This window comes from Streptomyces sp. NPDC001407, from assembly GCF_042895325.1.
GTDB lineage: Bacteria > Actinomycetota > Actinomycetes > Streptomycetales > Streptomycetaceae > Streptomyces.
The window spans coordinates 171678-229348 of the sequence record NZ_JBIAWF010000009.1; the positions used below are offsets into that span (position 1 = coordinate 171678).

Here is a 57671-nt window from a genome sequence, read left to right on the forward strand (position 1 = left end):
CGACTCGTACTCGAACTGGCCTGGGAGGCCCTGGAGGACGCGGGCATCGTCCCCGACCGCCTCCGCGACAGCTCCACCGGTGTGTACATCGGCGTCATCGCGGACGACTACGCCACCCTCCAGAGGCGACGCGGCATCGACGCCATCGACCGGCACAGCTTCACCGGACTGCACCGCAGCATCATCGCCAACCGCGTCTCCTACCACCTCGGCCTGCGCGGCCCCAGCCTGACCCTCGACGCGGGCCAGGCGTCCTCCCTCGTCGCCGTCCACCTGGCCTGCGAGAGCCTGCGCCGCGGCGAGAGCACGGTCGCCGTCGCCGGGGGAGTCAACCTCATCCTCGCTCCCGAGAGCAGCGTCGGCGTCGCCAGGTTCGGCGGCCTGTCACCCGACGGCGTCAGCTACACCTTCGACGCCCGCGCCAACGGATACGTACGCGGCGAGGGCGGCGGCGCCGTCGTCCTCAAACCCCTCGCGGACGCCCTCGCCGACGGCGACACCGTCCACTGCGTCATCCGCGGCAGCGCCGTCAACAACGACGGCGGCGGCACCCACCTCACCACTCCCCGGCAGGCCGCCCAGGAGGACGTGCTCCGGCGCGCCTACGAGCAGGCCGGGGTGGATCCCTCCCGGGTCCAGTACGTCGAACTCCACGGCACCGGCACGAAGGTCGGCGACCCGATCGAGGCCGCGGCCCTCGGCGCCGTCCTGGGCACGGCCCGCCGGGACAGCGGCACACCGCTCCTGGTCGGCTCCGCCAAGACCAACGTCGGCCACCTGGAAGGCGCCGCGGGCATCGTGGGCCTCATCAAGGCGGCCCTCGGCCTCAGGCACGGCGAACTCTTCCCCAGCCTCAACTTCCGCACGCCGAACCCGGACATCCCCCTGGACGAACTGAACCTGCGCGTCCAGACCGACATCAGCCCCTGGACCCCCGACCCGGACACCGACGCACCACGCACCGCCGGCGTCAGCTCCTTCGGAGTGGGCGGTACGAACTGTCACGTCGTCCTCACCGAGGCGCCTGTGGCGATTGCGGAGGAGGAGTCGGCGTCGGTCGAGCCGCCGGTGGTGGTGCCGTGGGTGGTGTCGGGTAAGTCCGAGGCCGCGTTGCGGGGGCAGGCGGAGCGGTTGCTTGCGCATGTGGGTGAGCTGTCGCCTGTGGATGTGGGTTTCTCGTTGGCGGCCGGGCGGGGTGTGTTCGAGCACCGGGCTGTGGTGCTGGGAGATCACCGGGATGGTTTGAGCGCTCTGGTCGATGGGCGCGAGGTCCCGGGCGTGGTGCGGGGGCGTGCTGCCGGTGGGGATGACCGTGTGGCGTTCGTGTTCCCGGGGCAGGGTTCGCAGTGGGTCGGTATGGCTGCCGGTCTGCTGGAGTCTTCGCCGGTGTTCGCGGAGCGGATCGCGGAGTGCGGGGCGGCGTTGGCGCCGTATGTGGACTGGTCGTTGACCGATCTGCTGCGTGATTCCCAGAACGCCGCCTGGCTTGAGCAGGTGGACGTCGTTCAGCCGGTGCTGTGGGCCGTGATGGTTTCCCTGGCCGAGGTGTGGCGTTCGACGGGTGTGGAGCCGGCCGCTGTCATCGGGCATTCGCAGGGTGAGATCGCGGCCGCGTGCGTTGCGGGTGCGCTCTCTCTGGAGGACGCCGCGAAGGTGGTAGCGCTGCGGAGTAAGGCTCTTCGGGTCCTTTCGGGCCGTGGCGGGATGGTCTCGGTCTCGCTGGATGTGAAGGCCGTTGAGGAGCGGCTGGACGGGCGTCTGGCGGTTGCAGCCGTCAATGGCCCCGCCACGGTGGTCGTTTCCGGTGACAACGACGCCCTCGACGAACTCCTCGCCAACTGCGAGGCCGATGGCATTCGCGCGCGTCGGATCGCGGTGGACTACGCCTCGCACTGCGCGCACGTGGAGGAGATCGAGAGCGCGCTCCTGCGGGACCTCGCCGGTATTTCCCCGCGTCCGGCGTCCGTGCCGTTCTATTCGACGGTGACGGGGTCGGTGCTGGACACGAGCGGCCTGGACGCCGGGTATTGGTATCGCAACCTGCGCCAGACCGTCCGCTTCCAGGAAGCCGTCCAGGCCCTCCTGGACGACGGCTTCCGCCTGTTCGTGGAGTCGAGCGCTCACCCGGTCCTGACCGTGGGCATCGAGCAGACCGCCGAGAACCACAGCATCACCGCCGTCGGCTCCCTGCGCCGCGACGAGGGCGGTCTCGACCGCTTCCTGACCTCCGTCGCCGAGGCCTTCGTAGGCGGGGCTTCCGTCGGCTGGGCCAAGTTCTTCGACGGCACGGGTGCGCGTCGCGTGGACCTCCCCACGTACGCCTTCCAGCGCAGCCGTCACTGGCTGGACACCTCGGCCGAGGCGCAGGCCAGTGCACCGGCTACGGACGCCGCTTCCGAGCTCCGCGCGCGTCTGGGGGAGCTGGGCGAGAGCGAGCAGGAAGAAACGCTCCTGGACCTGGTGCGTAACCAGGTGGCCACGACGCTGGGTTACGACGCGCCGGAGGCCGTCGACGCCGGGCAGACGTTCAAGGAGCTCGGCTTCGATTCGCTGGGCGCCGTCGAGTTCCGCAATCGCCTGAACACCATCACGGGATTGCGGCTGCCGACGACCCTGCTGTTCGACTACCCCACCCCTGCTGTCCTCGCACGCCACCTGAGTGCCTCCCTCCTCGGCGTCGAGCAGGTGGCGGCCACCCCCGTGCCGACCGCGGCGGCCGATGACGACCCGATCGCGATCGTGGGCATGAGCTGCCGGTTCCCGGGCGGGATCGGGTCGCCCGAGGAACTCTGGGACCTGGTCGCTTCCGGTGGGGACGCGATCGGTGGATTCCCGGCGGACCGTGGCTGGGACCTGGCCGGCGTCTACTCGCCGGAGCGCGGAAAGCCGGGGACGACGTACACCCGTGAGGGCGGATTCCTCTACGACGCCGGTGACTTCGACGCGGAGTTCTTCGGGATCTCGCCGCGTGAGGCGCTGGCGATGGACCCGCAGCAGCGGCTGCTGCTGGAGACCGCGTGGGAGGCGTTCGAGCGGGCCGGCATCGCCCCGGACGGCCGGTCGAAGAGCGAGACGGGTGTCTTCGTCGGCGCGATGTCCCAGGACTACGGGCCCCGGATGCACGACGCCTCGGACGGGCTTCAGGGCTACCTCCTCACCGGCAACAGCGTCAGCGCCGCCTCGGGCCGCATCTCGTACGCCTTTGGGTTCGAGGGTCCCGCGGTGACCGTGGACACGGCGTGCTCGTCGTCCTTGGTGGCCTTGCACCTGGCGGCGCAGTCGCTGCGGCAGGGGGAGTGCTCGCTGGCTCTCGCGGCCGGTGTGACCGTGATGGCGACCCCGGGGCTGTTCGTGGAGTTCAGCCGCCAGCAGGGCGTCGCACCGGACGGCCGCTGCAAGCCGTTCTCCGCGGACGCCGACGGGACGGGCTGGTCCGAGGGCGCCGGCGTGCTGCTGCTGGAGCGGCTGTCGGACGCGCGGCGCAACGGTCATCGCGTGCTGGCCGTGGTGCGTGGCTCGGCGGTCAATCAGGACGGTGCGAGCAACGGTCTGACGGCGCCGAACGGTCCGTCGCAGCAGCGGGTCATCCGTGCGGCGCTGGCGAGCGCCGGGCTGTCGGCTGCCGAGGTGGACGCGGTCGAGGCACACGGTACGGGCACGACCTTGGGTGACCCGATCGAGGCGCAGGCTCTGTTGGAGACCTACGGCCAGGGTCGGGCGGCGGACGAGCCGTTGTGGCTGGGGTCGGTGAAGTCCAACATCGGTCACACGCAGGCGGCTGCCGGTGTTGCCGGGATCATGAAGATGGTGCTGGCGATGCGGCACGGAGTGCTGCCGCAGTCGCTGCATGCCGACGAGCCGTCCTCGCATGTCGACTGGTCGGCGGGCGCGGTGGAGCTGCTGGCCGAAGCCATGCCGTGGCCGGAGAGCGGTCGGGTGCGGCGGGCGGGTGTGTCGTCGTTCGGCATCAGTGGCACGAACGCGCATGTGATCGTGGAGCAGGCGCCGGAGGCGCCGGAGGTTCCGGCTGCTGCGGGTGAGTCGTTGCCTGTGCTGCCGTGGGTGGTGTCGGCGAAGTCCGAGGCGGCGCTGCGGGGGCAGGCGGAGCGTCTGCTGCCGGTGGCGCGGGACGAGGACGTTGCGGCTGCCGATGTGGCGTACTCGTTGGTGGCGGCGCGGTCGGTGTTCGAGCACCGTGCGGTGGTGGTTGCTGCGGACCGGGCGGGCTTCGAGGCCGGGCTGGGCGCGGTGGTGTCGGGTGAGCCTGGTGCTGGTGTGGTCCGGGGGGTTTCGGGCCCGGGGAAGCTGGCGGTGATCTTCTCGGGTCAGGGCAGTCAGCGGCTGGGTATGGGCCGGGAGCTCTATGGCGCTTTCCCGGTGTTTGCCGAGGCCTTCGACGAGATCTGCGGGCACTTTGACGGTCTGCTGGAATGGCCGTTGCGTGACGTCGTGTTCGGGGATGACTCAGCCCGTCTGGATGCGACGGTGTTCACGCAGTGCGCGCTGTTCGCTGTGGAGGTTGCTCTTTACCGGTTGGCTGCTTCGTGGGGTGTGAAGCCGGATTACGTTGCCGGGCATTCGATTGGTGAGATCGCGGCCGCGTATGTGGCCGGGGTGTGGTCGCTTGCGGATGCGTGTGCGTTGGTGGCGGCGCGTGGCCGGCTGATGCAGGCGCTGCCGTCGGGTGGTGCGATGCTGGCGGTGGAGGCGGACGAAGCATCCGTCCGTACGGCTCTCGCGGGCTACGCGGATGTGGACATCGCTGCCATCAACGGCCCGTCCTCGGTGGTGGTCTCCGGTGCCGAGGTGTCGGTGGCGGGGCTGGAAGCGGCGTGGCGCGGTGAAGACCGCCGGGTGCGGCGGCTGCGTGTCTCGCACGCGTTCCACTCGCCGCTGATGGAGCCGATGCTGGCCGACTTCCGCAAGACGGCCGAGCAACTGTCGTACGAGGCTCCGCGCATCCCGTTCGTCTCCAACCTGACCGGTGCGCTCGCCACGGCTGAGGAAGTGTGCGACCCGGACTACTGGGTGCGCCATGTCCGCGCGACCGTCCGTTTCGCCGATGGCGTGGAGTGCCTGGCGGACCAGGGGGCAACAACCTTCCTGGAGCTGGGCCCGGACAGTGTGCTGTCCGGCATGGGTCAGGACTCCGCCCCGCACCTGCTCTTCGCCCCGGCCCTGCGCAAGGGTCGCGACGAAGCGCCGTCGTTGTTGGAGGCTCTGGCTCAGGTCTATGTCCAGGGCCACTCCGTGGACTGGGCTGCGATGCTCGCCCCGGCCCGCCCCCGGCAGATCGAGCTGCCGACCTACGCCTTCCAGCGCGAGCGCTACTGGGTGCAGCCTGTCCAGCACGAGCCGCGTGTTTCCGATGGCGGTTGGCGATATCACGCGGTGTGGTCGCCGTTCGCGGAGCCGGCCGGGTTGTTGTCGGGTGACTGGCTGGTGGTTGTTCCGGCCGGTCTGGCTGGTGATGCGTGGGTCGATCAGTGTGTTGCTGGTCTGGCTGGTCGTGGTGCGCGGCCGGTGGTGCTGGAGGTTTCCGGTACTGACCGTGAGGTGATGGCTGAGCAGTTGCGGGCGCATGCTGGTTCCGATGGTGTGGTGTCGTTGCTGGCGCTGGCCGACGGCCGTGTTGCGGAGTTCGGTTCGGTGCCGACTGGCGTTGCGTTGACGCTGACCCTGGTCCAGGCTCTTGGCGATGCCGGTGTGACGGCTCCGTTGTGGTGTGTGACGCGTGGCGCGGTTGCTGTCACTTCCAGCGAGCGTGTGGCGGATCTGGATCAGGCGCAGTTGTGGGGTCTGGGTCGTGTGGCGGCGTTGGAGCTTGCTGGTCGTTGGGGTGGTCTGGTCGATCTTCCCGAGGTCCTCGATGAGCGTTCGGCGGGGCGTCTGGCGGCTGTTTTCCGGTCCGGTGAGGGCGAGGTCGCGGTCCGGTCTGCCGGGATCTTCGGTCGCCGGGTCGTGCGTGCTTCGGTGAGTGCCGGTGTCGATGCGTGGCGTGCGTCGGGGACGGTGCTGGTCACGGGTGGTACGGGTGGTCTGGGCCGGCATGTGGCGCGTTGGCTGGCGGGTGCGGGTGCTGAGCATCTGATGTTGGTGTCGCGTCGTGGTCCGGCTGCTGAGGGTGTGGAGGAGCTGCGGGCGGAGCTCGCGGATCTCGGTGCGCGGGTGTCGGTTGTGGCGTGTGATGTGGGTGACCGTGCGGCCGTGGCCGGCCTGTTGGAGCAGGTGCCGGCTGACGCCCCGCTGACTGCGGTGGTGCACACGGCCGGTGTGCTGGACGACGGTGTTCTCGACGGGCAGTCCGTTGCCCGGTTCGAGGATGTGCTGCGGTCGAAGGCCGAGGCTGCGCGTCATCTGCATGAGCTGACCCAGGACATGGATCTGTCGGCGTTCGTGTTGTTCTCGTCGTTCTCCGCGACGGTCGGTGGTGCCGGTCAGGCCAACTACGCGGCGGCGAATGCGTATCTGGATGCGCTGGCGGAGCTGCGGCGCAGTGAGGGTCTCCCGGCGACCTCGATCGCGTGGGGTCCCTGGGCCAACGACGGCATGGCCCGTTCTGTTGCCGATCGCTGGGCACGGCACGGACTGCCCGCGATGGCTCCCGAGGCGGCGATCGCCGAGTTGGCGAACGCGGTCAACGACCCGGCGGCAGCCTCGCTGCTCGTAGCCGAAGTCGACTGGGACACCCTCGCGCAGGCCAGGGCAGGCGCGCGATCGTCCTCCCTGCTGAAGGGGCTGACCGAGCAGGCTGCGCGCGAGGCCGCCGACAGCGGTACCACCTCGGCCGATGCCACCCTCCGTCACCGGATCAGCGGTCTGGCGCCCGCCGAACAGGAGCGGGCCGTCCTGGAATTCGTGCGGTCCCACGTGGCCGCCGTGCTCGGGTACAGCCGACCGGACGCCGTCGATGTCGACCGGGCCTTCAAGGAGCTCGGCTTCGACTCGCTGGCGGCCGTCACCCTGCGCAACCGCATCAACGCCGCCGCAGGACTGACCCTTTCGAGCACGCTGCTCTTCGACCACCCCACGGCGAGGGAGCTGGCACGCTTCCTGCGCGACGAGGCGCTGGGGCTGCGGTCCGACGCGGGATCGGCCCTGCCCGCAGTGGCGGCGACGGACGACGAGCCGATCGCCATCGTGGCCATGAGCTGCCGCTTCCCCAGCGACATCCGGACTCCGGAAGAGCTGTGGGATCTGCTGGCCGACGGGCGGGAGGTGCTGACCGACTTCCCCGCGGACCGTGGCTGGGCTCTCGACACGCTCTTCGCCCCGGACCCGGACGAGCACGGCAAGAGCTACGTCCGGGAGGGCGGCTTCCTCGCGAAGGCCGGTGACTTCGACCCGAAGTTCTTCGGGATCTCGCCGCGTGAGGCGCTGGCGATGGATCCGCAGCAGCGGCTGCTGCTGGAGACGTCGTGGGAGGCGTTCGAGCGGGCCGGGATCGACCCTGCCGCGCTGCACGGCAGCCCCACCGGTGTGTTCATCGGCAGCAACGGGCAGGACTACGCGACGAGTCTGCGCGAGGCGTCCCCCGAGAACGTCGAGGGCCACCTGGTGACCAGCAGCGCCGCCAGCGTCGTCTCCGGCCGCATCTCGTACACCTTCGGGCTGGAGGGCCCGGCGGTGACCGTCGACACCGCGTGCTCCTCTTCGCTGGTGGCCCTGCACCTGGCGGCGCAGGCCCTGCGGCAGGGCGAGTGCACGCTCGCGCTGGCCGGCGGCGTCACCGTGATGTCCACCCCTGAACTCTTCGTGGAGTTCAGCCGCCAGCGCGGCCTGGCCTCCGACGGTCGCTGCAAGGCATTCGCGGCGGCGGCGGACGGCACGGGCTGGGGCGAGGGCGTCGGTCTGCTGCTGCTGGAGCGGCTGTCCGACGCGCAGCGCAATGGGCACCAGGTGCTGGCGGTCGTGCGTGGCTCGGCGGTCAATCAGGACGGTGCGAGCAACGGTCTGACGGCGCCGAACGGTCCGTCGCAGCAGCGCGTCATCCGTGCCGCGCTGGCGAACGCCCGGCTTTCCGCTGCCGAGGTGGATGTTGTGGAGGCGCACGGTACGGGCACGAAGCTGGGTGACCCGATCGAGGCGCAGGCGCTGCTTGCCACGTACGGCCAGGAGCGCTCTGAGGACCAGCCGCTGTGGCTGGGCTCGATCAAGTCGAACATCGGGCACACCCAGGCCGCCGCCGGCGTCGCGGGCATCATGAAGATGGTCCTGGCGATGCGCCAGGGCACCCTCCCGCGCACGCTGCATGTCGACGAGCCGTCGCCGCACGTCGACTGGACAGTCGGCGCCGTCGAGCTGCTGACGGACGCGATCGCATGGCCGGAAACCGGTCGGCCTCGCCGGGCGGGCGTGTCGTCCTTCGGTGTCAGCGGTACGAACGCGCACGTGATCCTTGAGCAGGCGCCTGTGGCGGTTGCGGAGGAGGAGTCGGCGTCGGTCGAGCCGCCGGTGGTGGTGCCGTGGGTGGTCTCGGGCAAGTCCGAGGCTGCGTTGCGGGCGCAGGCGGAGCGGCTGTTGGCGCATGCGGGTGAGCTGTCGTCGCTGGATGTGGGTTTCTCGCTGGCAGCTGGCCGGGGTGTGTTCGAGCACCGGGCTGTGGTGCTGGGAGATCACCGCGATGGTTTGAGCGCTCTGGCGGAGGGGCGTGAGGTTCCGGGTGTGGTGCGGGGTCGTGCTGCCGGTGGGGATGACCGTGTGGCGTTCGTGTTCCCGGGGCAGGGTTCGCAGTGGGTCGGTATGGCTGCCGGTCTGCTGGGGTCCTCGCCGGTGTTCGCGGAGCGGATCGCGGAGTGCGGAGCTGCGCTGGCGCCTTACGTGGACTGGTCGTTGACCGGGATCCTGCGCGACGCGGAGAACGATGCCTGGCTGGAGCAGGTGGACGTCGTGCAGCCGGTGCTGTGGGCGGTGATGGTCTCCCTGGCGGAGATGTGGCGTTCGACGGGTGTGGAGCCGGCCGCTGTCATTGGTCACTCGCAGGGTGAGATCGCGGCCGCGTGCGTTGCGGGTGCGCTCTCTCTGGAGGACGCCGCGAAGGTGGTGGCACTCCGCAGCAAGGCTCTGCGTGCTCTGTCCGGTCGTGGCGGGATGGTCTCGGTCTCCCTGAACGAGGAGGCAGTTGAGGAGCGGCTGAACAGCCGACTTGCCGTCGCAGCGGTCAATGGCCCGGCCACGGTGGTGGTTTCCGGTGACAACGACGCCCTCGATGAGCTCCTCGCCGGCTGTGAGTCGGACGGCATTCGCGCGCGTCGGATCGCGGTGGATTACGCCTCGCACTGCGCACACGTGGAGGAAATAGAGAGCGCGCTGCTGCGTGACCTCGCGGGTATATCCCCGCGTCCGGCGTCGGTGCCGTTCTATTCGACGGTGACCGGTGGCGTGCTGGATACGGGCACGCTCGACGCTGCCTACTGGTATCGCAATCTGCGTCAGACCGTCCGCTTCCAGGAAGCCGTCCAGGCACTCCTGGACGACGGATTCCGTCTCTTCGTGGAGTCCAGTGCCCACCCGGTCCTGACCATGGGCGTCGAGCAGACCGCCGAGAACCACGACGTCACCACGGTGGGTTCCCTCCGCCGCGACGAGGGCGGCCTCGACCGCTTCCTGACCTCCGTCGCCGAGGCCTTCGTAGGCGGGGCTTCCGTCGATTGGGCCATGCTCTTCGACGGCACGGGTGCGCGGCGCGTGGACCTCCCCACGTACGCCTTCCAGCACCAGCGCTACTGGATCGAGCCGTCCGCAGCCCGCCAGGGCGATGTCACGTCGGCCGGTCTGTCCGCCGCCGACCACCCGCTCCTGGGCGCCGCGGTCACTCTGCCCGCCTCGGGCGGGGCGCTGCTCACAGGGCGGCTGTCGCTGCGTGCGCACGCGTGGCTGGGTGAGCACGCGGTGCTGGACCAGGCGATGCTTCCTGCCTCCGCCTTCGTGGAGTTGGCGCTGCGAGCGGGGGACGTGGTCGGCTGCGACCGTGTCGAGGAGCTCACGCTGGAAGCGCCGTTGCTGCTGCCGGAACAGAGCTCGGTCCAGGTGCAGTTGACGGTGAGCGGCCCTGACGGAAGCGGCGCGCGTTCGCTCGACGTGCACGCCCGCCTTGAGGACAGCGCGGACCGGCCCTGGATCCGGCATGCCTCCGGTGTGCTGGTCTCCGCGGCCGACGGGAGCGCGGCGGCCGGTGCGGCGGAGCTGAGCGCGTGGCCGCCTGCGGGTGCGCGGGCCGTCGACCTGGCGGGGTTCTACGAGCGTCTGGCGGACTCCGGTGTCACGTACGGCCCGGTCTTCCGCGGGCTGCGCGCCGCCTGGCGGCGCGGCGACGAGGTCTTCGCCGAGGTCGCGCTGCCCGAGGAGGCGCGCGCGGAGGTGGGCCGGTACGGGATCCACCCCGCCCTGCTCGACACCGCGGCGCAGGCGGGGCTGGGCCCCCTCGGCGGTGGTCTCGCCGACGGCATACGGCTGCCGTTCGTGTGGCGCGGTGTGTCCCTGTACGCGACGGGTGCCTCGACAGTGCGCGTGCGGCTCGCGCCGACGGGGGCCGACGGTCTGTCCGTACTGATCGCCGATGCGGCGGGTGCGCTGGTCGCACGGGCGGACGCGCTGGTGGCCCGCCCGGTGTCGCCGGAGCAGTTGGCGGCAGCGGCCGACTCCGCCACCGGGGCCCGTACGGCCGACGGACCGGGGCGTACGACCGTGGCGCGGCGTGCGCTGGCCCAGGCCGCACCGGACGCGGAAGAGAACTCCCTGCGGCGGAGCCTGCTGAAGGCGAGCGAGGCGGAGCGGCAGCGCACGCTGCTGCGGCTGGTCCAGGAGCAGGCGGCCGCCGTGCTCGGCGAGGCCACACCGGACGCGGTCGCGCCCGAACTCCCCTTCAAGGAGCTCGGCTTCGACTCGCTCACCGCCGTGGAGCTGCGCAACCGGCTCAACACCGCGACCGGTCACCGGCTGTCGGCCACCTTGGTCTTCGACCACCCGACCCCGGTCGCCCTCGCGGATCACCTGCACGCCGAGCTGCTCGGCCTCCAGGACGACACCACCGAGGCGGCCCCGCCCGCGGTCCGGGCGGCGACGGACCAGGAGCCCATCGCCATCGTGGCGATGAGCTGCCGCCTGCCCGGCGGCGTGCGGTCGCCCGAGGACCTGTGGGAGCTGCTGACCGAGGGCCGTGACGCGATCTCCGGGCTGCCCCGGGACCGTGGTTGGGACCTCGACCGGCTTTACGACGCGGACCCCGACAACCCGGGCACGACGTACACCCGTCACGGCGGCTTCGTCGACGACGTGAGCGGTTTCGATCCGGCGTTCTTCGGGATCTCGCCGCGCGAGGCGACGGCGATGGACCCGCAGCAGCGGCTGCTCCTGGAGACCGGCTGGGAGGCGTTCGAGCGCGCGGGCATCGATCCGGCGTCCCTGCGGGGGAGCGAGACCGGCGTCTTCATGGGCGCGGGCTCCCACGGATACGGCACCGGCCCGCACGACCCGTCGAGCGGTGTCGAGGGCTATCTGGTGACGGGGAACGCCCTCAGCGTCACTTCCGGGCGCCTCGCGTACGTCTTCGGCTTCGAGGGTCCGGCCGTGGCCGTGGACACGGCCTGCTCGTCCTCGCTGGTGGCCCTGCACCTGGCCGTGCAGTCGCTGCGGCAGGGCGAGTGCTCGCTGGCCCTCGCCGGCGGCTCCGCGATCATGTCCACGCCGTGGACCTTCGTCGGCTTCAGCCGTCAGCGCGGCCTGGCCCCCGACGGCCGCTGCAAGCCGTTCGCCGCGTCCGCCGACGGCTTCGGCCCGGCGGAGGGCGTCGGCGTCCTGCTGCTGGAGCGCCTCTCGGACGCCCGCCGCAACGGCCACCAGGTGCTGGCCGTCGTCCGTGGCACCGCGATCAACCAGGACGGTGCGAGCAACGGTCTGACGGCGCCGAACGGTCCCTCGCAGCAGCGCGTCATCCGTGCCGCGCTGGCGAATGCCCGGCTGTCGGCCGCCGAGGTCGACGCGGTCGAGGCGCACGGCACGGGCACCAAGCTCGGTGACCCGATCGAGGCACAGGCGCTGTTCGCGACGTACGGCCAGGACCGGCCGGAGGGCCAGCCGCTGCTGCTGGGCTCGATCAAGTCGAACATCGGTCACACGCAGGCGGCCGCCGGTGTGGCCGGTGTGATCAAGATGGTGCTCGGCATGCAGCACGGAGTGCTGCCTCGGACGCTGCACCTGGACGAGCCCTCTCCCCACGTCGACTGGTCCGAGGGCACGGTGCGGCTCCTGGCCGACGACGCGCCCTGGCCGGAGACGGGCCGGCCGCGACGCGCGGGCGTCTCCTCGTTCGGCATGAGTGGCACGAACGCCCACGCCGTGCTGGAACAGGCACCGCAGGACGCCACGGCCGACGGCGACGACCGGAACGCGAAGTCGCCGGCGGTGGTGCCGTGGGTGGTCTCGGCCCGTTCGGAGAGCGCGCTGGCCGCGCAGGCGGAGCGGCTGCTTGCGCATGTGGGTGAGCTGTCGCCTGTGGACGTGGGGTTCTCGCTGGCGGCCGGCCGGGGTGTGTTCGAGCACCGGGCCGTGGTGCTGGCGGGGCATCGGGACGGTCTGAGCGCTCTGGCGGAGGGTCGCGAGGTGCCCGGCGTGGTGCGAGGCGTCGCGGGCTCGCGCGGGCAGGCGGTGTTCGTGTTCCCGGGGCAGGGTTCGCAGTGGGTCGGTATGGCTGCCGGTCTGCTGGAGTCCTCGCCGGTGTTCGCGGAGCGGATCGCGGAGTGTGGCGCTGCGTTGGCGCCGTATGTGGATTGGTCGTTGACCGATCTGCTGCGGAGTGACGACGCTGGCTGGCTTGAGCAGGTGGACGTTGTTCAGCCGGTGCTGTGGGCCGTGATGGTTTCCCTGGCAGAGGTGTGGCGTTGGGCCGGTGTGGAGCCTGCCGCTGTGATCGGTCACTCGCAGGGTGAGATCGCGGCCGCGTGCGTGGCCGGTGCGCTGTCTTTGGAGGACGCGGCGAAGGTGGTGGCGCTGCGGAGCAAGGCTCTTCGGGTCCTGTCCGGCCGTGGCGGGATGGTCTCGGTCTCGCTGGATGTGAAGGCCGTTGAGGCGCGGCTGGACGGCCGACTCGCGGTGGCGGCGGTCAATGGCCCGGCCACGGTCGTGGTTTCCGGTGACAACGACGCCCTCGATGAGCTCCTCGCCGGTTGTGAGGCGGACGGCATTCGTGCTCGTCGGATCGCGGTGGATTACGCCTCGCACTGCGCGCATGTGGAGGAGATCGAGGACGCGCTCCTGCGGGACCTCGCCGGAATCACTCCCCGCCCGGCGTCCGTGCCGTTCTACTCGACGGTGACCGGTGGCGTGCTGGAGACGAGCGGTTTCGACGCTGCTTATTGGTATCGCAACCTGCGTCAGACCGTCCGCTTCCAGGAAGCCGTCCAGGCGCTCCTGGACGACGGATTCCGTCTCTTCGTGGAGTCCAGTGCCCACCCGGTCCTGACCATGGGTATCGAGCAGACCGCCGAGAACCACGACGTCACCACGGTGGGTTCCCTCCGCCGCGACGAGGGCGGTCTCGACCGCTTCCTGACCTCCGTCGCCGAGGCCTTCGTCGGCGGGGCGTCCGTCGATTGGGCCAAGCTCTTCGACGGCACGGGTGCGCGTCGCGTGGACCTCCCCACGTACGCCTTCCAACACCAGCGCTACTGGCTGGAGTCGGCCTCCGCGGCAGCAGGTGATGTCACCTCGGCCGGTCTGTCCGCCGCCGATCACCCGCTCCTCGGTGCGGCAGTGACCCTGCCCGCTTCCGACGGGGTGCTCCTGACAGGGCGCCTGTCGCTGCGTACGCACCCCTGGCTCGCCGATCACGCGGTGGCCGGTGTCACGCTGCTGCCGGGTACGGCCTTCGTGGAGCTCGCGCTGCGGGCCGGGGACGCGGTCGGTTGCGGCCGGGTGGAGGAGCTGACACTGGAGGCTCCCCTCGTACTGCCCGAAGACGGCGCGGTCGACGTGCAGTTGCTCGTGGGCGGTACGCAGGACGACGGGCGTCGGGAGCTGAGCGTGTACGCCCGGCGCGACGACGCGTCCGACGCGTCGTGGACCCGGCACGCTTCCGGCGTCCTGGTCTCCGGAGTCGCCGGCGACGAGGCTGCCGAGCTGGGCGTGTGGCCGCCGACGGGCGCGCAGGCGGTCGACATCGGCGGGCTCTACGACCGGCTCGCCGCCACCGGACTGACGTACGGCCCGGTGTTCCGTGGGCTGCTCGCCGCCTGGCGGCGCGGCGACGAGGTGTTCGCCGAGGTGGCGCTCCCCGAGGAGGCGCGCGGCGAGGCGGGCCTGTACGGGCTGCACCCTGCCCTGCTCGACACGGCGCTGCACGCCTGGCTGACGGGCACCGGCCCGGAGTCCGAGGAGGTCCGGCTGCCGTTCGTGTGGCGTGGGGTGTCCCTGCACGCGAGCGGTGCGTCCACGCTGCGCGTGCGGCTGGCTCCGGCCGGTGCCGACGGCATGTCGGTGCTGGTCGCCGACGCCGCCGGAGTGCCGGTGGCGTCGGCGGACGCGCTGGTGACGCGGGTGGTCGCGAACGACCAGTTCGCGTCCCCGGCGGGGATGAGCGACGTGCTGTACCGAGTGGCATGGAACGCCGTGCCCGACGCCACCATGGCCGCTTCCCAGGGGAGTTGTGCCGTCGTCGGAGCCGACCCGTACGGTCTGCTCGGGGCGCTCAAGACGGCGGAGCGGTCCCCGCAGGAGTACACGGATCTCGCGGCGCTGGAGGAGCACGTGCTCTCCGGCTCTCCCGTCCCGGACCTGGTGTTCGTCAGCCTTGCCTCGGGACCGTCCGAGGACGTCGCCGCGGCGGCGCGGGAGGTCACGCACCGGGCGCTGGACGTCGTACGGGCGTGGCCGGCGGCCGAGTGCTTCGGCGAGGCCCGGCTCGTGCTGGTGACGCGGGGCGCGGTCGGCGTCGCGGCGGCCGAGGAGCTGGGGGACCTTCCCGCGGCCGCCGTGTGGGGGCTGGTCCGGTCGGCGCAGGCCGAGTACCCGGAGCGGTTCGTCCTGCTGGACGTGGACGGAGCCGACGCTTCTCTGGAGGCCCTGTTCGAGGCCGCGGCCACCGGGGAACCGCAGCTGGCCGTGCGCGACGGGCGGACGCTCGTACCGCGCTTGGCAGGCGGCGCCGCCGACGGCGTGCTGGTGCCCGCCCGCGACGCGTCGGCCTGGCGCCTGGAGGCCGCCGAGGCCGGAACGCTGGAGGGCCTGGCCCTGCTGCCGGCCCCGGAGGCCACCCGTGAACTCGGCGAGCACGAGGTGCGGGTGGCGGTACGCGCCGCCGGACTGAACTTCCGCGACGTGCTGATCTCCCTGGGCATGTATCCCGACCAGGCGCTGATGGGCGGCGAGGGCGCGGGCGTGGTGGTGGCCACCGGCCCCGGGGTGTCCTCGGTCGCCGTCGGCGACCGGGTGATGGGCATCTGGTCCGGCGGCTTCGGCCCGCTGGTCGTCACCGATCACCGCACGCTGGCGCGGATACCGGACGACTGGTCGTTCACCGAGGCGGCGTCGGTCCCGGTGGTCTACGTGACCGCGCTCTACGCGCTGCGCGAGCTGGCCCGTGTGCGGCCCGGCGAATCGCTGCTCGTGCACGCCGCCGCGGGTGGTGTCGGCATGGCGGCGGTGCAGCTCGCCCGCGCGTGGGGAGTCGAGGTGTTCGCCACCGCGAGCCCGGCCAAGTGGGACGCGCTGCGGGCGCTGGGCCTGGACGACGCGCACCTCGCGTCGTCGCGCACGGTGGAGTTCGCGCGGCGCTTCGCCGACGCCTCGGGCGGCCGCGGTGTGGACGTCGTGCTCAACTCCCTGGCAGGGGAGTTCATCGACGCCTCGCTGGGGCTCCTCGGCGAGGGCGGGCGTTTCGTCGAGATGGGCAAGACGGACCTCCGCGACGCCGCCGACGTGACGGCCGCGCACCCGGGGGTGACCTACCGGGCCTTCGACCTCGGCGAGGCGGGCCCGGAACGGATCGGCGCGATGCTGGCCGAGATCCTGGCGCTCTTCGCGCGCGGCGAACTGCGCCTGCCGCCCACCCGCGTGTGGGACGTGCGCAGGGCCCCGGAGGCGTTCCGGTTCATGAGCCAGGCACGCCACGTGGGCAAGCTGGTGCTGAGCGTTCCGGCCACCCTGGACCCGCGGGGCACCGTACTGATCACGGGCGCCGGAGGCGTGCTCGGCGGCCTGGTCGCGCGGCACCTCGTCGTGGAGCACGGCGTGCGCAGCCTGCTGCTGGTCAGCCGGCGCGGACCCGCCGCCGACGGCATGCCGGAACTCCAGGCGGAGCTCACCTCGTTGGGCGCCTCGGTGCGCGTCGCCGCCTGCGACGTCGCCGACCGCGACGCGCTGGCGGAGCTGCTGGCCGAACTGCCCGACGGCCACGCCCTGACGGGCGTGGTCCACGCCGCGGGCGTCCTGGACGACGCGACCCTCGCGTCCCTGACGCCGGAGCGCGTCGACGCGGTGCTGCGCGCGAAGGCGGACGCGGCGTGGAACCTGCACGAGCTCACGCTGCGTTCCGATCTCGCGCTGTTCGCGCTCTTCTCCTCGACCGCGGGCGTCATCGGCTCCGCGGGCCAGGCCAACTACGCGGCGGCCAACACCTTCCTGGACGCCCTGGCGCAGCACCGGCGTGCGCTGGGCCTGCCCGCGGTGTCCCTCGCCTGGGGCCTGTGGGGTGAACGCACCGGCATGACAGGCCACCTCAACCAGGCGGACCTGGCCCGTATGACGCGTGGCGGCCTGGTGCCCTTCTCCTCCGAGGAGGGCCTGGCGCTCCTCGACGCGGCGGGCGGCCTGGCCGAGGGCCTGGTGGTGCCCGCACGGATGGACACCGGCGCACTGGCCGCCCAGGCCGCGGACGGCGTCACCCCGCTGCCCGCCGTGCTGCGCGGCCTCGTACGCCGGCCGGCCGTCACGCGGCGGGCCGTGACCCAGGAAACCGAGCGGACCGAGGAGCCGTCGCTGCCGATGCGCCTGTCGGGGCTCGCCCCGGCGGAGCGGCGGCGGACACTGCTGCGGCTGGTCCAGGAACACGCCGCCACGGTCCTCGGCCACGGCTCGGTGGCCTCCGTCGTGGCCGACCGCGGCTTCCTGGAACTCGGCTTCGACTCGCTCACCGCGGTGGAGCTGCGCAACCGGCTCAACGCGGCCACCGGGCTGCGCCTCCCGGCCACCCTGATCTTCGACTACCCGACCCCCGAGGCGCTCGCCGGACTCATCGGGGAGGAGATCGCGCCCGCGCCGGAGGAGGCGGGCGGGGGAGCCTCACTCGGCACCGAGATCGACAGGCTGGAGGCCGTACTCCGCGACACCGGCGCGGACACCGACGCCGCCACCCGCGAGATGGTCACCGCCCGGCTCAAGGACCTGCTGTCCACCGTCTCCGCCTGGGACGTGGCCGGCGACGGCCCGGCGGCCGACGCTCCCACCGCGGTCACCGAGCACCTGGAGACGGCGGAGGCCGACGAGCTCTTCGCCTTCATCGACCAGGAGTTCGGCACGTCGGAGGAGTTCGGATCCGCTTGATCTCCCCGATGAACGCCCCGCACCACCGGAATACACACGCCCCGTCGAACGCCCAGCTTCCCGAGCTCGTGAGGTCCTGATGTCGGAAATGTCGGAACAAGAAAAGCTCCTCGGCTACCTCCGGCGGGTCACGGCTGATCTGCATCAGACCCGCGGCCGCCTCCAGGAGATGGAGGCGGCGGCCCGCGAGCCGATCGCCATCGTCGGCATGAGCTGCCGCTTCCCCGGGGAGGTGCGCGGCCCCGAGGACTTCTGGGAGCTGCTCCACGACGGCAGGGACGCCATCACGCCCTTCCCCGCCGACCGCGGCTGGGACACCGGCTCCCTCTACGCCGCCGACCCCGACCGGCCGGGCACCACCTACGCCCGCGAAGGCGGCTTCCTGCACGACGTCGGCGACTTCGACGCCGACTTCTTCGGCATCTCCCCGCGCGAGGCGGCCGCCATGGACCCCCAGCAGCGCCTGCTGCTGGAGACCTCCTGGGAGGCCGTCGAGCGCGCGGGCATCGACCCGGCCTCCCTCAAGGGCAGCCGGTCCGGCGTCTTCGTCGGCGCCGTCGCCCCGGACTACGGGCCGCGCGTCCACGAGGCGCCCGACGGCGTCGAGGGCCACCTCGTGACCGGCAGCGCCATCAGCGTCGTCTCCGGCCGCGTCGCCTACACCCTGGGCCTGGAGGGCCCGGCGGTCACCGTCGACACCGCCTGCTCCTCCTCGCTCGTGGCCCTCCACCTGGCCGTCCAAGCCCTGCGCCAGGGCGAGTGCACGCTCGCCCTCGCCGGTGGCGTCACCGTCATGGCCACCCCCGGCACCTTCATCGGCTTCAGCCGCCAGCGCGGGCTCGCCCCCGACGGCCGCTGCAAGCCCTTCGCGGCGGCGGCGGACGGATTCGGCCCCGCCGAGGGCGCCGGCATGCTCCTCCTGGAGCGCCTGTCCGACGCCCGCCGCAACGGCCACCGTGTCCTCGCCGTCGTCCGCGGCACGGCCATCAACCAGGACGGCGCGAGCAGCGGCCTGTCCGCGCCCAACGGCCCCGCCCAGCAGCGCGTGATCCGCGCGGCCCTCGCCAACGCCGGGCTCACGGCCGGCCAGGTCGACGCCGTGGAGGCGCACGGCACGGGCACCAAGCTCGGCGACCCCATCGAGGCCCAGGCCCTGCTGGCGACGTACGGGCGCGAACGCCCCGCCGACAAGCCCCTGTTGCTCGGCTCCGTGAAGTCCAACATCGGACACACCCAGGCCGCCGCCGGCGTCGCGGGCATCATGAAGATGGTCCTGGCGATGCGGCACGGCGTCCTGCCGCGCACCCTGCACATCGACGCACCCTCCCCCCACGTCGACTGGTCGGCCGACTCCGTCCGGCTGCTCACCGAGACCACTCCCTGGGCCGAGGGCGAGGAACCCCGCCGGGCGGGCGTCTCGTCCTTCGGTATCAGCGGCACCAACGCCCACGCCATCATCGAGCAGGCACCGGCCCCGCAGGACGACGCACCGGAAGCAGACGGGACCGCGGGCCCGGCGGCGACCGCCCTGCCGAGGGTGCCGTGGGTGCTCTCGGCCAAGTCCGCGACGGCGCTGCGCGCCCAGGCCGAACGGCTCCTGGAGCACGCCGAGGCCCACCCCGAGGCCCCCGCAGCGGACACCGGCCTGTCCCTCGCCACCACGCGCACCGCCTTCGACCACCGCGCGGTCGTCCTCGCCTCCGACCGCACGGGCGCGGTGCGGGAGCTGGAGTCGTACGTCGCGGGACGAGCCGCGCAGGGCCTCGTCGAAGGCGTCGTCCGCCGCGGCACCGGCGTCGCCTTCGTCTTCCCCGGGCAGGGGTCGCAGTGGGTCGGCATGGCGGCGGAACTGCTGGAGTCCTCGCCGGTGTTCGCGGAGCGGATCGCGGAGTGCGCGACCGCGTTGGCGCCGTACGTGGACTGGTCGTTGACCGATCTGCTGCGGAGTGATGACGCCGCCTGGCTTGAGCAGGTCGACGTCGTACAGCCGGTGCTGTGGGCGGTGATGGTCTCCCTGGCCGAGGTGTGGCGTTCGACGGGCGTGGAGCCTGCTGCCGTCATCGGTCACTCGCAGGGTGAGATAGCTGCCGCGTGCGTTGCGGGCGCGCTGTCGCTGGAGGACGCGGCGAAGGTGGTGGCGCTGCGGAGCAAGGCTCTGCGTGCTCTGTCCGGCCGTGGCGGAATGGTGTCCGTCTCGCTGGATGTGGAGGCGGTTGAGCAGCGGCTGGACGGCCGACTTGCCGTTGCGGCGGTCAATGGCCCGGCCACGGTGGTCGTTTCCGGTGACAACGACGCCCTCGACGAACTCCTCGCCGGTTGCGAGGCGGACGGTATCCGTGCCCGGCGTGTCGCGGTGGATTACGCGTCGCACTGCGCGCACGTGGAGGAGATCGAGGACGCGCTGCTGCGGGACCTCGCCGGCATCAACCCCCGCCCGGCGTCCGTGCCGTTCTATTCGACGGTGACCGGTGGCGTACTGGAGACGAACGCTTTCGACGCTGCCTACTGGTATCGCAACCTGCGTCAGACCGTCCGCTTCCAGGAAGCCGTCCAGGCGCTCCTGGACGACGGCTTCCGTCTCTTCGTGGAGTCCAGTGCTCACCCGGTCCTGACCATGGGCGTCGAGCAGACCGCCGAAGCCCACAACACGACCATCACCGCCGTCGGTTCGCTCCGCCGTGACGAAGGTGGCCTGGACCGCTTCCTGACCTCGGTCGCCGAAGCCTTCGTCGGCGGGGCGTCCGTCGACTGGGCCAAGCTCTTCGACGGCACCGGCGCCGAGCACGTCGATCTACCGACATACGCCTTCCAGCACCAGCGCTACTGGCTGACCAGCACGAAGGCGCAGGCCGCCAAGGCGACCGCCGACGGCGACGGCTCGGACGCGGTCTTCTGGGAAGCCGTCGAGCACCAGGACCGCGAGGCCCTGGCCGCCACGCTGCGGGTCGAATCGGCCGAGCAGCAGGAGTCGTTGGACGCCGTCCTGCCCGCGCTCGCGCAGTGGCGTCGGCAGCGGCGCTCCGAGTCGGCCGTGGACGCCTGGCGCTACCGCGTGGTGTGGCGCACGACGACCGGTACGTCGACGCCCTCGCTGTCCGGGACATGGCTCGTCGTGGTGCCGGGTTCGCGGACCGAAGACCCGCTGGTGGCGGACGTACAGCAGGCGCTCCAGGCGTACGGCGCCCACGTCGTGACCCTCGAACTGGACGGGACCGCGGACCGCGCCACGATGGCGGCACGGCTGCGCGGGACCACGACGGACCGCCCGTCCGGCGTCCTGTCACTGCTGGCCCTGGACGAGACCCCGCACCCGGAACACCCCTTCACGACATCCGGCCTGATCGGAACCCTCACCCTCATCCAGGCGCTGGGCGACCTCGGAGCACGGGTGCCCCTGTGGTGCGCCACGCGGGGCGCGGTGTCGACCAGTGACGCCGACCCGCTGGCCAGTGCCGCCCAGGCGGCGGTCTGGGGCATGGGCCGAGTCGCCGGGGTGGAGTACCCGGACAGCTGGGGCGGCCTGATCGACCTGCCGGAGCACCTGGACGGCCGCGCCCGGACCCGGCTCGCCGGTGTGCTGGCCGGCGCCACCGCCGAGGACCAGGTGGCCATCCGCGGCTCCGGAGTCATGCTGCGCCGACTGGAACCGGCCCCGCTCGGCGAGACCCGTCCCCTGCGCACCTGGAAGCCCCGCGGCACCGTTCTCATCACCGGCGGCACGGGTGCTCTCGGCACCCACCTGGCCCGGTGGCTGGCCCGTAACGGCGCCGAGCACCTCGTCCTGACGAGCCGCCGCGGACTCGCGGCACCCGGCGCCGAGGCCCTGGTCGCCGAGCTGGCCGAGCAGGGCACCCGGGTCACGGTCACCGCCTGCGACGTCGCCGACCGCGAGGCACTGGCCCGCGTCCTCGACTCCGTACCCGAGGACTGCCCCCTCACCGCAGTCATCCACGCCGCCGCCTACATCGACCTGGCCGGGCTGGCAGAGACGACGACGGCGGACTTCGCCGACGTCATGAACGCGAAGACCGCCGGAGCGGCACACCTCGACGCCCTGCTGCGCGACACACCGCTCGACGCGTTCGTGCTCTTCTCGTCCGTCTCCGCCGTGTGGGGCGTCGGCGACCACGCCGCGTACGCCGCGGCCAACGCCTACCTGGACGCGCTCGCCCAGCAGCGGCGCGCGAACGGCCTGTCGGCCACGTCCGTGGCCTGGGGCGTGTGGGACGCGGTCGGCGACAACGTCCCCGAGGGCCTGGATCTGGACCAACTGCGCCGCCGCGGGCTGCGCTTCATGGACCCGGACCTCGGCATCGCCGCGCTTCAGCAGACGCTCGACCACGACCAGACGCACCTGGCGATCGCCGACATCGACTGGGAGAGCTTCATCCCCGTCTTCACCTCGGCCCGCCCCAGCCCCCTGCTCGAAGAGCTGCCCGAGGCACGCGGCATCGAGCAGCGGAGCACCGACAGCACCTCGAACGGCTCGGACGCGGGAGCCGACGCGGCGTCGCCGCTGCGGCAGCGGCTCGAAGCGCTGACCCCCGGCGAGCGCGGGCACGCCGTCCTCGACCTCGTCCACGAACAGGTGGCGGCCGTCCTGGGACACGACTCCCAGGACGCGGTTGACTCCGAGCGCGCCTTCAGGGACCTCGGCTTCGACTCGCTGACGGCGGTGGAACTCCGCAACCGGCTGAACGCGGCCACGGGCCTGCGGCTGCCCGCCACCCTGGTCTTCGACTACCCCAGCAGCGCTGTGCTGAGCGAGTACATCCAGGAACAGCTCCTCGGGACGCCGTCCGACCCGTCGCAGACCGCTGACGCACTCGTCGGCGCGGTCACGGAGGTCGCGGCGACCGACGACGACCCCATCGCGATCGTCGCGATGAGCTGCCGCTACCCGGGCGGGGTCACGTCGCCCGAGGAACTCTGGCAGCTGATCACGTCCGACGGGGACGCCATCGGCGGGCTGCCCACCGACCGCGGCTGGGACCTCGACGGCATCTACGACCCGGACCCGGACGCCCCGGGCAAGACCTATGTGCGAGAGGGCGGATTCCTCTACGAAGCAGGCGAGTTCGACCCGGCGTTCTTCGGGATCTCGCCGCGTGAGGCGGCGGCCATGGACCCGCAGCAGCGGCTGCTGCTGGAGACCTCCTGGGAGGCCTTCGAACGCGCCGGCCTGCCCGCACTCTCCCTGCGCGGCAGCCGGACCGGTGTCTTCATCGGCTCCAACTACCAGGAGTACGGCCCGCGCGTGCACGAGGCGCCCGAGGGCTCCGAAGGCCACCTGATGACCGGCAGCGCGGCCAGCGTCGTCTCCGGCCGCGTCGCCTACTCCTTCGGGTTCGAGGGTCCCGCCGTGACGGTGGACACCGCCTGCTCGTCGTCGCTGGTGGCCCTGCACCTGGCTGTGCAGTCGCTGCGGCAGGGCGAGTGCTCGCTGGCCCTCGCAGGCGGCGTCGCCGTCATGCCGAACCCCGGCGCGCTCATCGGCTTCAGCCGCCAGCGCGGCCTGGCCCTGGACGGCCGCTGCAAGGCCTTCGCGGCAGCCGCGGACGGCATGGGCCTCGCCGAAGGCATCGGCGTGCTGCTGCTGGAGCGCCTCTCCGACGCCCGCCGCAACGGCCACCAGGTGCTGGCGGTCGTGCGTGGCTCCGCCGTCAATCAGGACGGTGCGAGCAATGGGTTGACGGCGCCGAACGGTCCGTCGCAGCAGCGGGTGATCCGTGCGGCGCTGGCGAGCGCCGGGCTGTCTGCTGCCGAGGTGGACGCGGTGGAGGCGCACGGTACGGGCACCAAGCTCGGTGACCCGATCGAGGCGCAGGCGCTGCTGGCCACGTACGGCCAGGAACGGCCCGAGGACAAGCCCCTGTTGCTCGGCTCGGTGAAGTCCAACATCGGTCACACGCAGGCGGCAGCCGGTGTTGCCGGGATCATGAAGATGGTCCTGGCGATGCGGCACGGCACGCTGCCGCGCACGCTGCACGTGGACGAGCCGTCGCCGCACGTCGACTGGTCGGCCGGCGCGGTCGAGCTGCTGACCGAGGCCGCGTCGTGGCCGGAGAGCGGCCGGGTGCGGCGGGCGGGTGTGTCGTCGTTCGGTATCAGCGGCACGAACGCCCACGTGATCCTGGAGCAGGCGCCGGAGGAGCAGCCGGTGACGGCGGCCGCTCCGGAGTGCTCGCTGCCCGTGCTGCCTTGGGTGGTGTCGGCCAGGTCCGAGGCGTCGTTGCGAGGACAGGCGGAGCGCCTGCTGTCGTTGACGCGTGACGAGGCCGCGGCGCCGATCGACGTGGCGTACTCCCTGGTGGCGGCGCGGTCGGTGTTCGAGCACCGTGCGGTGGTGCTGGCCGACGAGTCGCAGAACTTCGCTGCCGGGCTGGACGCCGTGATCTCGGGCGAGCCTGCCGCTGGTGTGGTCCGAGGCGTCTCGGGCCCGGGGAAGCTGGCGGTGATCTTCTCGGGTCAGGGCAGTCAGCGGCTGGGTATGGGCCGGGAACTCTACGAAGCCTTCCCGGTGTTCGCGGACGCCTTCGATGAGGTGTGCGGGCAATTCGACGGTCTGCTGGAACGGCCGTTGCGTGAGGTGGTGTTCGGGGACGATTCCGCTCTGCTGGATGCGACCGTGTTCGCGCAGTGCGGCCTGTTCGCTGTCGAGGTCGCCCTCTACCGGTTGGCTGCTTCGTGGGGTGTGAAGCCGGATTACGTTGCCGGGCATTCGATTGGCGAGATCGCGGCCGCGTATGTGGCCGGGGTGTGGTCGCTCGCGGACGCGTGTGCGTTGGTGGCGGCGCGTGGCCGGCTGATGCAGGGGCTGCCGTCGGGTGGTGCGATGCTGGCTGTGGAGGCGGACGAGACGGCTGTCCGTACGGCTCTCGCCGACTACGCCGACGTGGACATCGCCGCCATCAACGGCCCGTCCTCCGTGGTCGTATCCGGTGCCGAGGTGTCGGTCGCGGAGCTGGAAGCGGCCTGGCGTGCGGAAGGCCGCCGGGTGCGGCGCCTGCGTGTCTCGCACGCGTTCCACTCGCCGCTGATGGAGCCGATGCTGGCCGACTTCCGCAAGACGGCCGAGCAACTGTCGTACGAGGCACCTCGCATCCCGTTCGTCTCCAACCTGACCGGTGCGCTCGCCACGGCTGAGGAAGTGTGCGACCCGGACTACTGGGTGCGCCACGTGCGCGAGGCCGTGCGTTTCGCCGACGGCATCGCATGCCTGGCGGACCAGGGTGTGACCACGTGCCTGGAGCTCGGCCCGGACGGTGTCCTGTCGGGCATGGGGCAGGAGTCCGCCCCGCAGGTGGTGTTCGCGTCGGCTCTGCGCAAGGGGCGTGACGAAGCGCCGTCGCTGTTGGAGGCCCTGGCTCAGATCTACGTCCAGGGTCACAGCGTGGACTGGGCTGCGATGCTCGCCCCGGCCCGGAAGATCGAGCTGCCCACCTACGCCTTCCAGCGCGAGCACTACTGGCTCGAATCGACCGTGGCGTCCAGCGGCGACAACGCGGATGCCGGTTTCTGGGAAGCGGTGGAGCGCGAGGACGCCTCGGAGGTCGCTGGGCTGCTGGAGCTTTCCGAGGGGGACGCGGCGGGTGAGTCGTTGGCGGCGGTGCTGCCGGTGCTTTCCGCTTGGCGTCGTCGTGATCGTGAGCGGCTGGCGGTGGACAACTGGCGTTACCGGGTGTCGTGGTCGCCGTTCGCGGAGCCGGCCGGGTTGTTGTCGGGTGACTGGTTGGTGGTTGTTCCGGCCGGCCTGGCTGGTGATGCTTGGGTCGATCAGTGTGTTGCTGGTCTGGCTGGTCGTGGTGCGCGGCCGGTGGTGCTGGAGGTTTCCGGTGCTGACCGTGAGGTGATGGCTGAGCAGTTGCGGGCGCATGCTGGTTCCGATGGTGTGGTGTCGTTGCTGGCGCTGGCCGACGGCCGTGTTGCGGAGTTCGGTTCGGTGCCGACTGGCGTTGCGTTGACGCTGACCCTGGTCCAGGCTCTTGGCGATGCCGGTGTGACGGCTCCGTTGTGGTGTGTGACGCGTGGCGCGGTTGCTGTCACTTCCAGCGAGCGTGTGGCGGATCTGGATCAGGCGCAGTTGTGGGGTCTGGGTCGTGTGGCGGCGTTGGAGCTTGCTGGTCGTTGGGGTGGTCTGGTCGATCTTCCCGAGGTCCTCGATGAGCGTTCGGCGGGGCGTCTGGCGGCTGTTTTCCGGTCCGGTGAGGGCGAGGTCGCGGTCCGGTCTGCCGGGATCTTCGGTCGCCGGGTTGTGCGTGCTTCGGTGAGTGCCGGTGTCGATGCGTGGCGTGCGTCGGGGACGGTGCTGGTCACGGGTGGTACGGGTGGTCTGGGCCGGCATGTGGCGCGTTGGCTGGCGGGTGCGGGTGCTGAGCATCTGATGTTGGTGTCGCGTCGTGGTCCGGCTGCTGAGGGTGTGGAGGAGCTGCGGGCGGAGCTCGCGGATCTCGGTGCGCGGGTGTCGGTTGTGGCGTGTGATGTGGGTGACCGTGCGGCCGTGGCCGGCCTGTTGGAGCAGGTGCCGGCCGATGCCCCGCTGACTGCGGTGGTGCACACGGCCGGTGTGCTGGACGACGGTGTCCTCGACGGCCAGTCCGTTGCCCGGTTCGAGGATGTGCTGCGGTCGAAGGCCGAGGCGGCGCGTCATCTGCACGAGCTGACCCAGGACATAGATCTGTCGGCGTTCGTGTTGTTCTCGTCGTTCTCCGCGACGGTCGGCGGCGCAGGCCAGGCCAACTACGCGGCGGCGAACGCGTATCTGGATGCGCTGGCGGAGCTGCGGCGCAGTGAGGGTCTCCCGGCGACCTCGATCGCGTGGGGTCCCTGGGCCAACGACGGCATGGCCGTCGGCAGCGCCGAGGTCGGTCGTACCCTCCGCCGCACCGGCATGCTCCCGATGGACCCGCAGCTCGCGGTGGCGGCTCTCGAACGGTCGCTCGCCGCGGACGACACCGCCATCGCCCTCGTCGACGCCGACTGGAAGCGCTTCGTCGGCACCTTCGAGGCCCGGCAGCTGTCCCGCATGCTCAGCGGGATCCCGGAAGTCGGGCAGCTGACCGAGGCGTTCGAGGCGGACGCCGCCGACACGGGACTCGCCGACGGCGCGTCGGCGCTCGTCGGTCGTCTGCGCGGGCTGCCCGAGGCCGAGCAGTACCGCGTCATGCTGGAGCTCGTACGGGCCCATGTCGCCGCCGTGCTCGGATTCGCGGGCGCCGAGGCGATCACCCCGGGCCGTGCGTTCATGGAGATCGGCTTCGACTCCCTGACCGCGGTGAACCTGCGCAACAGGCTCACCGAGGCCACCGGGACGCAGCTCTCGGCCACGCTCGTGTTCGACTACCCCACACCGACCGCGTTGGCCGGCCACCTGCTCACCGAACTGCTCGGCTCGCGCGACGACGAGCCTGTCCCGTCGCTCCCGGCGACGGTGGCGGCGGACGACGAGCCCATGGCGATCGTGGCCATGAGCTGCCGGTTCCCCGGCGGCGTGGGCTCCGCGGACGAGCTGTGGCAGCTCCTCGCCACCGGCGAGGACGCCGTCTCGCCCTTCCCGACGGACCGCGGCTGGGACCTCGACGGGTTGTACGACGCCGACCCCGACGCGCTCGGGAAGAGCTACGTCCGCGAGGGGGCCTTCCTCGACGAAGTGAGCGGATTCGACGCCGACTTCTTCGGGATATCGCCCCGCGAGGCGCTGGCCATGGACCCGCAGCAGCGGCTGCTGCTGGAGACCGCCTGGGAACTCTGGGAGCGGGCCGGCGTCGACCCCGGGGCGGTGCGCGGCAGCCGCACCGGCGTCTTCATCGGCACGAACGGCCAGGAATACGTGTCCCTCGCCGACAAGGCCCCCGAAGTGTCCGAGGGCTATGTCGCCACCGGCAACGCGGCCAGCGTCGTCTCGGGACGTATCTCCTACACCTTCGGACTCGAAGGCCCGGCGGTGACCGTCGACACCGCGTGCTCCTCCTCGCTGGTGGCCCTGCACCTGGCGGCGCAGGCCCTGCGGCAGGGCGAGTGCACGCTCGCGATCGTGGGCGGTGTCTCGCTCATGGTGTCGCCGCGTGGCTTCGTGGAGTTCAGCCGCCAGCGCGGCCTGGCCCCCGACGGTCGCTGCAAGCCCTTCGCGGCGGCGGCCGACGGCACGGGCTGGGGCGAGGGCGTCGGCCTGCTCCTGGTGGAGCGGCTGTCGGACGCGCAGCGCAATGGCCACCAGGTGCTGGCGGTCGTGCGTGGCTCGGCCGTCAATCAGGACGGTGCGAGCAATGGCCTTACGGCGCCCAATGGTCCGTCGCAGCAGCGGGTGATCCGTGCAGCGTTGGCGAGCGCCGGGCTGTCGGCTGCCGAGGTGGACGCGGTGGAGGCGCACGGTACGGGCACCAAGCTCGGTGACCCGATCGAGGCGCAGGCGCTGCTCGCCACGTACGGCCAGGAGCGTTCTGAGAACCAGCCGTTGTGGCTGGGCTCGATCAAGTCGAACATCGGCCACACCCAGGCCGCGGCCGGTGTTGCCGGGATCATGAAGATGGTCCTGGCGATGCGGCACGGCATGCTGCCCGAGATGCCGCACGTGGACGAGCCCACCCCCCACGTCGACTGGTCGTCCGGCACGCTCCGCCTGCTGACCGACCCCACACCGTGGCCCGAGACCGGTCGTCCGCGCCGGGCGGGCGTGTCGTCCTTCGGTGTCAGCGGTACGAACGCGCACGTGATCCTTGAGCAGGCGCCTGCGGCAGTTGCCGAGGAGGAGCCGGCATCGGTCGAGCCGCCGGTGGTGGTGCCGTGGGTGCTCTCCGGAAAGTCCGAGGCCGCGTTGCGGGGCCAGGCGGAGCGGTTGCTTGCGCATGTGGGCGAGCTGTCGTCTCTGGACGTGGGTTTCTCGCTGGCGTCTGGACGGGGTGTGTTCGAGCACCGGGCCGTCGTCCTGGCGGGACACCCGGACGGTCTGAGCGCTCTGGTGGACGGACGCGAGGCGCCGGGTGTGGTGCGGGGCCGTGCTGCGGAGTCGGACGGGCGTGCGGCGTTCGTGTTCCCGGGGCAGGGCTCGCAGTGGCTCGGCATGGCTGCCGGTCTGCTGGATTCCTCGACGGTGTTCGCGGAGCGGATCGCGGAGTGTGGCGCTGCGTTGGCGCCGTATGTGGACTGGCAGTTGACCGATCTGCTGCGTAGTGATGACGCCGGCTGGCTTGAGCAGGTCGACGTCGTTCAGCCGGTTCTCTGGGCTGTGATGGTCTCCCTGGCCGAGGTGTGGCGTTCGGCCGGTGTGGAACCGGCTGCTGTCATTGGTCACTCGCAGGGTGAGATCGCGGCCGCGTGCGTTGCGGGCGCGCTCTCTCTGGAGGACGCCGCGAAGGTGGTGGCTCTCCGTAGCCAGGCGCTGCGTGCTCTGTCCGGCCGTGGCGGAATGGTGTCCGTCTCGCTGGATGTGGAAGCGGTTAAGGAGCGGCTGGACAGCCGACTCGCGGTGGCGGCAGTCAACGGCCCGGCCACGGTCGTGGTTTCCGGTGACAACGACGCCCTCGACGAACTCCTCGCCAACTGTGAGGCCGACGGCATCCGCGCTCGTCGGATCGCGGTGGACTACGCCTCGCACTGCGCGCACGTGGAGGAGATCGAGGACGCGCTCCTGCGGGACCTCGCCGGTATCGCTCCCCGCTCGGCATCCGTGCCGTTCTACTCGACGGTGACCGGTGGCGTCCTGGACACCACCGCGATGGACGCGGGCTACTGGTATCGCAACCTGCGCCAGACCGTCCGCTTCCAGGAAGCCGTCCAGGCTCTCCTGGACGACGGATTCCGCCTGTTCGTGGAGTCCAGTGCCCACCCGGTCCTGACCATGGGTATTGAGCAGACCGCCGAGAACCACAGCATCACCGCCGTCGGCTCCCTCCGCCGCGACGAGGGCGGTCTCGACCGCTTCCTGACCTCCGTCGCCGAAGCCTTCGTCGGCGGGGCTTCCGTCGACTGGGCGAAGCTCTTCGACGGCACCGGCGCCCGGCGCGTCGACCTCCCCACCTACGCCTTCCAGCACCAGCGTTACTGGATCGAGCCGTCCGCAGCCCGCCTGGGCGACGTCACGTCGGCCGGTCTGTCCGCCGCCGACCACCCCTTCCTGGGCGCCGCGGTCATGCTGCCGGAGTCGGACGGGCACCTGTTCACGGGTCGGCTGTCGATACAGGCGCATCCCTGGCTGGCCGACCATGCCCTCTACGGGACGCCGCTGCTGCCCGGTTCCGCGTTCGTGGAGTTGGCGCTGCGGGCCGGCGACGCGGTCGGCTGCGACCGTGTCGAGGAGCTCACGGTGCAATCGCCGCTGGCGCTCCCCGCGAGCGGCGCGGTGCAGCTCCAGCTCGCTGTCGGGGGACCGGACGACTCCGGCCGCCGTACGGTGAACGTCTACTCGCGCTTCGAGGACGGAGCAGCAGACCTTCCCTGGACCCGGAACGCCACCGGTGTCCTCGCGGCGGGTGCCCCCGCGGCCTCGGACGACGCCGGTCTCGGCCAGTGGCCTCCGGCGGGGGCCGAACCCCTCGACCTCGCGGGCTGGTACGAGGAGCGCCCTGACGGCCTGGTGTACGGCCCCGCGTTCCAGGGCCTGCGGCAGGCGTGGCGCAGGGGTGAGGAGATCTTCGCCGAGGTGGCGTTGCCGGAGGACCGGCACGCGGATGCCGGCCGGTTCGTCGTGCACCCGGCGCTCCTGGATGCCGTCCTGCACGCCGCGGATGACCGTACGGACGCGGACGACCGTACGGTCGTGCTCCCGCACGCGTGGAGCGGAGTGACCCTGCACGCCACCGGTGCCACCACACTGCGCGCGCGGCTCACCCCCGGGGGGTCGGTGCTGCTCGCCGACGAGACCGGCCGGCTGGTGGCCGCCGTCGACGCGGTGACCACCCGTACGGTCACGCCGGACGACATCACCGTCGGGCAAGTGCCTCACGAGTCGCTGTTCCGGGTGGAGTGGCGGCCGCTCCAGGCCGGTTCGCTCGACGACGACGCCCGTTGGACGGTCGTCGGTCCTGACGCGGCCGGGCTCCGTACCCTGCTCGGCCAGGACGCCGGGCGGATCGACGAGTACGCCGGTCTGCGGGACGTACCGGACGGTGCGGCCCCGGAGCTCGTACTCCTGCCGTTCCTCGCCGACTCCGGGACCGGTGACGGGCAGGAGGCGGGTGCGGCGCACCTGGCGACGCACCGCGCGCTGGAAACACTTCAGGGATGGCTGGCCGACGAGCGGTTCGCCGGCTCGCGGCTGGTCGTGGTGACCCGCGGCGCGGTGGCGACCGGGTCCGGCGAGGACGTGCCGGACCTGGCCGCGGCCGCTGTGTGGGGCCTGGTCAGGTCGGCACAGGCGGAACACCCGGACCGCTTCGTCCTGCTCGACCTGGAGGAGGACCCGGACGGTACGCGTACCGCGCTCGCGGCGGTGCTCGCCACCGACGAACCGCAGATCGCCGTACGGGCGGGCCGGACGTACGTCCCGCGCCTGACGAGGGCGACGGTCCCCGCCGCCCCGGCCGGCCCGGCCGGCACCTGGGACACCGAAGGCTCGGTGCTGATCACCGGTGCGAGCGGCGTCCTGGGACGGCTCGTGGCGCGGCACCTGGTGGACGGACACGGCGTCCGCTGCGTGGTCCTGGTCTCGCGCCGGGGCCGGGACATTCCGGAAGCCGCCGAACTCGAGCGGGAACTCACCGCGTCGGGCGCCCGCGTGATCTTCGAGGCGTGCGACGTGGCGGACCGCGAGGCGGTGGCCGGCCTGCTGGCACGGATTCCCGCGGAGTACCCGCTGCGTGGCGTGGTGCACGCGGCCGGTGTGCTGGACGACGGCATGGTCGAGTCACTGACCCCGGACCGGCTGGACGCGGTGCTGCGCCCCAAGGCCGACGCCGCCGTGCACCTGCACGAGCTGACGGAAGGCATGGACCTGACGGCATTCGTGCTGTTCTCGTCGGCGGCCGCCACCTTCGGCGCAGCCGGTCAGGGCAACTACGCGGCGGCCAACATGTTCCTGGACGCCCTGGCAGCGCGCCGGCGGGCCCGTGGCCTCGCCGGTGTGTCGCTGGCGTGGGGCTTCTGGGCCGAGCGCAGTGACATGACCGGTCACCTGGGCGAGGTCGACATGGCCCGCATGGCGCGGTTCGGCATGACGCCGCTGCCCGCCGACGAGGGACTGGCGCTGTTCGACGCGGCACAGACGACGGGGGAGTGCCACCTCGTGCCGACGCGCATGGACGTGAGTGTGCTGCGGGCACACGCGCGGCCCGGCACGGTGCCCACGATCCTCCGCCACCTCGTCGGAACCCCGGCGCGCCGGGTCGTCGCGGCTGCCGACGACAGCGGAACTCCCGCCCTGGTGCGGCGCCTCGCCGGCCTCGCGCCGAAGGAGCGGGAAGAGGTCCTGCTGGAGCTGGTGACCGACAACGTGGCGGCCGTGCTCGGTCACACGGGAGCGGAAGCCGTCACGGTGGGCCGTGCGTTCAAGGAGATCGGCTTCGACTCGCTCACCGCGGTCGAACTGCGCAACCGCCTCAACGCCGCGACCGGGCTCCGGCTCTCGGCCACGCTCGTCTTCGACTATCCGACCCCGGCCGCCGTCGCCCGCCACATCCTCGGCGAGGTCATGGGCCCGGAGCAGGCCGAGGGCGAGCAGCGGTCGGCGGCTCCCCAGGACCGGCAGGTGACGACGGCCGGGTCCGGCTCCGACGACGACGCGATCGCCATCATCGGCATGGGCTGCCGCTTCCCGGGCGGCGTACGGTCGCCCGAGGAGCTGTGGCAGCTCCTCGTCGACGACGGGGACGCGGTGTCCGGCCTGCCCACCGACCGTGGCTGGGACCTGGAGGGGCTCTACCACCCGGACCCGGACCACAAGGGCACGGCCTACGCCCGCGAGGGCGGATTCCTCTACGAAGCGGGCGAGTTCGACCCGGGCTTCTTCGGGATCTCGCCGCGTGAGGCGCTGGCGATGGACCCGCAGCAGCGGCTGCTGCTGGAGACCTCCTGGGAGGCCCTGGAGCGGGCCGGGATCGACCCGGTGTCCGTGCACGGCAGCCAGACCGGCGTGTTCTGCGGTCTGACCTACCACGACTACGGCGACGCGGTGCAGCAGGCAGGGGAAGCCTCCGAGGGCTACCTGATGACCGGCAACGCGGGCAGCGTCGCCTCCGGCCGCATCTCGTACACCTTCGGCTTCGAAGGTCCCGCGGTGACCATCGACACCGCCTGCTCGTCGTCCCTGGTCGCCCTGCACTGGGCGGCGCAGGCGCTGCGGCAGGGCGAGTGCTCGCTCGCGCTGGCGGGCGGGGCCACGGTCATGGCCAGCCCGGTCGCCTTCGTGGAGTTCAGCCGTCAGCGCGGCCTGGCCCCCGACGGCCGCTGCAAGCCGTTCGCGGCCGCGGCCGACGGCACCGGCTGGGCGGAAGGCGTCGGCATGCTCCTGCTGGAGCGCCTGTCGGACGCGCGGCGCAACGGCCACCAGGTGCTCGCCGTGGTCCGGGGTTCCGCGCTGAACCAGGACGGCGCGAGCAACGGCCTGTCCGCGCCGAACGGTCCGTCGCAGCAGCGGGTGATCCGTGCGGCGCTGGCCGGCGCGGGGCTCACGGCCGACGAGGTCGACGCGGTGGAGGCGCACGGCACGGGCACGAAGCTCGGTGACCCGATCGAGGCGCAGGCGCTGCTGGCGACGTACGGCCAGGAGCGGCCGGAGGACCGGCCGTTGTGGCTGGGCTCGATCAAGTCGAACATCGGTCACACGCAGGCGGCAGCCGGTGTCGCGGGCATCATGAAGATGGTGCTGGCGATGCGGCACGGTGTGCTGCCGCGATCGCTGCACGTGGACGAGCCGTCGCCGCACGTCGACTGGACGGCCGGCGCGGTCGAGCTGCTGACCGAGGCCACCGCGTGGCCCGAGACCGGCCGGCCTCGCCGGGCGGGTGTGTCGTCGTTCGGCATCAGCGGAACGAACGCCCACGTGATCCTGGAGCAGGCACCGGAGGAACCGGAGGCTCCGGCCACGTCCGAGGACTCGTTGCCGCTGCCGTGGGTGGTGTCGGCGAAGTCCGAGGCTGCGTTGCGGGGGCAGGTGGAACGCTTGCTGTCGCTGGCGCGGGACGAGGACGTCGCGGCTGCCGATGTGGCGTACTCGTTGGTGGCGGCGCGGTCGGTGTTCGAGCACCGTGCGGTGGTGGTTGCTGCGGACCGGGCGGGCTTCGAGGCCGGGCTGGGCGCGGTGGTGTCGGGTGAGCCGGCCGCCGGTGTGGTCCGGGGTATGCCGACGTCGGGGAAGTCGGCGTTGGTTTTCTCGGGTCAGGGCAGTCAGCGGGTCGGGATGGGCCGGGAGTTGTACGAGGCTTTCCCGGTGTTCGCGGATGCCTTCGATGAGGTGTGCGGGCAGTTCGACGGTCTGTCGGAGCGGCCGTTGCGTGAGGTGGTGTTCGGGGACGATTCCGCTCTGCTGGATGCGACGGTGTTCACGCAGTGCGCGCTGTTCGCTGTGGAGGTTGCCCTCTATCGGCTTGCTGAGTCGTGGGGTGTGAAGCCGGATTACGTTGCCGGGCATTCGATTGGTGAGATCGCGGCGGCGTATGTGGCCGGGGTGTGGTCGTTGGCGGATGCGTGTGTGTTGGTGGCGGCGCGTGGCCGGCTGATGCAGGCGCTGCCGTCGGGTGGCGCGATGCTGGCAGTGGAGGCGGACGAAGCATCCGTCCGTACGGCCCTGGTCGACTACGCCGATGTGGACATCGCTGCTGTCAACGGCCCGTCCTCGGTGGTGGTCTCCGGTGCCGAGGTGTCGGTCGCGGAGCTGGAAGCGGCGTGGCGCGGTGAGGGGCGTCGGGTGCGGCGGCTGCGGGTGTCGCACGCGTTCCACTCGCCGCTGATGGAGCCGATGCTGGCCGACTTCCGTAAGACGGTCGAGCAACTGTCGTATGCGGCGCCGCGTATTCCGCTGGTCTCCAACCTGACCGGTGTGCTCGCCACGGCTGAGGAAGTGTGTGACCCGGACTACTGGGTGCGCCACGTCCGCGCGACCGTCCGTTTCGCCGACGGCATCGCATGCCTGGCGGACCATGGCGTGACCACCTTCCTGGAGCTCGGTCCCGACCAGGTTCTGTCCACCATGGGTGAGCAGTGCCTGCCCGAAGAGGCCGCTGTCTCCAGCGCGTTCATACCGGCGCTTCGTGCGCAGGGTCATGAGGTCGAGAGTGTGCTCACCTTCGCGGGCTCGGCCCATGTCCGGGGTGTGGCCGTCGATTGGGCCGCGATCCTGGGCCAGCGCACGGGAGGGGCGGCGCGTCTGACGGAGCTGCCGACCTACGCCTTCCAGCGGGAACGGTACTGGGTGCAGGCACCTCAAGCCGAGTCCGGGGAAGCCTCGCTCGACGCTCTGGAAGCGGCCGATGCGGGCTTCTGGGACGCGGTGGAGCGCGGGGATGCCTCGGAGGTCGCTGGGCTGCTGGAGCTTTCCGAGGGTGACATGGCGGGTGAGTCGTTGGCGGCGGTGCTGCCGGTGCTTTCCGCTTGGCGTCGTCGTGATCGTGAGCGGCTGGCGGTGGACAACTGGCGTTACCGGGTGTCGTGGTCGCCGTTCGCGGAGCCGGCCGGGTTGTTGTCGGGTGACTGGTTGGTCGTCGTTCCTGCTGGGCTGGCTGGTGATGCTTGGGTTGATCAGTGTGTCGCTGGTCTGGCTGGTCGTGGTGCGCGGCCGGTGGTGCTGGAGGTTTCCGGTACTGACCGTGAGGTGATGGCTGAGCAGTTGCGTTCGGGTTCGGCGTTTGCCGGTGTGGTGTCGTTGCTGGCGCTGGCCGACGGCCGTGTTGCGGAGTTCGGTTCGGTGCCGACCGGCGTCGCGTTGACCCTGGCGCTCGTCCAGGCTCTCGGTGATGCCGACGTGACGGCTCCGTTGTGGTGTGTGACGCGTGGCGCGGTTGCTGTCACTTCCAGCGAGCGAGTGACGGACCTGGATCAGGCCCAGATATGGGGTCTCGGCCGGGTCGTCGCCACAGAGAACACCGATCGGTGGGGCGGTTTGATCGACCTCCCCGAAACGCTCGACGGGCGCTCGGCCGAGCGGCTGGCCGGCGTGCTCCAGTCCGGTGAGGTCGAGGTCGCGGTGCGTTCTGCCGGGATCTTCGGTCGCCGGATGCTCCCCGCATCGCCCAACGCCGCCGACGAGTCGTGGCGTGCGTCGGGGACGGTTCTGGTGACCGGTGGTACGGGTGGTCTGGGCCGGCATGTGGCGCGTTGGCTGGCCGGTGCGGGTGCTGAGCATCTGATGTTGGTGTCGCGTCGTGGTCCGGCTGCTGAGGGTGTGGAGGAGCTGCGGGCGGAGCTCGCGGATCTCGGTGCGCGGGTGTCGGTTGTGGCGTGTGATGTGGGTGACCGTGCGGCCGTGGCCGGCCTGTTGGAGCAGGTGCCGGCTGACGCCCCGCTGACTGCGGTGGTGCACACGGCCGGTGTGCTGGACGACGGTGTTCTCGACGGGCAGTCCGTTGCCCGGTTCGAGGACGTGCTGCGGTCGAAGGCCGAAGCGGCGCGTCATCTGCACGAGCTGACCCAGGGCATGGATCTGTCGGCGTTCGTGTTGTTCTCGTCGTTCTCCGCGACGGTCGGTGGTGCCGGTCAGGCCAACTACGCGGCGGCGAACGCGTATCTGGACGCCCTGGCGGAGCTGCGGCGCAGTGAGGGTCTCCCGGCGACCTCGATCGCGTGGGGTCCCTGGGCCAACGACGGTATGGCGGCCCAGAACAGCATGGTCAGCGGGCGTATGGAGCGGTTCGGTCTGCCGCCCATGGAGCCCGGACTGGCGCTCAGGTCCCTGGAGCAGGCGCTTGTCGGTTCCGATGCCTGCCCGGTGATCACCGACGTCGACTGGTCGCGGTTCGCCAAGGAGCTGGACGGCGCCCGCAACAGCGCGCTCTTCGGCGAGATCCCCGAGGTGAAGCAACTGCACCGGACGGTCGACGCCTTGCCGGAAGCGGGTTCCTCCGCCGAGGTGACGTCGACGCTCGCCGAGACCCTGGTGGCCCTTCCGGTCGCCGAGCGGGAGTCGGCGCTGCTCGACCTGATCCGTAAGAACACGGCGACGGTCCTCGGATACGCCACGCAAGCGGGTGTCGACGCGGAGCGGGGCTTCTTCGAGATGGGACTCGACTCGCTCACCGCGGTGGAGTTGCGCAACCGCCTGAACTCGGCGACCGGGCTGCGGCTGCGGCCCACCACGTTGTTCGACTACGCGTCGCCCTCGGCGCTGGCCCGCCACCTCATGGGCGAGCTGGCTCCGGACGGGAGTGCGCCGGAAAACGCGCTGCCTTCGGACATCGACCGTCTCGAGGCCGTGCTCACCGCACTGCCGCAGGACGACATCGCGCGCACCAAGGCGGTGCTCCGGCTCCAGTCCATGCTCGCGAAGCTGAACGACGCCGGCGCCGCGGCCGGTACGAATCCGGAACAGGCCGACGACGTGGACGATCTCGAAAGTGTTTCGGTCGACGAGCTCTTCGACGTCATCGACCGCGAACTCGGGGATGCCTAATAATGATCATGAACCGTTTGGTTTCCTTGAGGGGGCAAGGGTAGATGTCAAACGAAGAGAAGCTTGTCGAATACCTGAAGCGGGTCATGGCGGATCTGCGGCAGACGCAGCGCCGTCTCCGCGACGCCGAGGACAAGCCGCACGAGCCGATCGCGATCGTGGCGATGAGCTGCCGTTTCCCGGGTGGCGTCCGGTCCCCGGAGGAGTTGTGGGACCTGCTCTCCCAAGGAGCGGACGCAGTCGCTCCGTTCCCGGCCGACCGCGGCTGGGACCTGGCCGGGCTCTACGACCCGGACCCCGACCGCGCCGGGACCTCGTATGTGAAGGAAGGCGCCTTCCTCTCCGACGCGGGCGCCTTCGACCCGGGCTTCTTCGGGATCTCGCCGCGCGAGGCGCTGGCCATGGACCCGCAGCAGCGGCTGCTCCTGGAGACCAGCTGGGAGGCGATGGAACGGGCCGGCATCGCGCCCGCGTCGGTGCGCGGCACCAAGGCCGGGGTCTTCGTCGGCACCAACGGCCAGGACTACATCGAGGCGCTGCGCCAGGCACCGAAGGGCGTCGAGGGCTACCTCGCCACCAGCAGCGCGGCCAGCGTGATGTCCGGACGGCTCTCGTACACCTTCGGCCTCGAAGGACCCGCGGTCACCGTCGACACCGCCTGTTCCTCCTCGCTGGTCGCCCTGCACCTGGCTGTGCAGTCACTGCGGCAGGGCGAGTGCTCGCTGGCCCTCGCCGGCGGTGTGACGGTGATGACGACACCCGGGCTGTTCGTGGAGTTCAGCCGTCAGCGCGGCCTGGCCCCCGACGGCCGCTGCAAGGCGTTCGCGGCGGCTGCCGACGGCACCGGCTGGGGTGAAGGCGTCGGCATGCTGCTGCTGGAGCGGCTGTCGGACGCGCAGCGCAACGGCCATCCGGTGCTGGCGGTGGTCCGTGGTTCCGCCGTCAACCAGGACGGCACCAGCAGCGGCCTGACCGTGCCCAACGGCATCTCCCAACAGCGCGTGATCCTCCAGGCGCTGGCGAACGCCCGCCTCTCGGCGGCAGAGGTGGACGCGGTCGAGGCGCACGGCACGGGTACGACACTGGGCGACCCGATCGAGGCACAGGCGCTCCTGGCCACGTACGGCCAGGAGCGGCCGGAAGACAAGCCCCTGATGCTCGGCTCGGTGAAGTCCAACATCGGCCACACCCAGGCCGCCGCCGGCGTGGCCGGTGTCATGAAGATGGTGCTGGCGATGCGGCACGGTGTGCTGCCGCAAACGCTTCACGTCGACGAGCCTTCGCCGAACGTCGACTGGACGGAGGGCGCCGTCGAGTTGCTCACCGAGGCCACGCCGTGGCCGGCGGCCGACGAACCCCGCCGGGCCGGTGTGTCCGCGTTCGGCGTCAGCGGTACGAACGCGCACGTGATCCTCGAGCAGGCGCCTGCGGCGGTTGCCGAGGAGGAGCCGGTGGCGGTCGAACCGCCGGTGGTGGTGCCCTGGGTGGTCTCCGCCCGTTCTGAGAGCGCCCTGGGGGCGCAGGCGGAGCGGTTGCTGGCGCATGTGGGGGAGCTGTCGCCGCTGGACGTCGGCTTCTCTCTGGCGACCGACCGGGGTGTGTTCGAGCACCGGGCCGTGGTGCTGGCGGACCACCGGGACGGTCTGAGCGCTCTGGCGGAGGGGCGCGAGGTTCCGGGTGTGGTGCGGGGTCGTGTCGCGGGTGCGGACGGGCGCGCGGCGTTTGTGTTCCCGGGGCAGGGTTCGCAGTGGGTCGGCATGGCTGCCGGTCTGCTGGAGTCCTCGCCGGTGTTCGCGGAGCGGATCGCGGAGTGCGCGACCGCGTTGGCGCCGTACGTGGACTGGTCGTTGACCGATCTGCTGCGTGATTCCCAGAACGACGCCTGGCTGGAGCAGGTCGACGTCGTGCAGCCGGTGCTGTGGGCGGTGATGGTCTCCCTGGCGGAGGTGTGGCGTTCGACGGGCGTGGAGCCCGCCGCTGTGATCGGTCACTCGCAGGGTGAGATCGCGGCTGCATGCGTGGCCGGTGCGCTGTCTTTGGAGGACGCGGCGAAGGTGGTGGCGCTGCGGAGCAAGGCGCTGCGTGCTCTGTCCGGCCGTGGCGGAATGGTGTCCGTCTCGCTGGATGTGGAGGCGGTCGAGGCGCGGCTGGACGGTCGTCTGGCGGTTGCGGCGGTCAATGGCCCGGCCACGGTGGTCGTTTCCGGTGACAACGACGCCCTCGACGAACTCCTCGCCAACTGCGAGGCCGACGGCATTCGCGCTCGTCGGATCGCGGTGGATTACGCCTCGCACTGCGCGCATGTGGAGGAGATCGAGGACGCGCTCCTGCGGGACCTCGCGGGTGTATCCCCGCGTCCGGCGTCGGTGCCGTTCTACTCGACGGTGACCGGTGGCGTACTGGATACGACCACGCTCGACGCCGCCTACTGGTATCGCAACCTGCGTCAGACGGTCCGCTTCCAGGAAGCCGTCGAGGCGCTCCTGGACGACGGATTCCGCCTGTTCGTGGAGTCCAGTGCTCACCCGGTCCTGACCATGGGTATTGAGCAGACCGCCGAGAACCACAGCATCACCGCCGTCGGTTCGCTCCGCCGCGACGAGGGTGATCTCGACCGCTTCCTGACCTCCGTCGCCGAGGCTTTCGTAGGCGGTGCGTCCGTCGACTGGACCAAGCTCTTCGACGGCACCGGCGCCCGCCGCGTCGACCTTCCCACCTACGCCTTCCAGCACCAGCACTACTGGATCAACCCGCCCGCCGCCCGTCTCGGAGATGTGACCTCCGCCGGTCTGGGAGCGGCGGATCACCCGCTGCTGGGCGCCGTGGTGTCGCTTGCGGATGCGAACGGGCTCGTGCTGACGGGCCGCTTGTCGGTGGGGGCGCAGCCGTGGCTCGCCGACCATGCCGTGCTGGGGAGGGTGGTGGTCCCCGGTACCGCGTTCGTCGAGCTCGCGCTGCGCGCCGCCGACGCCGCCGGGTGTCAGGGCCTGGAGGAACTGACCCTGCAAACCCCGCTGGTGCTCCCCGAGCCGGGAGCTGTGCAGGTGCAGGTCGTCGTCGGCGGTACGGAGGACCCGGAGCGCCGTGAGTTCGGTGTGTACTCACGGGTCGAGGGCGATCACGACGAGGAGTCGTGGACCTGCCACGCGAAGGGCGTACTGGCGGCAGCCGTCACCGACGACGCCACTGCCGTCAGGGAGTTGGCCGCGTGGCCGCCGAACGGGTCCGTGGCCGTCCCCGTGGACGACCTGTACGAGCGGCTGGCCGCGTCGGGGCTCGAGTACGGGCCCGCGTTCCGCGGTGTGCGGGCCGCCTGGCGGCGCGGTGACGAGGTGTTCGCCGAGGTCGCGCTGCCGGACGAGCAGCGTGAGGAGGCGGGGCGCTACGGCCTGCACCCGGCGCTGCTGGACGCCGCGCTGCACGTGACCGGCGTGGGCCACCTCACCGGTCCGGACGCCGACGACACGTCTTCCGCACGGCTGCCCTTCGCGTGGAGCGGAGTGTCCCTGCACGCCACCGGCGCGACCACGCTCCGTGTGCGCCTGGCGCGGTCCGGGGCGGACGGGGTGTCGGTCCTCGTGGCCGACGCGACCGGGGCACCGGTGGCCTCGGTCGGCACTCTCGTGGGCCGGCCCGTCTCCCCGGAGCTGCTCGACAGCGCCGCGCGGTCGTCGCTGGAGTCGCTGTTCGCTGTGCGATGGGATGCGGTACCGGCCGGCGAGATGCCGGCCGCCACGGGAGCCTGGGCGGTGCTCGGCTCCGACAGCTCCCCGCTCGCGGCCGTACTCGAATCGGCCGGACAGCCGCTGTCGGCCCTGCCCCCGGCCACGGACGCGCCCTTCCCCGAGGCCGTGCTCCTCCCGCTCCTGTCCCCGTCCGACGCGGACGACATCGCCTCGGCGACCCGTGACGTGACGTACCGGGCGCTGCGGGCCGTACAGGAATGGCTGGGCGACGAGGCGGCCGCCTCGTCGAAGCTGGTGTTCGTGACCCGGGGCGCGGTGTCGACCGCGCCGGGCGAGGACGTCTCCGATCCGGCGGCGGCCGCGGTGTGGGGCCTGGTCCGGTCGGCGCAGACGGAACACCCCGACCGCTTCGCCCTCGTCGACCTCGACACCTGGAACGGCGCTGCCGAGGCGGTACACACCGCACTCGTCCGCGACGAGCCGCAGATCGCCCTTCGCACCGGCGAATTCCGCGCCCCCCGCCTCGTCAAGGCCCCCGTCCCGGCCGGGAACGCCGGGGCGTGGGACGGCTCCGGCACCGTGCTGATCACCGGCGCCGGCGGCGTACTCGGCCGCCTGGTCGCCCGGCACCTGGTCGTCGAACACGGCGTACAGCGCCTGGTGCTGGTGTCACGCCGCGGCCGGGACGCCGCCGGGATGCCCGAGCTGGAGGCAGAGCTCACCGGCCTCGGCGCGACCGTCGTTCTCGAAGCATGCGACGTGACGGACCGGGACGCGCTGACCGCTGTGCTGGCGCGCATCCCGCAGGACATGCCCCTGCGCGGGGTGGTGCACGCGGCCGGCGTTCTGGACGACGGCGTCGTGGAGTCGTTGACGCCGGAGCGCGTCGACGGCGTGTTCCGGCCGAAGGTGGACGCGGCGCTGCTCCTGCACGAGCTCACGCGGGAGCTGGACCTGTCGGCCTTCGTGCTCTTCTCCTCGGCCGCCGCGACGTTCGGCGCGGCGGGACAGGCCAACTACGCCGCCGCGAACACCTTCCTCGACGCCCTGGCGGCGCACCGGCGGGCGCACGGTCTGCCCGCGGTGTCGCTGGGCTGGGGCTTCTGGGCGGAACGCAGCGGCATGACCGGCCACCTGGCCGACGCCGACCTCGCCCGGATGGCTCGCGGAGGCGTCGTACCGCTGTCGTCGCGGGAAGGGCTGGCGCTCTTCGACGCGGCGACCGCGTCGGACGAGGCGCTGCTGGTGCCGGTGCGGCTCGCCCCCGCGGCACTACGTGGTGGGAGCGGCCCCGTGCTGCCCCTGCTGCGCCGCCTCGTACGGACCCCCGCACGCAGGGCCGTGGCCGCCTCCACGGCGGCGGACGGCACGGACGGCGGCCTGGGGAGCGACCTGGCCCGGTTGCCGGAGACCGAGCGGGAACAGGCCGTGCTGGCCGTCGTCCGCACACACATCGGTGCTGTACTGGGCTACGCACCGGGTGACGAGGTCGCATCCGACCTCGCCTTCCGCGAGCTCGGTTTCGACTCGTTGACCGCGGTGGAGCTGCGGAACCGGCTGAACGCGGCCACGGGTCTGCGGTTGCCCGCGACTCTGGTCTTCGACTACCCGAGCCCCGCGGTGCTCGCCCGCCATCTGCTGGACGAGTTGGCGACCGCGCATGCCGGGGTCGCGACGCGTGCGGCGGTTCCGGCGGCCGCGGTGGCCACGTCCGTCGACGAGCCGATCGCCATCGTGGGCATGAGCTGCCGCTTCCCGGGCGGCATACGCACCCCCGAGGAGCTGTGGTCGCTGATCGACCGAGGCGGCGACGCGATGTCCGCGTTCCCGGACGACCGCGGCTGGGACCTGGAGTCTCTCTACCACCCGGACCCGGACCACAAGGGCACGGCCTATGCCCGGGAGGGTGGATTCCTCTACGACGCCGGTGAGTTCGACCCGGGGTTCTTCGGGATCTCGCCGCGTGAGGCGCTGGCGATGGATCCGCAGCAGCGGTTGCTGCTGGAGACGTCGTGGGAGGTGCTGGAGCGGGCCGGTATCGATCCGGTGTCGGTGCGTGGCAGTCAGACCGGTGTGTTCGCCGGGATCATGCACCACGACTACGGGTCCGCGACCGCATCCGTGCCGGACGGCGTCGAGGGCTACATCGGCAACGGGACCGCGGGCAGCATCGCCTCCGGCCGCATCTCGTACACCTTCGGGTTCGAGGGGCCTGCGGTGACGGTGGACACGGCGTGTTCGTCGTCCTTGGTGGCCTTGCACCTGGCGGCGCAGTCGCTGCGGCAGGGCGAGTGCTCCCTGGCCCTGGCGGGCGGGGTGACGGTGATGGCGACGCCGGCGCTGTTCGTGGAGTTCAGCCGTCAGCGTGGTCTGGCTCCGGACGGTCGTTGCAAGGCGTTTGCGGCGGGTGCGGACGGTACGGGGTTCTCCGAGGGTGCCGGGATGCTGTTGCTGGAGCGGCTGTCGGACGCGCGGCGTAATGGCCATCGGGTGCTGGCCGTGGTGCGTGGCTCGGCGGTGAACCAGGACGGTGCGAGCAACGGTCTGACCGCGCCGAACGGTCCGTCGCAGCAGCGGGTCATCCGTGCGGCGCTGGCCAGTGCCGGGCTGTCGGCTGACCAGGTCGATGCGGTGGAGGCGCACGGTACGGGCACCAAGCTCGGTGACCCGATCGAGGCGCAGGCGCTGCTGGCCACGTACGGCCAGGAACGGCCGGAAGACAAGCCCCTGTTGCTCGGCTCGGTGAAGTCCAACATCGGTCACACGCAGGCGGCTGCCGGTGTTGCCGGGATCATGAAGATGGTCCTGGCGATGCGGCACGGCACCCTGCCGCGCACGCTGCACGTCGACGAGCCCTCGTCCCAGGTGGACTGGTCGATGGGGGCTGTGGACCTGCTGACCGAAGCCACCTCATGGCCGGAGACCGGTCGGCCTCGCCGGGCGGGCGTCTCCTCCTTCGGAGCCAGCGGGACGAACGCGCATGTGATCGTGGAGCAGGCGCCGGAGGAGCCGGAGGTTCCGGCTGCTGCGGAGGGCGCGCTGCCCGTGCTGCCGTGGGTGGTGTCGGCGAAGTCCGAGGCGGCGTTGCGGGGGCAGGCGGAGCGTCTGCTGTCGGTGGCGCGGGACGAGGCTGTTTCGTCGGCTGATGTGGCCTTCTCCTTGGTGGCGGCGCGGTCGGTGTTCGAGCACCGTGCGGTGGTGGTTGCTGCGGACCGGCCCGGTTTCGAGGCCGGGTTGGGCGCGGTGGTGTCGGGTGAGCCGGCCACCGGTGTGGTCCGGGGTGTGCCGACGTCGGGCAAGCTGGCGTTGGTTTTCTCGGGTCAGGGCAGTCAGCGGCTGGGCATGGGCCGGGAACTCTACGAAGCCTTCCCGGTCTTCGCCGAAGCCTTCGACGAGATCTGCGGGCACTTTGACGGTCTGCTGGAACGCCCGTTGCGTGAGGTGGTGTTCGGGGACGATTCCGCTCTTCTGGATGCGACCGTGTTCACGCAGTGCGGCCTGTTCGCTGTCGAGGTCGCCCTCTACCAGCTGGCTGCTTCGTGGGGTGTGAAGCCGGATTACGTTGCCGGGCATTCGATTGGCGAGATCGCGGCCGCATACGTGGCCGGGGTCTGGTCGCTCGCGGACGCGTGTGCGTTGGTGGCGGCGCGTGGCCGGCTGATGCAGGCGCTGCCCTCGGGTGGCGCGATGCTGGCGGTGGAGGCGGACGAAGCATCCGTCCGTACGGCTCTCGCCGACTACGCCGATGTGGACATCGCTGCTGTCAACGGCCCGTCCTCGGTGGTGGTCTCCGGTGCCGAGGTGTCGGTCGCGGAGCTGGAAGCGGCCTGGCGCGGTGAAGACCGCCGGGTGCGGCGGCTGCGCGTCTCGCACGCCTTCCATTCGCCGCTGATGGAGCCGATGCTGGCCGACTTCCGCGAGGCGGCGGAGCAGTTGACGTACGGGGCACCTCGTATCCCGCTCGTCTCCAACCTCACCGGTGCGCTCGCCACGGCTGAGGACATATGTGACCCGGACTACTGGGTGCGCCACGTCCGCGCGACCGTCCGTTTCGCCGACGGCATCGCATGCCTGGCGGACCATGGCGTGACCGCCTTCCTGGAGCTGGGCCCGGACGGTGTCCTGTCCGGCATGGGCCAGGAGACCGCCCCGCACCTGCTCTTCACCCCGGCCCTGCGCAAGGACCGCGACGAAGCAGCGTCGCTGCTGGAGGCTCTGGCTCAGGTCTATGTCCAGGGCCACGCCGTGGACTGGGCCGCGATGCTCGCCCCGGCCCGCCCCCGGCAGATCGAGCTGCCCACCTACGCCTTCCAGCGCGAGCGCTACTGGCTGGAGTCGGCGCCAGGGGCCGCCGACATCGGGTCCGTCGGTCTGGGCGCTGCGGATCATCCGCTGCTGGGTGCCGCCGTGACCCTGCCGGACTCCGACGGCTGCCTGTTCACCGGCCGCCTGTCCGTACGCACCCAGCCGTGGCTGGCGGACCATGCCGTGCTGGGCGCGGTGGTGGTGCCCGGGACCGCGCTCGTCGATCTGGCCCTCCACGCCGGTGCCCGCTTCGGGTGCGGTCAGGTGGACGACCTGGTCATGGAAGCGCCGCTCGTCCTGCCCGAACACGGCGCGCTCCAGCTCCAGGTCGTCGTCGGTGGCGCCGACGACAGCGGCCGGCGTCCGGTCAACGTGTATGCCCGGCAGGAGTCCGGCGATCCGGACCAGCCCTGGACGCGTCATGCCGGAGGCGTGCTGACCGCGACCCCGGCCGGTACAGCGCCGCAGTTGTCGGACGAGCCGGGTGTGTGGCCGCCGTCCGGAGCGGTCGCCGTGGACATCGAGGGCATGTACGAGCAGTTCGCCCTGGGCGGCCTGGCGTACGGGCCGGTGTTCCAAGGCGTGCGGGCGGCCTGGCGGCGGGGCGACGAGGTCTTCGCCGAAGTGGTGCTGCCCGAGGAGCACTCCCAGGAGGCGACTCGCTACGGGATCCACCCCGCCTTGCTCGACGCGGCCTTGCACGTGGCCGGGCCCGCCGGTCTGGTCGACGCGGGCGCGGAGGACGCGGACCGGGTCCGCCTTCCGTTCGTCTGGAACGGGGTGTCCGTGGCCGCCACCGGAGCGGCCGGGGTCCGCGTGCGCCTGACGGCCACGGGGGCGGACGGTGTGTCGGTCGTCGTGGCCGACGAGTCCGGCCAGTTGGTCGCGGCGGTGGCCGAGTTGGTGACGCGCCCGGTCACACCCGCGCAGATCGACGCTGCCCGTGGCGGACTGCGCGAGTCGTTGTTCCGGCTGGACTGGCTCACCATGCCGACACCGGGAACCGGGGCGCCTTCCGCCCTCCGCTGCGCGGTGATCGGCGACGGGGGCGGCGGCCTGGCGGCGGACCTGCGGTCCGCGGGCTGGGACGTGACGGCGCACGGTGATCCGGCGAGCCTGGCCGAGTCCCGGGCCGGCCGCCTTCCCGAGTGGGTCTTCCTCGCCGTCCCGAGCGGCGCCGGTGCCGGCACGTGCGGTGGCGACGGGCTGCGGGCAGCGGTCGCCGGGACGCTGGAACGGGTGCGGGACTGGCTGGCGGACGAGCGGTTCGCCGACTCCCGCCTGATCGTCGTCACCCGGGACGCGGTCGCGACCGATGTCCACGGCGTACGCGACGCCGACGCGGCCGCCGTATGGGGCCTGGTGCGGTCCGCGCAGGCGGAGCATCCGGACCGGTTGGTCCTCCTCGACCTCGGCGACCCGGCCGAGGCCGTGGCCACGCCCGTCGCCGCGGCCCTCGCCTCGGGCGAGCCGCAGGTGGCCGTGCGCGAAGGACGCGTACTGGTGCCCCGCCTGGTCCGCGTCGGCGAGAGCGGCCCCTCGGCGGGAGCCTCGGTGACCTGGGACGACCAGGGCACCGTGCTCATCACCGGAGCGACCGGCACCCTCGGCGGCCTCGTGGCCCGGCACCTGGTGACGGAACACGGAGTGCGGCACCTGTTGCTGCTGAGCCGCAGGGGAGCACAGGCGGACGGGGCAGCGGAGCTGACGGCCGAACTGACCGCCGCCGGTGCCTCGGTGACCTGGGCCGCCTGCGACGTGGCGGACCGGGAGGCCCTCGGTACGGTCCTGGCGGGCATCCCCGCCGAGCACCCGTTGAAGGGCGTCGTCCATGCCGCCGCCGTACTCGACGACGGTGTCGTCGAGTCGCTCACGCCCGAACGCCTCGACGCGGTCCTGCGCCCGAAGGCGGAGGCGGCCGCGGTGCTCCACGAGCTGACCCGGGAGCTGGACCTCTCGGCGTTCGTGCTCTTCTCCTCCGTCGCCGGCACGCTGGGCGCCGCCGGACAGGGCAACTACGCCGCCGCCAACGCCTTCCTCGACGCCCTCGTCGCGCAGCGCCGCGCCCACGGCCTGCCCGGCCTGTCGCTGGCCTGGGGCCTGTGGGAGCAGCGCAGCGCGCTGACCGACGGCCTGGCCGAGGTGGACAAGCGGCGCATGGGCGGCATCGGCCTCGGTGCGCTGTCGACCGACGACGGGCTGGCGCTGTTCGACGCCTGCTGCGCCGGTGGGTCCACCGTGGTGGCGCCGATGCGGCTCGACACGACGGCCTTGCGGGCCACCCTCCAGGCCGCCGGTGGCGAAGTGCCGCACATTCTCCGCGAGTTGCTGCGGCTGCCCGGGAACCGGGCCGCCGCGGAGGCCACCGGGCCGACGGCGGGGCTGCGGGAACGGCTGGCCGGTACGCAGGCGGCGGAAGGCGAACGCATCGTCCTGGACGCCGTACGCCGGAACGTCGCTGCCGTCCTCGGCCACAGCGGAACGGAAACGGTGGAGCCGGGGCGTGCCTTCAAGGACGTCGGGTTCGACTCGCTGACGGCCGTGGAACTGCGCAACCGGCTGACCGCGGCCGCCGGACTGCGGCTGCCCGCCACCCTCGTGTTCGACTATCCGACGCCCGCGGCCCTGGCGCAGTACCTCCACCAGGAACTGACGCGGGACACCGGCACCGCGGCCGAGCCCGTGGCCGTGCGCCTCGACCGCCTCGAAGCCGGTCTGTCGGCCATGACATCGGAGGAGATCGGCCGCACGGACGTGATCTCCCGGCTGCGGGACCTGCTGGCGAAATACGACGAGACACAGGAAATACCGGAAAGCGCCATCCTCGCCGACCAACTCGAATCGGCGACGGACGGCGACCTCTTCAGGATGGTGGACGAGGATCTCGGAATCATCTGAGCCGATCGCCCGCAATGTCCGACCGCCTGTCGGTCAATCTCTTTTCGGCCGGTTGCCTTGTGGCCGACAGCTTTTGATGGGAAAGCGCGATGAGTAACGAAGACAAGCTCCGGGATTACCTCAAGCGAGTCATTGCCGAGCTGCACCAGACACGGCAGCGCCTCCAGGAGGCGGAGTCCGCCGACCACGAGCCGATCGCCATCGTGGCGATGAGCTGCCGCTACCCGGGCGGCGTGCGTTCCCCCGAGGAACTGTGGCGGTCGGTGGCCGCCGGTGTGGACGCCATATCGGGCTTTCCCGAGGACCGCGGCTGGGACGTCGAGGGGCTGTACGACCCCGACCCGGACGCCGTGGGCAAGAGCTATGCGCGCGAAGGCGGTTTCCTGCACGGAGCCGGCGAATTCGACCCGGCGTTCTTCGGTATCTCCCCGCGCGAGGCACTGGCCACCGACCCGCAGCAGCGGCTGCTGCTGGAGACCGCGTGGGAGGCCTTCGAGCGGGCCGGCATCGACCCCGCCTCGGTACGCGGCAGCCGCACCGGCATCTTCACCGGCGTCATGTACCACGACTACGGCACTGGTCTGGAATCGGTCCCGGCGGGCGTCGAGGGCTACCTCGGCAACGGCACCGCGGGCAGCATCGCCTCCGGCCGGGTGGCCTACACACTGGGCCTGGAGGGCCCGGCGGTGACGATCGACACCGCATGCTCGTCGTCCCTGGTGGCCCTGCACTGGGCCGCCCAGGCCCTCCGCCGGCGCGAGTGCACGCTCGCTCTCGCGGGCGGTGTCACGGTCATGTCCACCCCCGGCACCTTCGTGGAGTTCAGCCGCCAGCGCGGCCTGGCCCCCGACGGCCGCTGCAAGCCCTTCGCGGCGGCAGCCGACGGCACGGGCTGGGGCGAGGGCGCCGGCCTGCTCCTGCTGGAGCGGCTGTCGGACGCACAGCGCAACGGCCACCCCGTACTGGCCGTGGTCCGCGGCTCCGCAGTCAACCAGGACGGCGCGAGCAACGGCCTGACCGCGCCGAACGGCCCGTCCCAGCAGCGCGTCATCCGCGCGGCCCTGGCGGACGCGAGACTCTCCGCCAAGCAGGTGGCGGCGGTGGAGGCGCACGGCACGGGCACGACGCTGGGCGACCCGATCGAGGCACAGGCGCTGCTGGCGACCTACGGCCAGGACCGGCCGGAGGACGCGCCGTTGTGGCTCGGCTCGATCAAGTCGAACATCGGCCACACCCAGGCCGCCGCCGGTGTCGCCGGTGTGATCAAGATGGTGCAGGCCATCCGGCACGGCCTGCTGCCGCAGACCCTGCACGTCGATGAGCCGTCCCCGCACGTGGACTGGTCCGCCGGAGCCGTCAGGCTCCTGACCGACCCCACGCCATGGCCCGAGAACGACGAACTCCGCCGGGCCGCCGTGTCGTCCTTCGGGATCAGCGGTACGAACGCGCACGTGATCCTTGAGCAGGCGCCTGTGGCCGTTGCCGAGGAGGAGCCGGCGTCGGTCGAGCCGCCGGTGGTGGTGCCGTGGGTGGTCTCGGGCAAGTCCGAGGCTGCGTTGCGGGCGCAGGCGGAGCGGCTGTTGGCGTATGCGGGTGAGCTGTCGTCGCTGGATGTGGGTTTCTCGCTGGCGGCCGGGCGGGGTGTGTTCGAGCACCGGGCTGTGGTGCTGGGAGATCACCGGGATGGTTTGAGCGCTCTGGTCGATGGGCGCGAGGTCCCGGGCGTGGTGCGGGGGCGTGCTGCCGGTGGGGATGACCGTGTGGCGTTCGTGTTCCCGGGGCAGGGTTCGCAGTGGGTCGGTATGGCTGCCGGTCTGCTGGAGTCTTCGCCGGTGTTCGCGGAGCGGATCGCGGAGTGCGGGGCGGCGTTGGCGCCGTATGTGGACTGGTCGTTGACCGATCTGCTGCGTGATTCCCAGAACGCCGCCTGGCTTGAGCAGGTGGACGTCGTTCAGCCGGTGCTGTGGGCCGTGATGGTCTCCCTGGCCGAGGTGTGGCGTTCGACGGGTGTGGAGCCGGCCGCTGTCATCGGGCATTCGCAGGGTGAGATCGCCGCCGCGTGCGTTGCGGGTGCGCTCTCCCTGGAGGACGCGGCGAAGGTGGTGGCGCTGCGGAGCAAGGCTCTTCGGGTCCTTTCGGGCCGTGGCGGGATGGTCTCGGTCTCGCTGGATGTGAAGGCGGTCGAGCAGCGGCTGGACGGGCGTCTGGCGGTGGCGGCGGTCAATGGCCCCGCCACGGTCGTGGTTTCCGGTGACAACGACGCCCTCGACGAACTCCTCGCCAACTGCGAGGCCGACGGCATTCGCGCGCGTCGTATCGCGGTGGACTACGCCTCGCACTGCGCGCACGTGGAGGAGATCGAGGACGCGCTCCTGCGTGACCTCGCCGGTATCACCCCTCGCCCGGCTTCGGTGCCGTTCTACTCGACGGTGACCGGTGGCGTCCTGGACACCACGGTGATGGACGCGGGTTACTGGTATCGCAACCTGCGCCAGACCGTCCGCTTCCAGGAAGCCGTCCAGGCTCTCCTGGACGACGGATTCCGTCTGTTCGTGGAGTCCAGTGCCCACCCGGTCCTGACCATGGGCGTCGAGCAGACCGCCGAGAACCACGACGTCACCACGGTGGGTTCCCTGCGCCGCGACGAGGGCGGTCTCGACCGCTTCCTGACCTCCGTCGCCGAGGCTTTCGTAGGCGGGGCGTCCGTCGATTGGGCCAAGCTCTTCGACGGCACGGGTGCGCGGCGCGTCGACCTCCCCACGTACGCCTTCCAGCGCGAGCGCTACTGGCTGGAGACCACGGGCCCGGTGGTGAGCCAGAACGCTGCCGCCAGCCTGGGCCTGGGGTCTGCCGACCATCCGCTCCTGGGGGCGGTCGTGGCCTTGGCGGACGCGGAAGGGTTCCTGCTGACGGGGCGGCTGTCGCTGCGTACGCATCCGTGGCTGGCCGATCACGCGGTGGCCGGGACGACGCTGCTGCCGGGCACGGCGTTCGTGGAGCTGGCCCTCCGGGCCGGGGACGCGGTCGGCTGCGGGCACCTGGACGAACTGACCCTCGAAGCCCCCCTCGTACTGCCCGGCAACGGCGCGGTGCAGGTGCAGCTGTCGGTGGGCGTCCCGGACGTGGCCGGGCAGCGGCCGCTGGCGGTGTACTCCCGGCCGGAGGACGACGCCGACGGCCCCTGGACGCGGCACGCCACCGGTGTGCTGACGGACGCCCCGGCCCTTGGCGCCGAGGAAGCCGCGGCCGCCGCCGAGCTGGGCGTGTGGCCGCCGGCCGGTGCGGAGCCGGTCGCGGTGGACGGCCTGTACGAGCGGCTCGCGGCGACGGGGCTTCAGTACGGAGCGGCCTTCCAGGGCGTACGGGCGGCGTGGCGCCGTGGCGACGAGGTGTTCGCCGAGGTCGTCCTCGCCGAGGAGCAGCGCACCGAGGCGAGCCGCTTCGGGCTGCACCCCGCGCTGCTGGACTCCGCCCTGCACGCCATGGCCTCGGGCCCGGACACGCAGGAGGAGGACGCCGACGAGCGGCGGCCCGGCCTGCCGTTCGTCTGGGGTGGGGTGTCGCTGTTCGCGACGGGCGCGGACGCACTGCGCGTACGGCTCGCCCCGGCCGGACCGGAAGCGGTGTCCCTGATCGCTGCGGACACCACCGGCGCTCCCGTCGCGACGGTGACGTCCCTGGTCACGCGTACCGTGTCGGCCGAGCAGCTGGAGGCCGCGGCGAACACCACGCATGACGCGCTCTACCGTGTCGCGTGGCGCGGCGTCCCGATGCGCACCTCCACGGCCACCACGCAGTGGTCGGTGTTCGGCCCGGAGGCCGCGCATCTTGAGGACGCTCTGGCCGCGGTGGCTCATCCGGACCTGGCGGCGCTGCGGGCAGCCGTGGAGGGCGGCGCGGCGGTTCCCGACGTGGTGGCGGTCTCCTTCTCGGCGGCTTCCGACGGTGACCCGGGCGATGTGCGGGGAGCGACGCGGCGCGCTCTGGAGACGCTGCAAGGATGGCTGGCCGAGGAGCGGTTCGCCGGGTCGCGGCTGGTCGTGGTGACCCGGGGCGCGGTGGCGACCGCGCCCGATGAGGACGTACCCGACCTGGCGGCGGCCGCGGTCTGGGGCCTGGTCAGGTCCGCGCAGGCGGAGCACCCCGACCGGTTCGTCCTCGTCGACGTGGACGGGCCGGAAGCGCTCAGCGGCGTCCTCGACGCGGCACTGGCCTCCGGTGAGCCTCAGATCGCCGTACGGTCGGGCGAGTTGTTCGCACCGCGACTGGCGCGCGCCACCGCCGAAGCCGCCGCCGAGACCGGCTTCGGCTGGGACCCGGACGGGACGGCGCTCCTGACCGGTGCGACCGGCACGCTGGGCAGCCTTGTGGCGCGACACCTGGTCGCGCGGCACGGCGTACGGCATCTGCTGCTGGTCTCCCGGCGTGGCCTGGAGGCCACGGGTGCGCCCGAGCTGGCGGCGGAACTGACCGCGCTGGGCGCCTCGGTGACCGTGGCGGCCTGCGACACCTCCGACCGGACGGCGCTGAAGGAGCTCCTGGCCGGTGTGCCCGCCGAGCACCCGCTGACCGGGGTCGTGCACGCGGCCGGTGTGCTCGACGACGGCGTCATCGAGTCGCTCACTCCGGAGCAGATCGACGCGGTGCTGCGGCCCAAGGTCGACGCCGCCGTCCACCTGCACGAGCTGACCCGGGACCTGAACCTGTCCGCGTTCGTGCTCTTCTCGTCCGCCGCCGGTACGTTCGGCGGCGCCGGGCAGGGCAACTACGCCGCGGCGAACGCGTTCGTCGACGCCCTGGCGGCCCACCGGCGCGCCCACGGTCTGCCCGCGGTGTCGCTGGGCTGGGGCTTCTGGGCGGAACGCAGCGGCATGACCGGCCACTTGGACGAAGCGGACGTACGCCGCATGCGCCGTGGCGGCATCTCCCCGCTCACTTCGGACGAGGGCCTGGCGCTGTTCGACACCGCCGCGACCACGGCGGAAGCGGTGCTGCTGCCCCTGCGACTGGACCTGCCGGCGCTGCGCGCCCAGGCCGCGTCCGGGGTGGTGCCCGCGCTGCTGCGTGACCTGCTGCGCGTCCCCACGCGCCGTACGGTGGAGGCGTCGTCCGGCGCCGACGCGCCGGAGCTGTGGCGGCGCCTTGCGAACCTGTCGGAGTCCGAGCGGGACGACGCCCTGCGCGCGCTGGTGTGCACGCAGGTCGCCGCGGTCCTGGGGCACGCCGACGGAAGCTCCGTCGACAGCGAGCGCGCTTTCAAGGAGCTCGGTTTCGACTCGTTGACCGCGGTGGAGCTGCGGAACCGGCTGAACGCGGCCACGGGTCTGCGGTTGCCCGCGACGCTGGTCTTCGACTACCCGAGCCCTGCGGTGCTCGCCCACTACCTGCTGGGTGAGCTGGTGTCGGCGCATGCCGGGGTCGCGACGCGTGCGGCGGTTCCGGCGGCCGCGGTGGCCACGTCCGTCGACGAGCCGATCGCCATCGTGGGCATGAGCTGCCGCTTCCCGGGCGGCATACGCACCCCCGAGGAGCTCTGGCAGCTGCTCGAACACGGCTCCGACGCCATGTCCGCGTTCCCCGACGACCGCGGCTGGAACATCGACGAGCTGTACGACCCGAACTCCGACGTGCCGGGGAAGATCCACGCCCGGGAGGGTGGATTCCTCTACGACGCCGGTGAGTTCGACCCGGGGTTCTTCGGGATCTCGCCGCGTGAGGCGCTGGCGATGGATCCGCAGCAGCGGTTGCTGCTGGAGACGTCGTGGGAGGTGCTGGAGCGGGCCGGTATCGATCCGGTGTCGGTGCGTGGCAGTCAGACCGGTGTGTTCGCCGGGATCATGCACCACGACTACGGCCTCCTCCAGGGCCCCGACGGCACGCCCGGCTCCCCGAGCCCCGGCAGCATCGTCTCCGGCCGGGTGTCCTACACGTTCGGGTTCGAGGGTCCTGCGGTGACGGTGGACACGGCGTGTTCGTCGTCGCTGGTCGCGCTGCATCTGGCGGTGCAGTCGCTGCGGCAGGGGGAGTGCTCCCTGGCGTTGGCGGGTGGTGTGTCGGTGATGGCGACGCCGGCGCTGTTCGTGGAGTTCAGCCGTCAGCGTGGTCTGGCTCCGGACGGTCGTTGCAAGGCGTTTGCGGCGGGTGCGGACGGTACGGGGTTCTCCGAGGGCGCGGGGATGCTGTTGCTGGAGCGGTTGTCGGACGCGCGGCGTAATGGGCATCGGGTGCTGGCCGTGGTGCGTGGCTCGGCGGTGAACCAGGACGGTGCGAGCAATGGGTTGACGGCGCCGAACGGTCCGTCGCAGCAGCGGGTGATCCGTGCGGCGCTGGCGAGCGCTGGACTCACGGCCGGCGAAGTCGACGCGGTCGAGGCACATGGCACCGGTACCAAGCTGGGTGACCCGATCGAGGCGCAGGCGCTGCTGGCCACGTACGGCCAGGAACGGCCGGAAGACAAGCCCCTGTTGCTCGGCTCGATCAAGTCGAACATCGGTCACACCCAGGCCGCGGCCGGTGTGGCGGGCGTGATGAAGATGGTGCTGGCGATGCGGCACGGTGTGCTGCCGCAGTCGCTGCACGTCGACGAGCCGTCGCCGCACGTGGACTGGTCCGCGGGTGCGGTGGAGCTGCTGACGGAGGCCACACCGTGGCCGGAGAGCGGCCAGTTGCGGCGCGCGGGTGTGTCGTCGTTCGGCATCAGCGGGACGAACGCGCATGTGATCGTGGAGCAGGCGCCGGAGGAGCCGGAGGTTCCGGCTGCTGCGGAGGGTGCGCTGCCCGTGCTGCCGTGGGTGGTGTCAGCCAGGTCCGAGGCGGCGTTGCGGGGGCAGGCGGAGCGCTTGCTGCCGTTGACGCGGGACGAGGCTGTCGTGCCCGCCGATGTGGCGTACTCGTTGGTGGCGGCGCGGTCGGTGTTCGAGCACCGTGCCGTGGTGATCGCTGCGGACCGGCCCGGTTTCGAGGCCGGGCTGAGCGCCGTGGTCTCGGGTGAGCCTGGCGCCGGTGTGATCCAGGGTGTGCAGGCGCCGGGCAAGCTGGCGTTGGTGTTCTCGGGTCAGGGCAGCCAGCGGCTGGGCATGGGCCGGGAGCTGTACGAAGCCTTCCCGGTCTTCGCCGAAGCCTTCGACGAGATCTGCGGGCACTTCGACGGTCTGCTGGAACGCCCGCTGCGTGAGGTGGTGTTCGGGGACGATTCCGCTCTTCTGGATGCGACCGTGTTCACGCAGTGCGGCCTGTTCGCTGTCGAGGTCGCCCTCTATCGGCTGGCCGCTTCGTGGGGCGTGAAGCCGGACTTCGTCGCCGGGCACTCCATCGGCGAGATCGCGGCCGCATACGTGGCCGGGGTCTGGTCGCTCGCAGATGCCTGCGCCCTCGTCGCGGCGCGCGGCCGGTTGATGCAGGCGCTTCCGGCCGGCGGCGTGATGGTGTCGGTGCGGGCGGCAGAGGCAGATGTGCTGCCGCTGCTGGCCGACTGCACAGATGTGGACATAGCAGCGGTCAACGGGCCGTCCTCGGTCGTGGTTTCCGGTGCCGAGGCGCCGGTGGCCGAGGTCGTGGCCCGGCTGGAGGCACAGGGGATCAAGACCCGGCGGCTGCGTGTCTCGCACGCCTTCCACTCGCCGCTGATGGAGCCGATGCTGGCCGACTTCCGCGAGACGGCGGAGCAGTTGACGTACGGGGCACCTCGTATCCCGCTCGTCTCCAATCTCACCGGCGCGCTCGCCACGGCTGAGGACATATGTGACCCGGACTACTGGGTGCGCCATGTCCGCGCGACCGTCCGTTTCGCCGACGGCATCGCATGCCTGGCGGACCAGGGGGCAACCGCCTTCCTGGAGCTGGGCCCGGACGGTGTCCTGTCCGGCATGGGCCAGGAGACCGCCCCGCACCTGCTGTTCACCCCGGCCCTGCGCAAGGACCGCGACGAAGCAGCGTCGCTGCTGGAGGCTCTGGCTCAGGTCTATGTCCAGGGCCACGCCGTGGACTGGGCCGCGATGCTCGCCCCGGCCCGCCCCCGGCAGATCGAGCTGCCCACCTACGCCTTCCAGCGCGAGCGCTACTGGCTGGAGTCGGCGCCAGGGGCCGCCGACATCGGGTCCGTCGGTCTGGGCGCTGCGGATCATCCGTTGCTGGGTGCCGCCGTGACCCTGCCGGACTCCGACGGCTGCCTGTTCACCGGCAGGCTGTCGCTGGCCTCGCACGGCTGGCTGGCGGACCACAGCGTCATGGGAGCGGTGCTGCTGCCCGGTACGGCCTTTGTCGAACTGGCACTGCACGCCGGTGCCTGGGTCGGGTGCCCCCTGGTCGAGGAACTCACCCTGGAAGCACCGCTCGTCCTCCCGGAGCAGGGCGGAGTGCAGGTACGAGTGACGGTCGCCGACGCCGACGACTCGGGCGGCCGGACGCTGACCGTGCACTCGCGCCCGGACGGCGAAGGCGAACTGTGGGTCCGGCACGCCACAGGCAGGATCGCGCCCGAGGAGGCGCGCCCGAGCACCGGGGAACAGGTGTGGCCGCCGCAGGGCGCCGAACCCGTCGCCCTCGACGGTCACTACGAGCGGCTCGCCGCGATGGGCCTGCGGTACGGACCGGTCTTCCAGGGCCTGCGAGCCGCGTGGCGCCGGGGGCCGGAGGTGTACGCGGAGGTCCTGCTGCCGGAGGACGCCCAGCAGACGCCGGGGCGTTTCGGCGTCCACCCGGCCTTGCTGGACGCGGCCCTGCACGCGGTGGGAGCCGCGGCGCTGCCCTCCTCGGAGGACGAAGGGATCCGGCTGCCGTTCTCGTGGAGCGGAGTGTCCCTGTACGCGACGGGGGCGTCCGTACTGCGCGTGCGGCTCAGCCCTGAAGGAGCCGACGGCTCGGCGCTGTCGATGGAGGTGACCGACGGGGACGGCGCGCTCGTGGCCACCGTCGCGTCGCTGGTGACACGTCCCGTGTCGGCCGAGCAGATCAACGCGGCGGGTGGCGTGCTCCACCGGTCGATGTTCCAGATGGGCTGGCGCCGCGTGGCGTCGGCGCACAAGGCGGGCGCCGAACCGGTCCTGCTGGGCGGCGCCGGGCTCGTACCCCAGGAGGCGATGCCGGAAGCGGTGCTCGCCCGGACACCGTTCCACGAAAACCTCGACGCGCTGCGCGCGGCCGTCGAGGGTGGTGCGGAGCTGCCGCCGGTGGTCGTCTGCGCCCTGCCGTCCGTGGCCGGTACGGCCGCCGACGAGGTGCGGCACGCCGTCCACCGGGCCCTGGCCCTGGTGCAGGACTGGCTGGCGGAGGAGCGCTTCGCCGGCTCGCGCCTGGTGACGGTCACCCGGGGCGCGGTGGCGACCGAGGCCGACGGCGACGTCGCGGACCTCGCGGCGGCCGCCGTGTGGGGGCTGGTACGGACGGCGCAGGCGGAGCACCCCGGGCGCTTCGTACTCGTCGACCTGGAGGCTCCGGCCGCCGGGGAGCAGGGGCTGTCCGAGGACGACCTCGCCCTGGTGTCCGCCGCCGTGTCCTGCGGCGAGCCCCAGGTGGCCGTCCGGGACGGAAACCTGCTGGGCGCACGCCTGGACCGGGTGCGGGCCACTGACGCCCTGGAGCCCTCGGCGACCTGGGACGAGCAGGGCACGGTCCTGCTGACCGGTGCCGGCGGCACGCTGGGGAGGCTGACCGCGCGCCACCTGGTGACCGCGAACGGCGTCCGGCACCTGCTGCTGGTGAGCCGCCGCGGGGCG

General features: G+C 71.9%; 4 protein-coding genes and 1 pseudogene (2 of these 5 cut by a window edge). All 5 read left to right on the top strand.

What is annotated here, in order from left to right:
- Positions 1-17535: the 3' portion of an SDR family NAD(P)-dependent oxidoreductase gene (locus ACFY1P_RS15490; protein ID WP_390750845.1), read on the top strand. 291 nt of this gene lie to the left of the window's left edge; 17535 of the gene's 17826 nt are visible here — the last part of the coding sequence; its start codon lies beyond the left edge, outside the window; the stop codon is at positions 17533-17535.
- Between the two features lie 88 nt (positions 17536-17623).
- Positions 17624-37069, top strand: coding sequence for a type I polyketide synthase (locus ACFY1P_RS15495; RefSeq protein ID WP_390750846.1), 19446 nt, complete (start codon positions 17624-17626; stop codon positions 37067-37069).
- A gap of 44 nt (positions 37070-37113) precedes the next feature.
- Positions 37114-47958, top strand: coding sequence for an SDR family NAD(P)-dependent oxidoreductase (locus ACFY1P_RS15500; RefSeq protein ID WP_390750847.1), 10845 nt, complete (start codon positions 37114-37116; stop codon positions 47956-47958).
- 89 nt (positions 47959-48047) lie between these two features.
- Positions 48048-51056, top strand: a pseudogene (locus ACFY1P_RS15505) (type I polyketide synthase); the annotation flags it as partial.
- 198 nt (positions 51057-51254) lie between these two features.
- Positions 51255-57671, top strand: partial view of an SDR family NAD(P)-dependent oxidoreductase gene (locus ACFY1P_RS15510; protein WP_390750862.1) — the 5' portion only. 7254 nt of this gene lie beyond the right edge of the window; only the first 6417 of its 13671 coding nucleotides appear in the window; it begins with the start codon at positions 51255-51257; its stop codon lies beyond the right edge, outside the window.

Coding starts and splice junctions, on each gene's coding strand:
- ACFY1P_RS15495 (WP_390750846.1), top strand. CDS start 17,624: ATGTCGGAACAAGAAAAGCTCCTCGGCTACCTCCGGCGGGTCACGGCT.
- ACFY1P_RS15500 (WP_390750847.1), top strand. CDS start 37,114: ATGTCAAACGAAGAGAAGCTTGTCGAATACCTGAAGCGGGTCATGGCG.